This is a genomic window from Moorella glycerini (genome assembly GCF_009735625.1).
GTDB classification, from domain to species: domain Bacteria; phylum Bacillota; class DSM-521; order Neomoorellales; family Neomoorellaceae; genus Neomoorella; species Neomoorella glycerini.
Genome location: NZ_CP046244.1, coordinates 1,787,817 through 1,845,487 on the forward strand (window position 1 = coordinate 1,787,817; position 57,671 = coordinate 1,845,487).

51 protein-coding genes, 7 tRNA genes and 1 riboswitch (1 of these 59 only partly in view) are annotated in these 57,671 nt (G+C 54.1%); of the genes, 53 read left to right on the forward strand and 5 right to left on the reverse strand.

The window, feature by feature from the left end; all coding sequences use genetic code 11:
- Positions 1 to 652 carry the 3' end of a long-chain-fatty-acid--CoA ligase gene (locus MGLY_RS08755; RefSeq protein ID WP_156273106.1) on the forward strand. It extends 824 nt beyond the left edge of the window, so 652 of the gene's 1,476 nt are visible here — the last part of the coding sequence; the start codon falls outside the window, past its left edge; the stop codon is at positions 650 to 652.
- Positions 653 to 843: 191 nt separating this feature from the next.
- On the forward strand, positions 844 to 1,425 hold the full coding sequence (locus tag MGLY_RS08760) for an HD-GYP domain-containing protein (protein WP_170290991.1): 582 nt from the start codon (positions 844 to 846) through the stop codon (positions 1,423 to 1,425).
- Between the two features lie 55 nt (positions 1,426 to 1,480).
- Here MGLY_RS08760 and MGLY_RS08765 read toward each other — a convergent pair whose 3' ends face one another.
- On the reverse strand, positions 1,481 to 1,924 hold the full coding sequence (locus tag MGLY_RS08765) for a hypothetical protein (protein WP_156273110.1): 444 nt from the start codon (positions 1,922 to 1,924) through the stop codon (positions 1,481 to 1,483).
- A gap of 17 nt (positions 1,925 to 1,941) precedes the next feature.
- A complete protein-coding gene (locus MGLY_RS08770; RefSeq protein ID WP_156273112.1) occupies positions 1,942 to 2,652 on the reverse strand; it encodes a nitrite reductase in 711 nt (236 codons plus the stop codon).
- Positions 2,653 to 2,828: 176 nt separating this feature from the next.
- Between MGLY_RS08770 and MGLY_RS08775 the strand changes: the two genes are divergently transcribed.
- Together MGLY_RS08775 and queG are read left to right on the forward strand one after the other, a co-directional pair.
- Positions 2,829 to 2,984 (forward strand): hypothetical protein, encoded by a 156-nt coding sequence (locus tag MGLY_RS08775; RefSeq protein ID WP_156273114.1) that lies wholly within the window; start codon positions 2,829 to 2,831, stop codon positions 2,982 to 2,984.
- 32 nt (positions 2,985 to 3,016) lie between these two features.
- Complete coding sequence (gene queG / locus MGLY_RS08780) at positions 3,017 to 4,141, forward strand: tRNA epoxyqueuosine(34) reductase QueG (RefSeq protein WP_156273115.1); 1,125 nt, start codon at positions 3,017 to 3,019, stop codon at positions 4,139 to 4,141.
- Between the two features lie 40 nt (positions 4,142 to 4,181).
- On the opposite strand, the gene MGLY_RS08785 is transcribed toward queG, so the two are convergent.
- Positions 4,182 to 4,916 (reverse strand): glucose-6-phosphate isomerase family protein, encoded by a 735-nt coding sequence (locus MGLY_RS08785; RefSeq protein ID WP_156273117.1) that lies wholly within the window; start codon positions 4,914 to 4,916, stop codon positions 4,182 to 4,184.
- 97 nt (positions 4,917 to 5,013) lie between these two features.
- Entirely contained in the window at positions 5,014 to 5,388 is a 375-nt protein-coding gene (locus tag MGLY_RS08790) for a hypothetical protein (protein WP_156273119.1), read from the reverse strand.
- 164 nt (positions 5,389 to 5,552) lie between these two features.
- On the opposite strand from MGLY_RS08790, the gene MGLY_RS08795 reads away from it, so the two are divergent.
- From MGLY_RS08795 to MGLY_RS08855, 13 genes are all read left to right on the forward strand, one after another.
- Entirely contained in the window at positions 5,553 to 7,445 is a 1,893-nt protein-coding gene (locus MGLY_RS08795) for a PrkA family serine protein kinase (protein WP_156273121.1), read from the forward strand.
- Positions 7,446 to 7,453: 8 nt separating this feature from the next.
- The gene (gene yhbH, locus MGLY_RS08800) at positions 7,454 to 8,623 is read left to right on the forward strand and encodes a sporulation protein YhbH (protein WP_170290993.1); all 1,170 of its coding nucleotides are present in this window, start codon (positions 7,454 to 7,456) and stop codon (positions 8,621 to 8,623) included.
- Positions 8,607 to 10,004: a SpoVR family protein gene (locus tag MGLY_RS08805; RefSeq protein WP_156273125.1), complete on the forward strand. Its 1,398-nt coding sequence runs from the start codon at positions 8,607 to 8,609 to the stop codon at positions 10,002 to 10,004. The genes yhbH and MGLY_RS08805 overlap by 17 nt, the downstream gene beginning before the upstream one ends.
- A gap of 151 nt (positions 10,005 to 10,155) precedes the next feature.
- On the forward strand, positions 10,156 to 11,454 hold the full coding sequence (locus tag MGLY_RS08810) for a phenylacetate--CoA ligase (RefSeq protein ID WP_156276323.1): 1,299 nt from the start codon (positions 10,156 to 10,158) through the stop codon (positions 11,452 to 11,454).
- A gap of 14 nt (positions 11,455 to 11,468) precedes the next feature.
- Positions 11,469 to 11,900, forward strand: coding sequence for an ACT domain-containing protein (locus MGLY_RS08815; RefSeq protein ID WP_156273127.1), 432 nt, complete (start codon positions 11,469 to 11,471; stop codon positions 11,898 to 11,900).
- Positions 11,901 to 12,035: 135 nt separating this feature from the next.
- The gene (locus tag MGLY_RS08820) at positions 12,036 to 13,313 is read left to right on the forward strand and encodes an IS110 family RNA-guided transposase (RefSeq protein WP_156273129.1); all 1,278 of its coding nucleotides are present in this window, start codon (positions 12,036 to 12,038) and stop codon (positions 13,311 to 13,313) included.
- A gap of 348 nt (positions 13,314 to 13,661) precedes the next feature.
- The gene (hisC, locus tag MGLY_RS08825; RefSeq protein ID WP_156273131.1) at positions 13,662 to 14,765 is read left to right on the forward strand and encodes a histidinol-phosphate transaminase; all 1,104 of its coding nucleotides are present in this window, start codon (positions 13,662 to 13,664) and stop codon (positions 14,763 to 14,765) included.
- A 67-nt stretch (positions 14,766 to 14,832) separates the two neighbouring features.
- Positions 14,833 to 15,441, forward strand: a complete 609-nt coding sequence (locus MGLY_RS08830) for a GerMN domain-containing protein (RefSeq protein WP_156273133.1) — start codon at positions 14,833 to 14,835, stop codon at positions 15,439 to 15,441.
- A gap of 148 nt (positions 15,442 to 15,589) precedes the next feature.
- Positions 15,590 to 17,509, forward strand: a complete 1,920-nt coding sequence (locus MGLY_RS08835; protein ID WP_156276325.1) for an N-acetylmuramoyl-L-alanine amidase — start codon at positions 15,590 to 15,592, stop codon at positions 17,507 to 17,509.
- A 105-nt stretch (positions 17,510 to 17,614) separates the two neighbouring features.
- The gene (locus tag MGLY_RS08840) at positions 17,615 to 18,142 is read left to right on the forward strand and encodes a DUF2179 domain-containing protein (protein WP_156273135.1); all 528 of its coding nucleotides are present in this window, start codon (positions 17,615 to 17,617) and stop codon (positions 18,140 to 18,142) included.
- Between the two features lie 85 nt (positions 18,143 to 18,227).
- Entirely contained in the window at positions 18,228 to 19,034 is an 807-nt protein-coding gene (gene murI / locus MGLY_RS08845) for a glutamate racemase (protein WP_156273137.1), read from the forward strand.
- 12 nt (positions 19,035 to 19,046) lie between these two features.
- The gene (gene rph, locus MGLY_RS08850; RefSeq protein WP_156273139.1) at positions 19,047 to 19,802 is read left to right on the forward strand and encodes a ribonuclease PH; all 756 of its coding nucleotides are present in this window, start codon (positions 19,047 to 19,049) and stop codon (positions 19,800 to 19,802) included.
- Positions 19,795 to 20,418, forward strand: coding sequence for an XTP/dITP diphosphatase (locus MGLY_RS08855; protein ID WP_156273141.1), 624 nt, complete (start codon positions 19,795 to 19,797; stop codon positions 20,416 to 20,418). Before rph ends, MGLY_RS08855 begins: the two co-directional genes overlap by 8 nt.
- Before the next feature lie 319 nt (positions 20,419 to 20,737).
- On the opposite strand, the gene MGLY_RS08860 is transcribed toward MGLY_RS08855, so the two are convergent.
- On the reverse strand, positions 20,738 to 22,552 hold the full coding sequence (locus MGLY_RS08860) for an IS1634 family transposase (RefSeq protein ID WP_156272643.1): 1,815 nt from the start codon (positions 22,550 to 22,552) through the stop codon (positions 20,738 to 20,740).
- 275 nt (positions 22,553 to 22,827) lie between these two features.
- Here MGLY_RS08860 and MGLY_RS08865 point away from each other — a divergent pair, with 275 nt between their 5' ends.
- The 36 genes from MGLY_RS08865 (at position 22,828) to minE (ending at position 57,567) form a co-directional block, all read left to right on the forward strand.
- Entirely contained in the window at positions 22,828 to 23,583 is a 756-nt protein-coding gene (locus tag MGLY_RS08865; RefSeq protein WP_211661845.1) for a Druantia anti-phage system protein DruA, read from the forward strand.
- A gap of 2 nt (positions 23,584 to 23,585) precedes the next feature.
- Positions 23,586 to 25,004 carry a transposase family protein gene (locus MGLY_RS08870; RefSeq protein WP_156273145.1) on the forward strand — a complete coding sequence of 473 codons (1,419 nt, stop codon included), beginning with the start codon at positions 23,586 to 23,588 and terminating at the stop codon, positions 25,002 to 25,004.
- A 291-nt stretch (positions 25,005 to 25,295) separates the two neighbouring features.
- A tRNA-Gly gene (locus MGLY_RS08875) sits at positions 25,296 to 25,369 on the forward strand.
- An 8-nt stretch (positions 25,370 to 25,377) separates the two neighbouring features.
- Positions 25,378 to 25,454 (forward strand) — tRNA-Arg (locus tag MGLY_RS08880).
- A 19-nt stretch (positions 25,455 to 25,473) separates the two neighbouring features.
- Positions 25,474 to 25,550: transfer RNA gene (locus MGLY_RS08885), tRNA-His, on the forward strand.
- A 16-nt stretch (positions 25,551 to 25,566) separates the two neighbouring features.
- A tRNA-Gln gene (locus tag MGLY_RS08890) sits at positions 25,567 to 25,642 on the forward strand.
- Positions 25,643 to 25,650: 8 nt separating this feature from the next.
- A tRNA-Lys gene (locus MGLY_RS08895) sits at positions 25,651 to 25,726 on the forward strand.
- 1 nt (position 25,727) lies between these two features.
- Positions 25,728 to 25,812, forward strand: a tRNA-Leu gene (locus tag MGLY_RS08900).
- 340 nt (positions 25,813 to 26,152) lie between these two features.
- Complete coding sequence (locus MGLY_RS08905; protein ID WP_156273147.1) at positions 26,153 to 26,911, forward strand: helix-turn-helix domain-containing protein; 759 nt, start codon at positions 26,153 to 26,155, stop codon at positions 26,909 to 26,911.
- Positions 26,912 to 27,099: 188 nt separating this feature from the next.
- Positions 27,100 to 27,498, forward strand: a complete 399-nt coding sequence (locus MGLY_RS08910; RefSeq protein ID WP_156273149.1) for a DsrE/DsrF/DrsH-like family protein — start codon at positions 27,100 to 27,102, stop codon at positions 27,496 to 27,498.
- 23 nt (positions 27,499 to 27,521) lie between these two features.
- A complete protein-coding gene (locus MGLY_RS08915; RefSeq protein ID WP_156273151.1) occupies positions 27,522 to 27,761 on the forward strand; it encodes a sulfurtransferase TusA family protein in 240 nt (79 codons plus the stop codon).
- Between the two features lie 117 nt (positions 27,762 to 27,878).
- The gene (locus MGLY_RS08920; RefSeq protein ID WP_156273153.1) at positions 27,879 to 29,018 is read left to right on the forward strand and encodes an NAD(P)/FAD-dependent oxidoreductase; all 1,140 of its coding nucleotides are present in this window, start codon (positions 27,879 to 27,881) and stop codon (positions 29,016 to 29,018) included.
- Positions 29,019 to 29,035: 17 nt separating this feature from the next.
- A complete protein-coding gene (locus MGLY_RS08925; RefSeq protein WP_156273155.1) occupies positions 29,036 to 29,629 on the forward strand; it encodes a helical membrane plugin domain-containing protein in 594 nt (197 codons plus the stop codon).
- Between the two features lie 267 nt (positions 29,630 to 29,896).
- Complete coding sequence (locus MGLY_RS08930; RefSeq protein ID WP_156273157.1) at positions 29,897 to 31,204, forward strand: nickel-dependent lactate racemase family protein; 1,308 nt, start codon at positions 29,897 to 29,899, stop codon at positions 31,202 to 31,204.
- Between the two features lie 318 nt (positions 31,205 to 31,522).
- Positions 31,523 to 33,205: an IS1634 family transposase gene (locus MGLY_RS08935; RefSeq protein WP_422880108.1), complete on the forward strand. Its 1,683-nt coding sequence runs from the start codon at positions 31,523 to 31,525 to the stop codon at positions 33,203 to 33,205.
- 118 nt (positions 33,206 to 33,323) lie between these two features.
- A riboswitch (cyclic di-GMP riboswitch) is annotated at positions 33,324 to 33,409 on the forward strand.
- 162 nt (positions 33,410 to 33,571) lie between these two features.
- Positions 33,572 to 33,793 (forward strand): hypothetical protein, encoded by a 222-nt coding sequence (locus tag MGLY_RS08940; RefSeq protein WP_156273159.1) that lies wholly within the window; start codon positions 33,572 to 33,574, stop codon positions 33,791 to 33,793.
- Between the two features lie 134 nt (positions 33,794 to 33,927).
- The gene (locus MGLY_RS08945) at positions 33,928 to 35,358 is read left to right on the forward strand and encodes an ISLre2 family transposase (RefSeq protein WP_156272057.1); all 1,431 of its coding nucleotides are present in this window, start codon (positions 33,928 to 33,930) and stop codon (positions 35,356 to 35,358) included.
- Between the two features lie 273 nt (positions 35,359 to 35,631).
- Positions 35,632 to 35,706 (forward strand) — tRNA-Gly (locus tag MGLY_RS08950).
- Positions 35,707 to 35,900: 194 nt separating this feature from the next.
- Positions 35,901 to 37,253, forward strand: a complete 1,353-nt coding sequence (tig, locus tag MGLY_RS08955) for a trigger factor (RefSeq protein ID WP_156273161.1) — start codon at positions 35,901 to 35,903, stop codon at positions 37,251 to 37,253.
- Positions 37,254 to 37,318: 65 nt separating this feature from the next.
- Entirely contained in the window at positions 37,319 to 37,918 is a 600-nt protein-coding gene (gene clpP, locus MGLY_RS08960) for an ATP-dependent Clp endopeptidase proteolytic subunit ClpP (protein ID WP_156273163.1), read from the forward strand.
- Positions 37,919 to 37,941: 23 nt separating this feature from the next.
- The gene (clpX, locus tag MGLY_RS08965; protein WP_054936280.1) at positions 37,942 to 39,201 is read left to right on the forward strand and encodes an ATP-dependent Clp protease ATP-binding subunit ClpX; all 1,260 of its coding nucleotides are present in this window, start codon (positions 37,942 to 37,944) and stop codon (positions 39,199 to 39,201) included.
- A 100-nt stretch (positions 39,202 to 39,301) separates the two neighbouring features.
- Positions 39,302 to 41,020 (forward strand): ATP-dependent protease LonB, encoded by a 1,719-nt coding sequence (gene lonB / locus MGLY_RS08970; protein ID WP_156273165.1) that lies wholly within the window; start codon positions 39,302 to 39,304, stop codon positions 41,018 to 41,020.
- Positions 41,021 to 41,118: 98 nt separating this feature from the next.
- Positions 41,119 to 43,431 carry an endopeptidase La gene (gene lon / locus MGLY_RS08975; protein ID WP_156273167.1) on the forward strand — a complete coding sequence of 771 codons (2,313 nt, stop codon included), beginning with the start codon at positions 41,119 to 41,121 and terminating at the stop codon, positions 43,429 to 43,431.
- A gap of 102 nt (positions 43,432 to 43,533) precedes the next feature.
- The gene (locus tag MGLY_RS08980; protein ID WP_156272057.1) at positions 43,534 to 44,964 is read left to right on the forward strand and encodes an ISLre2 family transposase; all 1,431 of its coding nucleotides are present in this window, start codon (positions 43,534 to 43,536) and stop codon (positions 44,962 to 44,964) included.
- Between the two features lie 323 nt (positions 44,965 to 45,287).
- Positions 45,288 to 47,930, forward strand: coding sequence for a valine--tRNA ligase (locus MGLY_RS08985; protein WP_156273169.1), 2,643 nt, complete (start codon positions 45,288 to 45,290; stop codon positions 47,928 to 47,930).
- A gap of 11 nt (positions 47,931 to 47,941) precedes the next feature.
- On the forward strand, positions 47,942 to 49,264 hold the full coding sequence (locus MGLY_RS08990) for a bifunctional folylpolyglutamate synthase/dihydrofolate synthase (RefSeq protein ID WP_156273171.1): 1,323 nt from the start codon (positions 47,942 to 47,944) through the stop codon (positions 49,262 to 49,264).
- A 62-nt stretch (positions 49,265 to 49,326) separates the two neighbouring features.
- The gene (locus MGLY_RS08995) at positions 49,327 to 49,974 is read left to right on the forward strand and encodes a redox-sensing transcriptional repressor Rex (protein WP_156273173.1); all 648 of its coding nucleotides are present in this window, start codon (positions 49,327 to 49,329) and stop codon (positions 49,972 to 49,974) included.
- Between the two features lie 22 nt (positions 49,975 to 49,996).
- Complete coding sequence (locus tag MGLY_RS09000) at positions 49,997 to 50,584, forward strand: Maf family protein (protein ID WP_156273175.1); 588 nt, start codon at positions 49,997 to 49,999, stop codon at positions 50,582 to 50,584.
- Complete coding sequence (gene radC / locus MGLY_RS09005) at positions 50,581 to 51,282, forward strand: RadC family protein (RefSeq protein WP_156273177.1); 702 nt, start codon at positions 50,581 to 50,583, stop codon at positions 51,280 to 51,282. The genes MGLY_RS09000 and radC overlap by 4 nt, the downstream gene beginning before the upstream one ends.
- Positions 51,283 to 51,393: 111 nt before the next feature.
- The gene (locus tag MGLY_RS09010) at positions 51,394 to 52,434 is read left to right on the forward strand and encodes a rod shape-determining protein (RefSeq protein WP_156276327.1); all 1,041 of its coding nucleotides are present in this window, start codon (positions 51,394 to 51,396) and stop codon (positions 52,432 to 52,434) included.
- A 15-nt stretch (positions 52,435 to 52,449) separates the two neighbouring features.
- A complete protein-coding gene (mreC, locus tag MGLY_RS09015) occupies positions 52,450 to 53,364 on the forward strand; it encodes a rod shape-determining protein MreC (RefSeq protein ID WP_170290997.1) in 915 nt (304 codons plus the stop codon).
- Positions 53,291 to 53,794, forward strand: coding sequence for a rod shape-determining protein MreD (gene mreD, locus MGLY_RS09020; RefSeq protein WP_156273178.1), 504 nt, complete (start codon positions 53,291 to 53,293; stop codon positions 53,792 to 53,794). Before mreC ends, mreD begins: the two co-directional genes overlap by 74 nt.
- Positions 53,761 to 55,839, forward strand: coding sequence for a penicillin-binding protein 2 (gene mrdA, locus MGLY_RS09025; protein WP_156273179.1), 2,079 nt, complete (start codon positions 53,761 to 53,763; stop codon positions 55,837 to 55,839). Before mreD ends, mrdA begins: the two co-directional genes overlap by 34 nt.
- Before the next feature lie 146 nt (positions 55,840 to 55,985).
- On the forward strand, positions 55,986 to 56,465 hold the full coding sequence (minC, locus tag MGLY_RS09030) for a septum site-determining protein MinC (protein ID WP_156273181.1): 480 nt from the start codon (positions 55,986 to 55,988) through the stop codon (positions 56,463 to 56,465).
- Positions 56,458 to 57,252, forward strand: a complete 795-nt coding sequence (gene minD, locus MGLY_RS09035; RefSeq protein ID WP_156273183.1) for a septum site-determining protein MinD — start codon at positions 56,458 to 56,460, stop codon at positions 57,250 to 57,252. The genes minC and minD overlap by 8 nt, the downstream gene beginning before the upstream one ends.
- Positions 57,253 to 57,270: 18 nt before the next feature.
- Positions 57,271 to 57,567 carry a cell division topological specificity factor MinE gene (gene minE, locus MGLY_RS09040; RefSeq protein WP_156273185.1) on the forward strand — a complete coding sequence of 99 codons (297 nt, stop codon included), beginning with the start codon at positions 57,271 to 57,273 and terminating at the stop codon, positions 57,565 to 57,567.
- The last annotated feature ends 104 nt before the right edge of the window (positions 57,568 to 57,671 follow it).

Below are 57,671 nucleotides of genomic sequence, written 5' to 3' on the forward strand. Positions count from 1 at the left end.
CCTGGCGGCGGAAGTCCAGCGCGGCTTTGAAGCCAAATTTGCCTTTCCCCTGGTGGAGGGTTACGGCCTTTCCGAAGCAGCGCCGGTGGTCTGCCTGAATCCTCTGTACGGCGTCCGCAAGCCGGGGTCCATCGGCCTGCCCCTGCCGGGGGTGGAGGTTAAAGTGGTGGACGATGATGACCTGGAAGTCCCGGTAGGCCAAGTGGGAGAACTGGTAGTCCGGGGTCCCAACGTCATGGCCGGGTATCATAACCAGCCGGAAGAAACGGCGGCGGCCCTGCGGGGCGGCTGGCTCCATACCGGTGACCTGGCGCGGCGGGACGAGGATGGTTATTTCTACATTATCGACCGCAAGAAAGACATGATCATCCTGGGCGGCTTTAATGTCTATCCCCGGGAAGTGGAGGAAGTCCTCCTGGCCCACCCGGCCGTCATGGAAGCGGCGGTGGTCGGCGTCGGTGACCCGGTCAAGGGCGAGACGGTAAAGGCGTATATAGTTTTGAAGGAAGGGGCCTCTGCCGACAGGCGGCAGTTGCAGGACTTTTTGAAAGAGCACCTGGCCGCCTACAAGATCCCCCGTTTATTTGAATTTGTAGCAGAGCTGCCCAAAAGCCCGACAGGCAAGGTACTGAAAAAGCTATTGAAGGGGTAGGAAAATCACCTGCCGGTCGGCTGGAAAAGCGCCGGCAGGTTTAATTTTACCGGCAATTGCCGGCAATTTTTTAACGTGGATGTTAAAGGCAGGCCAGAGATGTTAAATTAAGGCGATTATTCATTAATGATACTTGAGGCCTGTCAATTTTTCGGTTAAAATGGTAGCAGGCGGGAAGAGGAGTGGTCCCGGTGTCGGTGGCACCAGAAGTGGCAGTTTTGCTGGATCGCCTGCGTAACCACAGTATGACGACTTACCAGCATTCCTGTAATGTCGGCAATCTGGCCTGCGCCCTGGCCGAGGGGCTGGGGCTCCAGCAGGAAGAAGTGAACATTATTACCATAGGGGGGCTCTTGCACGATATAGGCAAGGCGCGGGTGCGGGCGGCCATTCTTCACAAGGCGGCCCGTTTGACGGCGGCCGAGTGGGAGGTCATGCGCCGGCACCCGGAATTTGGCGTTCAAATCCTGGCTGGTAATGAGAAGTTTGAGGTTCTTGAGCCGCTGGTGGCCTACCATCATGAACGCTGGGACGGGCAGGGTTATTATGGCCTGGGGGGCAGCGATATTCCCCTGGGAGCCCGCATTATTGCCCTGGCCGATGCCTTTGATGCCATGACTTCCTGCCGGGCCTACCAGTATTCCAAGAATTTGCTGGACGGCATCCAGGAGCTGGCGGCGGGGGCGGGCAAGCAGTTTGACCCCCGCCTGGTGCAGCTTTTTTTTGATATTATGCCGGCCATTCTCAAACGCAACAGCCGCCGGGCTTCTTGAATGCAGATACCTGGTAAAAAGCCACCGGGCTTGAGATAAACCGGTGGCTTTAAATTTATGATTTTTTGCGTTCCTGGTAGGCCTGCAGCAACCTGGCACCGAGATCGTGGTTGTGGCGGCCGACCTGCATCAGGTAGGCGGAAACACTGCCTTCGTATTCGAAGTTTTCTCCCAGGAGAGCCAGCTCCAGGGCGCGGCGGGTGACGTTGATCACGCATTCTTCCTCGTGGTTGTCGCGGCAGTTCTGGCACTGCAATAGAACCTCAACCAGGGCAGCGATTAAATCCTGCTGGTAATAGACCCGGAAATCGTCCTGGGGGACAAGTTCATGTCCCCGGGGAATGCGGACGGTGTTTTTCTGCCGGGCATAGGCCAGGACCGTCTGGGCGAAACCAATCAGGCAGTGGGCTTTACTACAGGTACCACATTCAGCCTCGGTCTTGCAGCAGCGATCAATAACCCCCTGGATCTTGTCCAGGTCAACATTGCGGGCAGTCATCTTCTAGACCTCCAATCTTAAAACCCGGCGAAGGCAAGAAAGTCATTTTCCTGCGGCGGCCGGTACCGGGCCAGGAAATCCTCCGGTGGCAGGAATGGTTCCAGCCCCACCCGGGCGATGGTGTTGCAGAGGCGCTCCCGGGGTTCGGCCAGGGAGTCATAACGTTCCAGGATCCAGGCTAGGAGGTTCTCGACCCCCTTGCCGGTTATGCCGGTGGCAATCCGGGTGGCATGGATGGGTTTGCGGCTGCCGCCCCGCCCCCCTAAATAGACGTCGTAGGTATCGTTGCCGGTGGCAATAATGCCGTAGTCGGCACACTGGGGATCGGTGCAGCCCCGGTGGCAGCCGGCCAGGGCGATTTTAAAATCGCAGGGGGTGGGCCGGTTCATAAAGCGGTCCTGGAGTACGCCCCCCAGCTCAAAGACATCACTTAAAGAGCGCTGGCAGAGGTCTTTGTTGCCGGCGCAGGCTTTGATGTTGCGGACGATTTCGCCAAAGACACCAACCTGTAAGCCCAGGGCGGTAACGCTGGCCCGCAGGTCTTCCAGCCTGTCTTCCGGGATGATAAAAATCAGGGTCTGGCGGGTCGTCAATTTGCAGTACTGGCAGTCAAGGGCACGAGCCAGGTCGCCAAGGCCGGCCAGCTGGGCAGGGGTAAGTATACCGCATCTGGCCACGATACCCACGCCCAGGTAGCCGGAGCGCTGCTTAAAAATAGCATCACCCATACTTCCACCTCCATTGTTGTCAGTAGTAGTTCTCCATAAGAGCAGGAAATCCTGCTTATAAGGTAAACTTTACCGGGCCATACTAAAGTGGAAGCCTGCAAGGAAAGTCGTCCTCTCCAGGAAGAAGGCAGAAAAGGGGTTTGCCAGAAGATTCTTGCCAAAGGAGGAGAACAAAGATGGGCGCCGATAATGCCCCGCTGAGTTACCGCTGCAGCCGTTGCGGCAATACCTTTATGGTCAATCCGGGCAGCGCCAGTATCTGTCCTGTCTGCGGTTTTAACTGTGGCCCTGACAAGTGCCGGCGGCTGGAAACCTCTGATGAAGGTTATTAAAATAATATAATAAAGAAAGGGGGAACCGGGGCATGCTGGCAACAGAACTAAAAGATTGGGCTGTACGCCGGGGCCTGGTCCTGGGGATAGCCCCGGTCCGGCCCTTTGAACGGGGTGAAGCGGCTTTAAAATGGCGGGCGGAAAGGGGTCTTAGGACCCCTTTTGCCAGTGGTCGCCCGGAAGAACGCTGCCAGCCCTGCCTTCTTTACCCGGCGGCCCGTTCCCTGGTAGTGGTAGCCCGGCCCCACCCGGAGCCGGCCGGGCCACCGGGCCCGGGAGAGGGGCTGATTGCCCGTTACGCCCTGGGACCGGATTACCATGCTGTACTGCAGGGCCATCTCCGGGACCTGGCCGGCCTTTTACAGCAGGGCGGGGCCGGCCTGGCAGCCATCCAGGTTGACAGCGGCCCCCTGCTGGAAAGGGAGGCTGCCTGCCTGGCCGGCCTGGGTTATTATGGCGCCAGCTGCAACCTGATTATCCCGGGCCTGGGGTCGGGCGCCTCCCTGGGCCTCGTTATCACCGACCTGGAACTGGAACCCGGTGTACCCCTGGAACCAGCTGTCTGCGAGGATTGCGGCCGGTGCCTGGCGGCCTGCCCGGCGGGAGCTTTAGTGGCCCCCGGCCGCCTGGACCCGGAACGCTGCCTGTCCTACCTGACCCAGAAACGGGGGGTGATCCCGGCAGAACTGCGCCCCCTCTTTGGGCGATATATCTGGGGTTGTGATGCCTGCCAGGAAGTCTGCCCGGCCAACCGGCGGGAGAGGGCGGCATTACGAGAGGTGGCCCGCCGGCAGGAGGGAAGGGTAGGAGTAGTGGCCGGGGGAGGTCAGGAACTAACCTGGCCGGACCTGGCTACCATCATTACTATGGATAAGGAGCAATTTAATCGAACCTTTGGTCCCACGGCCCTGGCCTGGCGGGGGAAAACGGTGCTCCAGCGCAATGCCGCCATTGCCCTGGGCAATCTGGGTGACCCCGGAGCCATGGCATCTTTAGCGCAGGCCCTCCGGGCCCCGGCTGCGATGTTGCGGGGGCATGCGGCCTGGGCCCTGGGGCGCCTGGGTGCGGCCGGTCGCCCGGCCCTGGAAAAGGCCCGCCGGGAAGAAACAGACCCCTGGGTGCGCCGGGAGATTGAGCAGGCCTTAGCTTTCCTGTAGAAGGCGGCGGGCGGCGGAGTGCAGAAAAAACCCCGGTTTGCTACTTTAAAATTTTAAAGGCCTCCGGTTCGGCCACAAAGGCCTCGTACAATGATTTATTTTTAACAATACTTACGGGCTGGGTGAGATTAGGGGCGGCCACCATTTTTAGGGCTACCGCATTTTGGTAATGGTTATTTTTTACAAAGTCCCCCTTGCCGTCTTCCCCTTCTAGATAGTAATAGGCGGCACCACGTTTCTCCCGGAAGGGACCATAAAGGGAAGAAAAGTGGCTCTCAATGAGATTGGCCATGACCAGGGGCTGGCTACCGGGGTTGATGGTTACATGACCATAGGCCGGAGGGATAAAGACCTTGTCGCCTTTTTTGGCTTCGACGGCCATAATTTCTTCTACTTCACCGCTGCGGTTATTTTTCTGCAGCAGGTAAATGGCTTCCCCGTCAAGTACCTCGTAGTACTCGGGATAGGTTTCGGAAGAGTGGGGTTTCAGTGGGTGAAAGTGCCCCACGGTTTTAATATACTCTTTACCAATGGTACCCGGTAAGATAACGGTGATATCGTAACGGATGTCGTGCTGCTGGTATAAATCCCGGTCCTTTTCCAGGCAGACGCCCCGGTACATGTAATAAAGGGGCCGGTCGCTGGGCGGGACATCGGCATAGAGTACCGGCAGGGCATCAGCGAGGCGCCGGATGTCTGGCTCCGGGGCTACTACCCCGGCGGCAAAAGTTAAAAGACCACTGGCTTCCAGGGTAAAATGCTTGCCGAAAATCATGGAGGATAACCTCCCCGGATTATTTTCTTTTCCATTATAACCTAATGGCCCTGAAAAACAACCCTTTTTTGGCCAGGGACGCCATTGCGGTTAATAGTCAGGCCTGCCTTTGCCCGTACATCTCCCGGAAGATGCGGGTGATAACTGTTTTTTCTTCTTCATCAAACAGGCGGGTCACGGAAAATTCTACCACGGTGGTCAGGGTACCATCGGGCAGTTCGTAAATCTCTGACTTGACAATATGGCCGTAGCCCAGGACCTCCTCGCTTTTAGTAACAATCAGGGCTTCCATACCCACCGGATGGGCCAGTTTATGGCCCTGGCGGAAAAAACCCAGGATAATATTACCACTGGTGCGCTTCCACAGGAGCAGGTTTTCGCCGTCGCCCTTTTGCTCGTTGGGTTTTTGCGGCAATTCATCCACCGGCAGGCGGATCAGCCAGGTAAACTCGTACTTGTACCCCAAACCCATCACCTCGCCGATATTTTTTACCGTTCCTCATATAATCATTCGGCTTTGCTCCTTAGTTTTCCTGCTCCTGTCAGTACCCTTCTTTTTCCGGTCCTTCATACATATTATATAATACTCCTACCTTATACTCGCTGCTATTTTTCCCTGGAAGGGAGGAAGGGCCGGTGAAAATCCTGGAACGTCTGGAGGAATACCGCCAGGAAGCCAAAAAGTTATACTGGGAAGGCACCTTTGCCGATTACCTGGCCATGGTGATTAAGAATCCCAGGCTGGCGCGGCTGGCCCATGCCCGGATATATGACATGATTGCTGCTGCCGGGGTGGAAGAAGTTGACGGCGTTAAGCGCTATCGCTTTTTTAGCGAAGAGATCTTCGGTCTGGAACGCACCCTGGAAAAACTGGTGGAAGAGTATTTTCATTCGGCCGCCTGCCGGCTGGATGTGCGCAAGCGCATCCTGCTCCTCATGGGGCCGGTCAGCGGCGGCAAGTCGACCATTGTGACTATGCTTAAACGGGGCCTGGAAAGGTACAGCCAGACCGACGCCGGGGCCATCTATGCCATTAAAGGTTGCCCCATGCACGAAGAACCCCTGCACCTCATTCCCCGGGAGTTACGGCCGGAGTTCCAGAAGGAATACGGCATCTATATCGAAGGTAGCCTCTGCCCCGTCTGCCAGCTGCTGGTCGAAGAGAAATATGACGGCCGGGTAGAGGAGGTACCGGTGGAACGCATCGTCCTTTCGGAAGAGAAACGGGTCGGCATCGGTACCTTCAGCCCTTCTGACCCCAAGTCCCAGGATATTGCCGAACTCACCGGTAGCATCGATTTTTCCACCATTGCCGAATACGGTTCCGAATCGGACCCCCGGGCCTATCGCTTTGACGGCGAGCTCAATATAGCCAACCGGGGAATTATGGAATTCCAGGAAATGCTAAAATGTGATGAGAAATTCCTGTATAACCTGCTCAGCCTTTCCCAGGAAGGTAACTTTAAGGCTGGCCGCTTTGCTTTGATCTCGGCGGACGAGGTCATAATTGCCCACACCAATGAAGCGGAATACCGGGCCTTTATCAGCAACCCCAAAAATGAAGCCCTGCAGTCTAGAATTATGGTTATTCCTATTCCTTATAACCTGAAGGTGCGGGATGAGGTAAAGATTTATCAAAAACTGATCCGCCAGAGCGATATTACCGTCCACATTGCCCCCTTTGCCCTCCAGGCGGCAGCCATCTTTTCCATCCTGTCCCGCCTGAAGGAATCGAAAAAACAGGGTATGGACCTCTTAAAGAAGATGAAGCTTTATGATGGTGAGGATGTGGAGGGCTTCAAGCAAAAGGACGTCCTGGAACTCATGAATGAAGTCGAGGGGGAGGGCATGAGCGGCGTCGACCCCCGCTATGTCATTAACCGCATTTCCAGCGCCCTGATAACTGCCGATACCCGCTGCATCAATGCCCTGGATATCCTGCGGGCTTTGAAGGACGGCCTGGACCAGCACCCCTCCATTACCAGGGAAGAAAAGGAGCGCCTCATTAATTTCATTGCCCTAGCGCGCCAGGAATACGACGAATACGCCAAGAAGGAAGTCCAGCGGGCCTTTGTTTACTCCTATGAAGAATCGGCCCGGGCCCTGTTTAACAACTACCTGGATAATGTGGAGGCCTTTGTCAACAAGACCAAGGTCCGCGACCCCATTACCGATGAAGAACTGGACCCCGATGAAAAACTCATGCGTTCCATTGAAGAACAAATTGGCGTTACTGAAAACGCCAAGAAGGCCTTCCGGGAAGAGATCCTCATCCGCCTTTCTTCCTATGCCCGTAAAGGCAAGACCTTCGATTATAATTCCCACGAGCGCCTGCGGGAGGCCATTGAGAAAAAGCTTTTTGCCGACATGAAGGATATCATCAAGATTACCACTTCCACCCGGACGCCGGACCCGGAACAGTTGAAGCGTATCAATGCCGTTATCGACCGCCTCATTTCCCAGCATGGCTATTGCCCGGTCTGCGCCAACGAGCTATTGAAATACACCGGCAGTCTCTTAAATCGCTAAGTGGAGTGATGGCCGTGGATATCCAGTATAGTCTGTCGCGGGAAGACTGGTCCCTGCACCGGAAAGGCTACCTGGACCAGCAGCGGCACCAGGAAAAGGTACGGGAAGCCATCAAAAAAAATCTACCCCAGATAATCACCGAAGAAAGCATCATCATGGGCAAGGGCAAAAAGGTGGTCCGGGTACCCATCAGGAGCCTGGCGGAGTACCACTTCCGCTTCAATTACAACCAGGGCCGGAACATTGGCCAGGGCAGCGGCGGTACCCAGAAGGGAACGGTCATCGGCCGCGAGGCCCCTGAGGGTGCCGGTAAAGGCCCGGGAGCGGGCGACCAGCCGGGAGTTGATTACTATGAAGCCGAGGTGACCCTGGAGGAAGTCCAGGAGATGCTTTTCCAGGATCTAGAACTCCCCAATCTCCAGGAGAAGAAAAAACCCGTCCTGGCTTCCCCCACCTATGAATTTCGCGACGTCCGCCGCAAAGGCCTCATGGGTAACCTGGATAAGAAACGCACCCTCCTGGAGAACCTCAAACGCAATGCCATGAAGGGCAAGCTCTGCATTGGCGGCATCACCCCGGAGGACCTGCGTTTTAAAACCTGGGAGGAAAAAATGCGCTATGAAACCAGTGCCGTGGTCCTGGCCATGATGGATACCTCCGGCAGCATGGGAACCTATGAGAAGTATATCGCCCGGACCTTCTTTTTCTGGATGGTGCGTTTCCTGCGCAGCAAGTACCAGCAGGTGGAAATTGTCTTCATTGCCCACCATACCCAGGCCAGGGAAGTAACCGAAGCAGAATTCTTTGCCAAGGGCGAAAGCGGCGGCACCCGCTGTTCTTCGGCCTACCAGCTGGCCCTGGAGATTATTGACAAGCGTTATCCCCCGGCCGATTATAATATCTACCCCTTTCATTTTACGGACGGCGATAATCTTCCCAGCGATAACGAGGCCTGCCTGGAAGCCGTCCGGCTGCTCTTGCCCAAAATCAATCTCCTGGGCTACGGGGAGATTGTTAACCCCTATTACCGGACCAGCACCCTGATGAACGTCCTGAAACGCATCAAGGATGAACGCCTGGTGACAGTGGCCATCAAGGATAAAAGCGAGGTCTACCAGGCATTACGGCAGTTTTTTGCTGGTGCAAGAGGGAGGGAATCAGGTGGAACAAGAATTTAAAGCCCTTGCTAAAGCCATCGAAGCTATCCACAACCAGGCCAGGAAATTTGGCCTGGACTTTTTTCCCATGCGTTTTGAACTCTGCCCGGCCGATGTGATTTATGCCTTTGGTGCCTACGGTATGCCGACCAGGTTCACCCATTGGACTTTTGGCAAACACTTCTATAAGATGAAGCTCCAGTATGACTTCAACCTCAGCCGCATCTATGAACTGGTTATCAACTCCGACCCCTGCTATGCCTTTTTACTGGAGGGTAACGAACTGATCCAGAATAAGCTGGTTATTGCCCACGTCTTTGCCCACAGTGACTTTTTTAAGAATAATATCCACTTTGCCCCGACCTCTCGCCAGATGGTGGAAACCATGGCCGTCCATGCTGCTAAAATCAGGGAGTATGAGTTTAAATACGGCCACCGGGAAGTGGAGATTTTCCTCGACGCCGCCCTGTCCATCCAGGAACATATCGAGCCCCCCACCATCTTTCCGGTAGCGGAAGAGGAGGGGGAGAAGGAAAAGGGGCCTTCCCGCCCTCGGGAGACACCCTATGATGATCTGTGGGCCCTGGATGGCAAACCGAAGGAACAGCCCAGGGAACGTACCCGGAAAATACCACCGCGGCCAACCAAGGATATGCTGGCCTTCATCATGAACAACAGCCCCGAACTGGAGGACTGGCAGCGGGATATCCTGGCTATAGTCCGGGAAGAAATGCGGTATTTCTGGCCCCAGATGGAGACTAAGATTATTAACGAAGGCTGGGCCACCTACTGGCACGCCCGCATTATGCGGGAACTGGATTTAACAGAAGAAGAAACCATCGAATTTGCCCATCTCCATGCCAGCGTTACCCAGCCGGGTAAAATGCACATCAATCCTTATTATGTGGGAAGCAAGATCTTTGAGGACATTGAGAAGCGCTGGGATAGTCCCAGCCAGGAAGACCGGGAACGCTACGGCCGCCAGGGCGGTGAGGGCCGGGCTAAAATCTTTGAGGTCCGTACCTGTGAAAACGATATCTCCTTCCTGCGCAACTACCTGACCAGGGAACTGGTGGAAGAGCTGGACCTCTTTCTTTACCAGAAGGTAGGAGCAGAATGGGTAGTCGTGGAGAACGACTGGGAAAAAGTGCGGGATGGCCTGGTCGGCCGCCTCACCAACTGCGGTTTTCCCTATATCGTCGTTGAGGATGGCGACTACCAGCGCCGGGGCGAGCTCTACCTCAAGCATTGCTATGAAGATCTGGAGCTGGATGTCCCTTACCTGGAAAAGACCCTGCCCTACATTTACCTTTTGTGGGGCCGGCCGGTCCACCTGGAAACCGTCATTGACGGCAAGACGGCTGTTTTTAGCTATGACGGCAAGAAAAATAGCCGCCGCTAATTTCCAGGCAGGATTTCCTTTTTTAATGTGGAAATAACTTTATTATGTGCGGCTGGGGAAACCTTGAGGAGGAATGGTTATCACAGCTGGCCGAAATGAAAATGCTGGGGGTCAGGGGTTGCCTCTGACTTCTGATATGGGGGAGTACGGTTTGTACTGGAATGAAAGATACGAGTGCCTGCCGGAGGATGAATTAAGGGAACTCCAGGTGGAGCGCCTCCAGGCGACGGTCAAAAGGGCCTTTTTTAACGTTCCCTTTTACCGTAAGGCCTTCCAGGCCATTGGAATAGAACCGGGCGATATCAAGAGCCTGGATGATCTCCAGAAATTACCTTTTACCACCAAACAGGATTTACGGGACAATTATCCCTTCGGCATGTTTGCCGTGCCCATGAGCGAAGTGGTGCGCATCCACTCCTCATCCGGTACGACAGGGAAACCGACGGTGGTCGGTTATACCCGCCATGATATTGACGTCTGGGCCGAGCTCATGGCCCGGGCCCTGGTTTGCGGCGGGACAACCCGGCACGATATTATCCAGAACGCCTATGGTTACGGCCTCTTTACCGGCGGCCTGGGGATTCATTATGGGGCGGAACGCCTGGGCGCATCTGTTATCCCTATCTCCGGTGGTAATACCAGGCGCCAGATAATGATCATGAAGGATTACGGCAGTACGGTTCTTACCTGTACTCCCTCTTATGCCCTGCATATTGCCGAGGTAATGGCCGAGATGGGTATCAGCCCGGAGGAGTTAAAACTCCGCTGCGGTATTTTTGGTGCCGAACCCTGGTCGGAAAACATGCGCCAGGAGATCGAGAAACGGTTAGGGATCAGCGCTGTTGATATTTACGGACTGAGCGAAGTTATCGGTCCCGGCGTAGGCATTGAGTGCCAGGAGAAGAACGGCCTGCACATTTTTGGCGACCACTTCCTGGTAGAAGTCATCGACCCGGTAACGGAAAAACCGGTGCCGCCGGGACAGCTGGGCGAGCTGGTCATTACGTCCCTAACTAAAGAGGCCCTGCCGGTCATCCGCTACCGGACCAGGGACATTACCAGCCTGATCCCCGGGACGTGTTCCTGCGGTCGCACCTACGTCCGGGTGGCCCGCTTCACCGGGCGGACGGATGACATGCTCATTATCCGCGGGGTCAATGTCTTTCCCTCCCAGGTGGAGAGCGTCCTGCTGGAAATGGGCGGTACCGAGCCCCATTACCTCCTCATTGTCGACCGCCAGGGAGCCCTGGACACCCTGGAGGTCAAGGTGGAGGTTTCGGACTCCCTTTTCTCCGATAAAGTCCGGGGCCTGGAGGAACTGGAAAAACGGCTGGTCAATGAGCTGGAAAGCACCCTGGGCATCAGCGTAAAAGTCACCCTGGTGGAGCCCAAAACCATTGAGCGCAGCGAGGGGAAAGCAGTCAGGGTGATTGACAAGCGGAAGATATGAGGGGAGGCGCGTCTATGAAAATCAAACAGCTCTCGGTATTCCTGGAGAACAAGTCGGGCCGGCTGGCGGCAGTAACGCGCCTGCTGGCCGGGCAGGGGATCAACATCCGCGCCCTGTCCATTGCCGACACTTCTGACTTTGGCATCTTACGCCTCATCGTCAACGATCCAGAACAGGCCTACGCCGTCCTGAAAGAAGCGGGTTTCACCGTCAGCCTCACCGAGGTCCTGGGGGTGGAGATGCCGGACAGGCCCGGGGGCTTGAGTAACATCCTGTCCATCCTGGAAGAAGCAGGCATCAACATCGAATACCTCTATGCCTTTATCGGTAAGGGCGATAACGGCGCCCTGGTGATCTTCCGCGTCGAAGAGCTAGATAAAGCTATTACGATTCTCCAGGATAAGGGAATTACTATTGTGGAGGGTGAAAAGATCTACCGCCTCTGAAGATCCTACCTATCCCTCCCCAGTATTATGAAGCATTCCTGTAATGAATTAAGGTAGGTGTTGCCAATAAAAAAGCCTCCTGGTAAAAAAATAATAGACCAAAACAAACAAACCCACCAGGAGGCGAGAAACCGAATGAATGAAGTGCAAAAGAAATTACTGGTCCATGGAGAAGTGATAATTGTCGGGATCGACGTAGCCAAGCACAATCACTGGGCACGGATCTATAACCAAATCGAACTGGATGTGGTCAAACCCTTCAAGTTTCATAATAGCAAAGAAGGCTATTATCGTCTAGTGGCAAAAATGGAAGAAGCCAAAGAAAAAGCCAGGGCAACAAAAGTAGTAATCGGCATGGAGCCCACCGGCCACTACTGGAAACCCTTAGCATGGTTTCTCCAGGAGCAGGGTTATACAGTAGTGATAGTCAATCCCTATCACGTCAAAAGGCGGAAAGAGGAAGTAGATAACTCCCCCACCAAGAACGACCGAAAAGACGCCGGGATAATAGCCAAAGTAGTCAAGGACGGGAATTTCCTCCACTGCCTTTTGCCCAAAGGAAAATATGCCGAACTAAGGAACCTGACCGTAACCCGGCGGCAGCAACGCCGGAAACTAAACAGCGCCTTAAACCAACTCCAGGCCATCCTGGACGAATACTTCCCCGAGCTGGGGCAAGTATTCAAAAACCTGTTAGGCAAAGCAGCCCAATGGGTCTTAAGGAACTGTCCCTTCCCCAGGTTAATATTAGCCTATAAACTCGAAGAATTAGCCACTGCATTAAAAGAAGCCAGTAACCACCGGGTAGGGATGAAAAGAGCCCAGGCCCTCTACCAGACGGCCCAGGGGTCCATAGGAGTAACCGAAGGATTAACCGGAGCCCAACACAAGCTAAACGCCTGCCTGGACGAAATAGCCTTTTACCAGAAGCAAATCGAGCAAACAGAAGCAGCCATGGCCGATATTTTGGCAGGAATAGATATCGCAGGCAATTTATTAAGCATCCCCGGTATAGGCCTGGTAACAGTAGCCGGCTTTTTAGGCGAAATAGGCGATCCCCAAAATTACGAGCACTGGAAGCAAATCCAAAAACTCGCCGGACTGAACTTAAGCGAACAAAGTTCCGGGCAGAAGAACGGGCAAAGCAAAATATCCAAACGCGGGCGAGCCGAATTAAGGAACCTGTTATACCAAGCCAGTCTAACTCTAGTAGCCAAGAACCGTGAATTTAAAGCGTTGTACCACTACTTCCTGACCAGGCGGGAAAACCCCTTAAAGAAAAAGCAGGCCTTAATAGCCATAGCCGTAAAATTGCTACGGGTGATGTACGGCCTGGCCAGGAAGAAAGAAAACTACGACTCTGACAAAGTGTTAGGCGACTATCGCCGCGCCCAATTACAGCAAGCAGCTTAAGTAAAAACCCAAACACAAGGTAAAAAGTCTTGGGTGGGGGAAGCCATATCATCTCCATAAGGGCATAGACCCTGCTTGTAAGTACTGGCACAACCCACCCGCCCTCAAAAGGCCGAACGAAGGAATGAAACAGGGCATAGACCCCGGGAGACATGATAGGGTAGCCGAGGGCAAGAAGTGGTGAGGGTAACTGCCCAAGACTTAAAGATTAAACCATCGTCTTGTTGTTGTGGACGATGATGGAGGCTTAGTCTGCCCTTTTGGACTTCATCATAAAAAATGAAAATCTAAGAGAGCAGGAGATTTAACGAGCTAGAAGCAAATTATTGAGATAGGAGATGAAACTAAGTGGCCACTGCACCTCAATGCCGGGAAGCCATCCTGGCCATTAAGCCCTACGTACCCGGTAAACCCATTGAAGAAGTCCAGCGGGAACTGGGAGTTAAGGACGTAATTAAACTGGCATCTAATGAGAATCCCCTGGGTCCCTCGCCGGATGCCGTCCAGGCTTTACGGGAGGCCAGCGAGAGGGTTTACCTGTACCCGGACGGAAACTGTTATTACCTGAAAAATGCCCTGGCGGAGAAACTGGGTGTTTCCCCGGAAAACATCATTGTGGGCAACGGAACTGATGAGATCTTAAAAATGCTGGCCGAGGCCTACGTTAACCCCGGGGATGAAATAGTCGTCGCCGACCCTACTTTCTCCGAGTATGAGTTTGCCGCCCAGGTCATGGCCGGTCGAGCTATCAAGGTGCCCTGCCGTAGTTTCCGCCATGACCTGAAGGCCATGGCCGCAAGCTTAACCCCACGGACAAGACTGGTCTTCGTATGTAACCCCAACAACCCCACGGGAACCATTGTCGGCCAGGTGACCCTGGACAGCTTTTTAAAGGAAGTACCCCCTTCCGTCCTGGTGGTTCTGGATGAAGCCTATGCCGATTATGTAACGGCCGAGCACTATCCTGATAGCCTGGCCTATATCCGCCGCGGGCGGGCCAACGTCATTGTCCTGCGCACCTTCTCGAAAATTTACGGCCTGGCGGGCCTGCGGGTGGGCTACGGTGTGGCCGTGCCGGAGATTATCAGGAACCTGAACCGGGTGCGGGAGCCCTTTAACGTTAATCTCCTGGCCCAGGCGGCGGCCATTGCCGCCCTCAAGGATGAGGCCCATCTCAAGAAGAGCCGGGAGGTAAATACTGAGGGCAAACAGTACCTCTACGAACAGTTTACAGCCCTGGGCTTGCAATATGTACCTACAGAAGCCAATTTCATCTTTGTCGACATCCAGCGGGACAGCCGCGCCGTTTTCCAGGAGCTTTTAAAAAGAGGTGTGATTGTCCGTACCGGCGATATCTTTGGCTATGATACTTACCTGCGGGTGACGATAGGTACACGGCGGCAAAATGAACGCTTTATCCAGGACCTGCGGGAAGTTTTGGGTCAGGCGTAAAAATCAGGAATATATCCCTCCTTTCCTTGATATTTATGTTATAGCAGGATTGAAAGGAGGGATTTTTTTGCGGGCAGGCAGGTGCTTAGCAGTTGCAGTGAGCTTGTTGCTTGTAGTTGCTCTGGCGAGCGGGTGCGGTTTAACAGACAGGTTGACAGGCAAGTCACGGTCCCAGGTCCAGGTCCAGTTGCCGCCGCCGGAAACCAGCACACCGGCAACCGGGGCCGAGGTAAAGAAAGAAAACACCAAAACTACCCAGGTTGTCCTCTATTTCAGCGACCCTACCGGGAATTACCTGGTGGCCGAGAAACGCACCATCCCGCTGGTAGAGGGTATTGCCCGGGCAACCATTGAGGAACTGATTAAAGGCCCGGGACCGGGTTCGCAGCTCCTGCCGACTATTCCCAAGGGGACGGTCCTGAAAGATATCAACATTCGCCCCGACGGATTGGCCAGGGTAGATTTCAGCAAGGAACTGGTGGCCAACCACAGCGGCGGCTCCCTGGGAGAAAGTTTAACCGTCTTTTCTATCGTCAATACCCTGACCCAGTTTCCAACGGTCAAGCAGGTCCAGTTCCTGGTGGACGGCCAGTATGTTAAAACCATTGCCGGCCATGTCGATGTCTCGGCAGCCATGAGCCGTAATGAAAGCCTGATCAAAAAGGAAGCCCAGTAAGCATTTGTTTAAAAGTGTCAAATAAATGGTGCCTCTCCGGGCACCATTTTTGTTTTTTCAACAAAAAAAGGCCACTGCGGGAGGAAAGGAACTGCGGCGCAGCGAATACTATGTTAGCCGCAAAAAATGAAAGGAGAAAGGAAGGGTGATGGACAGGCGCATATCGACCGGCCGGACAGGCTTTTTATTGTTACTGCTGGTGTTAATGTACATATTAACGCTGGGTATAAAGGCCCTGCCGGCCGTAGCCAGCCCCGGTGTTACCCTCATCCTCAACGGCACCCGCGTAGACCCGGCAGTACCGCCTTATATTGACAGCAATGGGCGCACCATGGTACCACTGCGCTTCGTTATGGAGTTTATGGGTGCCAGGGTTGACTGGGTAGAAGACGAACAGGGTATTGTCATACGCCGGGGGGCAACAACTTTAAAAATGTGGATTGGTAGCCGCCGGGCCTATGTAAATGGACAGGCCTTTCTGCTGGATACCACGCCGGTTTTAAAGGGTAACACGACCATGGTGCCGGTCCGTTTCATCTCCCAGGCCTTTGGCGGGCAGGTAGAATGGGATGCTACCTCCCAGACAGTCAGGATCACCCTGGGAACAGTTTCGAGTGCCAAGCAGGTGCGCCTGACGGGTAGCTATGTTAATATCCGCTCCGGCCCGGGGCTGGATTATAATATCATCGATGTCCTCCCCCTGGGGACGGTACTCAAGTTAATAGAAGAGATTACCGGGTGGTACCGGGTACAGTTAAATGGCGGCCGGCAGGGCTGGGTTGCAGCTGCCTATGCCGAGCCGGTCTATGATAATAACGATAATAACCCGCAGCAGGGCAACAACCCGCCCCCGGCCGGAAACAACCCCTCAGGCGGCACTCAACCTCGGGGGGAAAACCCGTCCTCTGGTGACGGCCAGCCGCCAGCCGGTCAACCCCTGGGCCTGGCGGTTATCGGCAGCCGGCCGGTAGCAATTTTGGCCGGCCCGAGCCCGGTGGAAAAACAGGTGGATACGGCCGCCGCCGGCAGCAAACTGCCTATCTGGCAGAAAAAGGGTGACTGGTGGCAGGTGGAAATGGCTAACGGCCAACGCGGCTGGCTGGCCAGCGCCCTGGCCGCCTTTGCGCCCTACGAACCGCCGGGAGGTGAGCCTGGTGGCCAACAGCCCGGCCTTCGCATTACCGGCATGACAGTAGCACCTGCAGGCGATGCCCTTCAGGTTACCATTAAAGCCAGCGGGATTTTTACTTATAAAACCTCCCGTTGGGAAAATCGCCTTATTGTCGACGTGCCCGGCGCCGTCCTGGCCGTACCGAAAGGGCAGGAAACGGTGGAGGTTAACCGTTCTCCCCTGGCCAGGGTCCGTTTGGGCCAGTTTACGGGGGACACTGTTCGCATCGTCTTTGATCTTACCGGGGCCGCCAGGCTGAGAGTCAAATCGGCTGACAAGAGCGGTACGATCTTTCTTATAGAGAAGCCATCACTTAATGGCAGTAAGATAGTCATTGATCCCGGTCACGGTACAGATACGAATGGCGCTGATCCTGGTGCCATTGGCCCTACCGGGGTTAAGGAAAAGGACGTCAACTTGGCTATGGCTCAGAAACTTGCCGCCCTGCTTCGCAGTGCGGGGGCCAGCGTTTACCTCACCCGCAATGGCGAGACCTGCCCCTATACCCTGGCGGGCCGGGCCTATTACGCCAATGATCTGGGTGCCGATCTTTTTATCAGCATCCACTCCAATGCTTCCTATAGCCCTGACGCTTCCGGCACGTCCACCTATTTCTATGCCCCGCCGGACACGGCTCTCGGGCAGCAAAGGGAAGAGCGCCGGCGCCTGGCTGCTACCATCCAGGCTGCCCTGGTAACAGCCACCGGGCGGAAAGACCTGGGTGTGCTGGAAGCCAATTTCTCGGTCTTACGCAATACCGACATGCCCTCGGTACTGGTAGAGGCAGCCTTTATTTCCAACCCCACCGAGGAACAGCTTTTGAATAGCCCGGCTTTCCAGGCCAGGGTAGCGGAGGGTATTTTTAAGGGGATCAGTGCCTACTTTGACGGTAATTAATTTTACCGCTAATTAGCCCCATGAGGGAGCCTGCAGTGACTTGCAGGCTCCCTGCTTCTTTGTTACAATGGGGGAGCAACGGCAACCTGCTGAGGGGGGATACCGGTGCTGGCCCTGGTAGGGGGGTATTTTTTAATTTTTTTGGCCCGGGTTACCGATGTCAGCCTGGCTACTTTAAGAATGCTCCTTTTAGTCAGGGGCAAACGCTTTTATGCTGCCGGTATCGGGCTCTTTGAAGTTACCATCTATGTACTGGCTTTAAAATATGTAGTTGACCGCTTAAACGATCCGGCAAGCCTTATTTTTTACGCCATGGGCTTTGCCACCGGAAATATTGTTGGTAGTCTCATTGAAGAAAAGGTGGCCCTGGGGCAGGTGACGGTCCAGGTAATTACCCTCCATAATCCCCTTGAACTGGCCGAAACTTTGCGGGCAGCCGGTTTCGGGGTTACCATAACTGAGGGCCAGGGCCGGGATGGGTGCCATCCCATTTTAAACCTTAATTTTCCCCGTAGACAGTTAAATACAATCCAGCAAATGGTAAATCATTGGGATCCAGGTGCCTTTGTAGTTGTCCATGAAGCAAGAACTTCTCATGGCGGTTTTTGCCGCTACCGCCGTAAAGGGAAATAAGCATTAACAGTGAACCTGCAAGCATATAATATGAGGTACTGGTCTTTATATTTAAGATAAGGACCTCGATAAGGAGTTGAGGGCGGTGCAGCCCGTCCAGCCAGTGGGAGTTTTTGATTCCGGAGTCGGGGGGTTGACGGTAGCCCGGGAAATTGCCCGGCAGCTACCGGCAGAAACCATTATTTACTTTGGTGATACGGCCCACGTACCTTATGGTTCACGAACTGTAGAGGAGCTGGTAGGTTTTGCCGATGCCATTGCCGGCTTTTTAATTGCCACAGGAGCCAAGGCTATTGTTGATGCCTGCAATACTACTTCGGCTGTAGCCCTGCCTTACCTGCAAAAAAAGTATCAGGTCCCGATTATCGGGGTAATTGAACCCGGAATAATAGAAGCTCTGCGGGCCACACAAAATGGCCGCATCGGTGTCATGGCCACTGAAGCTACCGTGGCCAGCAATGCCCACCGGGAAGCCCTCCTCGCCCGCTGCGGTGAAGTCCAGGTTTTTGCCAGGGCCTGTCCCAAACTGGTACCCCTGGTGGAAGCCGGACTGGTTTCCGGTCCCGAGGCAGAGGCGGCAGTGGCGGAGTACGTGGAACCCCTGGTAGAGGCGGGAATTGATACCCTGATCCTGGGGTGTACCCACTATCCCTTCCTGGCACCTGTTATCCAGGAAGTAGCCGGCCCGGGTGTAACTCTAATCGACCCGGCGGCAGCTACAGTACGGGAGTTAAAGGAGGTGCTGGCCGCCGGTGGCGGTTTAAGGGGGGCCCACTTCTCCCGGGCCCACAGTTTTTTTGTCAGCGGGGATGCCCGGGCGTTCAGTGAGGTGGGGTTCAAACTGGTGGGCTGGCCAGAACTCAAAGGCGCCAGGAAGCTGATACTGGAATAGGGGGTGGCGACCATGGCCTTGACCAGGGTAAAGGGGCGTAACCCCAGGGAGTTGCGCCCGGTGACAATAGAACGGCATTATCTTAAGTACGCTGAAGGCTCGGTATTGATAAGCATGGGTGACACGCGGGTCATCTGCAGTGCTACCGTGGAGGAAAAAGTACCACCCTTTTTACGCAACAGCGGCAGGGGCTGGATTACAGCCGAATATGCCCTGCTGCCGCGGTCGACCCAGGAGCGGACCGTCCGGGAAGCGACCCGGGGCCGCATCAGCGGCCGCACCCAGGAAATCCAGCGCCTGATTGGCCGGGCGTTACGCAGCGTCGTCGATACGGCGATTTTAGGCGAAAGGACCATCTGGCTTGATTGCGACGTCCTCCAGGCTGACGGCGGTACCCGGACGGCAGCCATTACCGGTAGTTTCGTAGCCCTGGCCGACGCCCTGGCCGGGCTGGTGGCGGCCGGGACCATACCCCGGCTGCCCCTCCAGGATTTCCTGGCGGCCGTCAGTGTAGGGCTCGTTGAAGGCGAACTGCTGCTGGACCTGGATTTTGAGGAAGATTCCCATGCCAGTGTTGATATGAATGTAGTTATGACCGGTTCCGGGCAACTGGTAGAGATCCAGGGTACGGCGGAAAAGCAACCCTTCAGCCGGGAAGAAATGGCCGCCATGCTCGACCTGGCCGGGGAAGGGATAGCCAGTTTAATTGCCATCCAGCGGCAGGTCCTGGGGCCCCTGGCGGGCCAGGTGGGGACAGGCCATGAGTAGGATAGTCGTAGCTACCGGTAACGAAGGGAAGGCCAGGGAATTCCGGGAGCTTCTGCGGGGACTGGATGTGGTTGTGGCAACCTTAAGGGATTTTCCAGGGTTGGAGCTTCCTGAGGAAACGGGCAATACCTTCGCCGAAAATGCCATTCTGAAGGCGCGTATGGTGGCAGAAGGCACCGGGCTACCGTCCCTGGGGGATGATTCCGGCCTGGAAGTGGATTTCCTTAAAGGAGCGCCGGGGGTTTATTCCGCCCGCTTTGCCGGCGAACCGGCTGATGACTGGCGGAATAACACTAAACTGCTCCAACTTTTAGCCGGTGTACCGTGGGAACAACGTACAGCCCGTTTCCGCTGTGCCCTGGCCCTGGTAACTCCCGGAGGAGATACTTACCTGGCTGAAGGCACCCTGGAAGGCTTCATCGCCCTGGAGCCCCGGGGTGACTACGGATTCGGTTATGACCCCCTGTTTTATCTGCCGGCATACGGTAAAACCCTGGCCGAACTGGGGGAGGAAATTAAAAACAATCTCAGCCACCGGGCCCGGGCCGTCCAGAACCTCTGGCCGGTTTTAAGCCGGCTGTGGCCGGGCGATAAAGCAGGCGATACAAGATATTAATGATTTCGCCCGGCAGTGGCAAACAGTGCTGACGCATCAACAAAAAATGCCTTGCGGTACCTGAATAAATAACAGGGTCAGAAAAAAAATTATCGCAAATAGGACTGGACAGGCACGAGCCAATCTGAGATAATAGCCTTGGAAAAATAGCGAGGTGAAATCTCAGATGGACGTGCCTTTTTGGATTGGCGACCGAGAGTTTACCAGGGCAGATATCAACTTAATACGTATTACAGCCCAACTTTGACACCGCCCCTTAAAAATCAAGGGGTCCATAGGGACAATTGTCACTACAACCCCTTTCTGGGGCTCTTAGTGGCTACCTGAAGGTTAAAATTTTAGGTGGAAGTGGAAGGCCCAAAATTTTTAACAATTCACTCTGGCTTTGTCCGGGCTGGGTGATACTATAAATCCGCTTATCAAGAAACTGCTGGTCAACAGCCTTTATCTCTTCTAATAATTCCAGGATACGGCGGCCGCTTTTATGGGCAACCTTCCAGCGGCGTAACTCTCTTTCTTGACTTTCAGGATCAGGGATTTGTTTCGCCTTAAAAATCTCATCTTCAATATATCGGCGATGTATCACCTCCAGCCATTTTTCAAAGAGATAAGCCAGCACACATATAAAGATGTGTCCCTTAACCCGACTTTCGTTGTAGTGGTAGATAGGCCTCAAGCGAATGAAGTCCTTGATATGGCGAAAGGCGGTTTCTACCTGGAGCAGGTTTTTATAGGCGGCAATTACCTCCTCAGCTGGCAGGTCAGCATTAGTCTGGATTAAAAATTTGCCGTCCCGCAAAGCCTCTTTAGCCAGAGCCGGCTCATTAATTTCAAAGTTGAAAGACTTGCCGTCATAAGTAATATCAAAAATTGGAGCAAGGCCCTTCTTGTTAAGGATAGCAGCTGCTTTAAGCATGACTCCTTTTGTGGTAGGCTTGCGCCCCCGCCGCGGGGTTTCCCGGGCCAGCCTGTCTTTCAGCTCTTGCAATTTTATCCTGGCTTCTTCTATCGCTTTGACCCGAAATTCATAATCCTCTTGGGCTTTGAGAGGATTGTGGCAAAGGATATAGCGAACCGGAGGCTCGAAGTTTTCCTTTTCTTCCTCTTCTCCCTCTACCAAGTTTTCTTTAGGGGGAGCCTGTACCTGCTCTGGTGGTACTTCCACATAAAAGAGGGGGTTATCGCCGTCTATTAGCTGGTATTCTTCGAGGTTTTGGTACCTGGCCAGTAGTTCATCGCTCACTTCCCGGCCGCGTTTATGAAAGCCCAGGATATAACGGAAGTTAGCCTCCTTGAGTTCTTCTAAATTATGACTGGTCAGCATACCCCGGTCGCCCACGAAAATACAGCTCTTGATGGCAAACTTTTGCTTAAGTTGTTCGATGGCGCCAGCCACGGTTACTTTATCAGGTATATTACCTTCAAATACCTGGTGGGCAATAGGCATGCCTTCCGGAGTCACCAGGAGGCCAATATTAATTTGCCGGCAGTCCGGCCGGTGGTCGCGGGAATAACCGAACCTGGCCAGGGGGCAATGGGTACCTTCAAAGTAGCTGCTGGTCAAGTCGTAAAACACCAGGTTAAGCTGATAACTCAAGAGATCCGTAAGCCGGTTGTACAAGTGGCGTTCCAGATAATCCTTCATTTCTTCCAGGACGTCAAGAGTACGGTAAAAATGATGCAACTCAGGCTGTTTCTCTTCCAGTTCCGGCAGGTAAATTTGCCTTAACCATTGGGATACTCCAAGCTTGCTTTTAGGAGCGATGAGGCGGTTTAAAATCATAATCTTGGTGCATAAGGCCACATCCATCTCTACTTGACGATTTTGGAGATAGTTTTTAAAGAAGGCGTCCAGGTCCAGTCGCTCCCAGAAAAAATTCACCACATAGGGGATACCATAATGCTTGGTGCCGAAGGTCTGGAGGTCCTTAACAGTGCCCAGCTCATCTTCCTTAAGGAATTCCCGCAGTTTATTAATAAGCCGCTGTATCTCTTCCTGGGAATACTGGTCGATGTTGCCTAAATGCCCAACCTGGCGCTGTTTTACCTTGCCTTTTTCCCGGTAGGATTCTACCAGGACCAGATAATGGTAGGTATGGCCGCCGCGCCTGGTAGTGATAATACGGGGGAACAAAGGGGCATCACCTCGGTTATCGTCATTACTATTATACCAAGAGATGCCCGGCGTGAAAATACTCTAAGGCAGATTTGTTTTCACTACGTTTTGCCGACTTCGGTAGAGAAAGATCGTTGATATTACTAGTCTTGGTGGTCTTTAAGCCCTTGAAATAGAAGTTTTAGTGTCAAAGTTGGGTTACAGTAAAGGAATTTTCCCATTTAAGCCGTGAAGAGATCACGGCGACCATATGTGAGAATTTGCCCTGGAAGTCCCCAAACGGACGATTAAAGATGGAAGCCTGTAGGAAGCTGCTGCTGGAATTAGAACAAAAAGGGGTCATTATCTTACCACCGCTGCAAAAGAATAAGGTGCGCCAGGTCGGCGGGGAGCGAATGGGGAGTGTGATACAAACACGGTTTGAGGCCAAACTGCAAGAAGTAGCGCCAGTTACCATAGATCCGGTCACCCCTTTTGAGAGGGAGGACTGGAACGCCACCATGGCGGCATACCATCCTTTAGGGTATTCTAGAGCCATTGGGGCGCAACAGCGGTATTGGATTAGGGTAAAAGGAGCCAGAGGTCGGGAGATAGTAGGAGCGATGTTGTTTGGAGCTGCAGCCAAGGCACTGGACGCGCGGGATAAATGGATTGGCTGGACAGCTGAAGAACGCCGGCGCTATCGCCCCCGTATAGTCAACAACAACCGCTTTCTGATCCTGCCGGAGGTACACATCCCCCATCTAGCCAGCCACGCCCTTTCCCTGGCAGCGCGGCGCATTCGAGCGGACTGGCGAGAACGCTATGGTTATGAACCGGTTCTATTAGAAACCTTTGTCGAACCCGGGTACCAGGGCACCTGCTACCGGGCGGCCAACTGGATTAAAATCGGTACGACTGCAGGGCGGGGCCGTCAGGACACCTTTAAGCAATATGCCGTCACGGTTAAAACAATCTGGGTCTACCCCCTGGTACGGGACTGGCGCCGGCGGCTGGTGGAACCCTTCCCGGAGCCTGTTGAAGAAACCCTGGACGAGGGAGGGGAATAAGCATGGCCTTACGGCATCCCGGGTCCATCCACCCGTCTACCCTGCCCACTTGTAAAAGCGTCTATGCCACCAGCCAAGAAGAGAAAGCCGACCGGCAAGGGACTTTAGCAGCACAGCTACCGGTATGGCGGGCGTATCTACCGGTATTGCTCGAGAAATTCGCGCGCATACCCGACCCCCGCCGTCCCCGGAGTATTAAGCATAAACTGACTGTCCTGTTGACCTTTGGGCTATTTCTCTTCGTCTTCGCCTATAACTCCAGGAGGGAAGCCAACCGGGAACTGACCCGGCCCGCCTTTTGGGAGCTATTGCGGGAGGTCTTCCCGGAGATTGACACTATCCCCCATATGGATACTGTCAATCGCCTGCTGGCAAAGATCGAACCGGACCAGTTAGAAGAAGTGCTCATACAAATCATCAAACGAATCTTACGCAACCGCCGGCTGCAGGCCTTACTGGTAGAAAAACATTATATCATAGCTATCGATGGGACCCAGAAGTTGGTGCGCAGTTTACCTTTTGCTAAAGAAGCTCTCCACCGGCAACATGGGGAAGAGGTATCATATATTGCCTATACGGTAGAAGCAGTTCTTGTCGGTCCCCAGGGGATAACTATCCCCCTGCTCACCGAGTTCTGCGAGAACCCTATCGGGGAAAAAGAGGCCTTCACCAAGCAGGATTGCGAACTAAAAGCCGGCAAACGGCTGCTGACACGCCTGCGCAAAGCCTTTCCCAAGCTACGTATCATGATAGTAGCTGATGGCCTGTACGCCAATGGCCCCATGATGGCCCTGTGCCGCCAATTACATCTGGACTTTATGTTTATCCTGCCCCAGGACCGCCTGAAAAGTATCTGGGAAGAGGCGGAAGGCCTTAGAAAACTGGAAAAGGACCAGAAACTCAATTATCATTGGGGGAACCGGGAGCAAAACTTCTGGTGGGTGAGCGATATCGACTATGAGTTCCAGGAGGCTTCCGGAACCTGCCGGCGGCTTAAAATCCATGTCGCGGGATGCAAAGAAAGCTGGGAAGAGAAAGGCGAAAAGAAGGAAGCCCACTGGGCCTGGGTATCCTCGCGGCCCTTCACCAAAAAGAATATCCTCGCCCGCTGCAATCATGCAGCCCGCCACCGCTGGAACATTGAAGAAAATATCCTGGTAGAAAAACATCAAGGCTACCAGTATGAACATGCTTTCTCTCTGAACTGGACGGCAATGAAAAACTGGCATTTGCTTATGCACCTGGGGCATCTGTTGAATATCCTGACCTTACATGCGGAAGCCCTGGTGGAGAAAGTTCGACAATTGGGTTTCAGAGGAACCATCAAGTTCCTCCGGGAGACCTGGAGCAACCGCTGGATTAATCGCGACCAATTATTGGCTCTTTGCACCAAGCCTCCCAGAATACGTTTGGCCTTTTGAAGCTTTAATTTCTGCTTAAGCGACAACTTAATTCTTTACCTTCAAGTAGCTTATAGCCGCTTACATAAAGATGGCTTGCTTTGCTGTACTCAATTTTACCCCTCTTTTTTCCTGTTCGGAGCTTTTTTATCGTTTATAGAGGGTACCTACCTCCCCTTTTTGAGTTCTCACTGCTCGTTCGCCTGATTTTGGTCCCTGAACTTCGTCTTTATATATTTTCATGCGTCAGCACTGAGTGGCAAAAACTGTTTTTGACTTGAAGCGGTTTTTGCGGTATAATATCTTTTGCGCGCGGGTGTAGCTCAATGGTAGAGCCCCAGCCTTCCAAGCTGGTTACGTGGGTTCGATTCCCATCACCCGCTCCAGGAATCAAGCGCCTGTAGCTCAGCTGGATAGAGCAGCGGCCTTCTAAGCCGCGGGCCGCAGGTTCGAACCCTGCCAGGCGCGCCAGCAAAGATAGGAAGATATGGTGGGTGTAGCTCAGTTGGCCAGAGCACCAGGTTGTGGCCCTGGGGGTCGTGGGTTCGAGTCCCATCTCCCACCCCATTTTTTTATCCCCTGCTGGGGCGTAGCCAAGCGGTAAGGCAACGGACTTTGGATCCGTCATTTCGTTGGTTCGAATCCAGCCGCCCCAGCCAGTATCTATGAGCCATTAGCTCAGCAGGTAGAGCACCTGACTTTTAATCAGGGTGTCCGGGGTTCGACTCCCCGATGGCTCACCAGGCGGGCGTGGCGGAATGGCAGACGCGCCAGACTTAGGATCTGGTGGGTTTCACCCGTGGAGGTTCAAGTCCTCTCGCCCGCACCACATCTAAATTTAACCATATTTTCCGGGTTGGAAGCCCGGATTTTTCTTTAAGTTCGCTATACTTCCAAGGAGCCTCCCATGGCGACGAGCCCGCCAACAGCTAAGGCTTGAAAATGCCTGGCTGGCATTTGTCGGAAGCGAGCGAGCTTCTACCGAGTGGCTAAGCGGCCCAAGCGAAGCCGAGGGATGATAAGCGGGGCCGAGGACAGCGAGGCCTTCGGCCGGCCTCTGAGGCAAGGACGCCGAATAGGCGGGAACCCCGCCTTAAGCCCAATGGCTGAGCTGTAGGCCGCTCCACAATGCCAGCCTGAAATAGAGTTTTTTTGGAGGACTGATTACCATGGAAATAGGTTCTACCATCAGGCGTTTCCGCGAAGAAAAGGGTTATACCCTGGACGACCTGGCGGGCAGGGCGGGGATTTCCCCTTCATATTTAAGTGAAATCGAAAGAGGCCATAAGCGCCCTTCCCTTAAAACCCTGGATAAAATCTGTTCTGCCCTCAACATTCCCAGGGAAACCCTTATACCTGCCGAAAACAGTATTCACCTGGGGGATAAAATCCGCATGGTGCGGCAGGAAAAAGGTCTTTCCCTCAAGGAATTGAGTGATAAAACAGGTATCTCCTTTACCTACCTGAGCGAAATCGAAAGGGGTGTCCTGCACCCTGCCGCCGATACTTTGAGTAAGATTGCGTCCGCCCTGGAAGTCCCCCTATCCCTGCTGGTAAGCCATACAGAAAACTGGATCGGGAAAAAACTCAAAGAGGTCCGTGAGTCCCTGGGCCTTACCCAGAGCGCCCTGGCCGCTGAGGCCGGCCTCTCGCCGGCAATGATCGGGCAGATTGAAGCAGGAAAAGTGCAGCCCTCCCTTAATACTATAGAAAAAATAGCCAGAGCCCTGGGTATTTCTCCCTGTTACTTATTAATAGCGCGGGACCAGCTGGAAGAAATGCTGGCTTCCATGGGCCCGGATTTAAGGGAACTGCTGCTGAACAGGGACGTGCAGGCAGTACTCAGGCAGATCTGTTATTTAAATGAAAAACAGCTGCGCTTTCTCTTAAAGTTTATCGAGGTCTTTAAGCAGGCCCAATTAGAATAAATTTTTTTGCCCCTATCTTCGCCGTTAATATTTTTTGCGAATAAATTTTAAAGCATGGGAGGAAATATTCCTTTCCTGGCGAATATTATTTACTGGAGGTGGTTGTGATGGGATGGTAAAGGGTTAATTTGCAAAAATAACAACTAGTTCAAGACCGGGTATACACAAATATAGAAAGGAGAGTCATCATGGAACAACCCAAATTATCCGTAATCCTTCTCTCGGGAGAGCTAGAAAAGCTGCAGGCAGGCTGCCTGGTAAGCTCAGTCGCTTCCATGTCGGGAATGGAAGTTAACGTTTTCGTGACCATGGAGGCATTAAAAGCTTTTCGTAAAGATGTAATCAATGCCAGGGAGTTTAAAACCGCCAGTGAGGTAGGCCGGGAAATGCTTAATAAAAACGTCGACCTGTTCTACCAGCTACTGGAAAACGCGAAAGACATGGGCAACCTGAAGCTATACGGTTGCGCCATGGCCATGGATTTGATGGAGTGGAAGAAGGAAGACCTCATAGATATTTTTGATGACGTAATCGGTGTTACGGCATTCCTGGGTAAAGCAGCCGGCAGCCAGGTCATTGTAATGTAAGTTAGATTCTTTGGAGGGATAACATGTCCGAAGTGAATATCACCAAAACTATTGATGCCCGGGGCTCTTATTGTCCCGGACCATTGATGGAACTGGTAAAAGCGATTAAGCGCGGTCAAGTAGGGGACGTCTATGAATTGTTGTCCAGCGATAACGGTTCGGCCAAAGATGTGCCGGAATGGGTCAACAAAATGGGGCACGAGCTTGTATACTGCCGGGAAGAAGGGGACTTCTGGCGCATTGCTGTCAAGAAAACAAAATAATTGCCGGCCAGTAAGTTATAACCGGAGGGGGCGCAGGTAAACTGCATTTTACCCCCTGCGCCCGCCCTGCCGGGTTTTTACTAAAGCTTACTGCATTTTTCAAGGGAGTGTCATACGGTGACCAGGCGTATTATCATTGTCGGCGGTGGCGTGGCCGGTACCATGGTGGCCAACCGGCTGGCAAAATCGCTGGAAAACGAAGTTTACAGCGGTGAGCTGGAAGTAGTATTGATCGGTAATACCGGCAAGCATATTTACCAGCCGGGCTTCCTGTTCATGGCCTTCAATGAAGGTTTCCTGGAGCAGTTTGCCAGGGAAGAGAAATACCTGCTGCATCCCAAAGTAAATTTCGTTATGGACGCAGCTCGCCATATTGACGTTGACAGGAAAAGGGTTATTACCGGCAAGCAGTCCTTTGACTACGACTTCCTGGTAATAGCCACGGGGTCATACCCCGATATGGAATCGGTTCCGGGCCTGGCGGCAGGCGGCCACACTTTCTATACACCGGAAGGCGCGGAGAGATTACGTCATGAAATACTGAACTTCCAGGGCGGCACCCTGCTGGTAACCATCGACGTGCCCCATAAGTGCCCGGTGGCCCCCCTGGAGTTCATTTTCATGGCTGACGATTACTACCGGGAAACCGGTATCCGCAACAAAGTAAAGCTAAAGTACACTTACCCCATCGGCCGCGTTCATTCTTTGGAACCAGTTGCTAAATGGGCCGTAAAGGAATTCGAAAAACGCGGTATTGAATATGAAGTCTTTTTCAACCTGGAGAAGGTTGATCCGGAAAAAAAGATTGCTTACAACATGGACGGTTCCGAGCACCCCTACGATTTGCTGATTGCTATCCCGGCCCACCGGGGAGCTAGAGTCATTCAAGATTCCGGGCTGGGCGATGAAGACGGCTTTATCCCCACCGACCGTTACAGTTTAAAGATGGAAGGTCAGGATTGTGTCTATGTGATCGGCGATGCCACCGACTTGCCTGTCAGCAAAGCGGGTTCAACCGCCCACTACGAAGCCGACGTGGTGGTAAAAAATTTAATCAGTGAATTAAAGGGGCTGCCGGCTACCCATCGTTATAACGGCAAGGCCTTTTGCTTCATAGAAACCGGGTTAAACGAGGCCACGTATATCACCTTTAACTACAAGCAACCGCCGCAGCCGGTACCGCCCTCAGAGATGTTGCACTGGTTCAAGCTCTCTTATAACGAAATGTACTGGTTATCTGCCCGGGGAATTTTATAAGGGGGGAGTGAGGAAGGATGGCCCAACCTGCCAGGAAAATCGTGGGAACTACCAGTACGGAGCCGGAACTACCCGGGCGCGCGCGGGAAATTTTGGACCTTGTCAGTGCCGGTATGGATTCCCTGGAGCCGCCCGTTATCCAGAATATGGTTGCCAATTTAGTCCGGCTCGGTGAAATGGCCGATGAATTTAACCGCCCGGAAATGCTGGAACTCTTCCGGGAAGTCGCCAGGGCCGGTAGCAACCTCCGCGGCTTAATCGCTGAAATTAGAGAGCTACAGGAGACGGGAACGATGACTACCTTGCTGGAGCTTGGGAGAATGGTCCAGGCTATGAAGGATTCGTTAACAGCCGGGGTAGTCACCGGGGTTCTACAACAGATAGTTGATGCCGTGGCCATGATGGACCAGATACAGATGCTCCAGGGAGACAGGCTCGTGATGGGTATGATCGTAGCTATGCAAGAGGCCGTTAAAGAAAATAAGGATAAATCCCCGCAAGGAGTATTGAGCTTGCTGCGGCAATTGAACGATCCGGAGGCCAGGAAAGGCCTGGGTATCTTTACTTCTTTCTTGCAAAAACTACCGGCGCAATTGGGTTTTACCAATTAGCATTAGCAACAGGCTGCCAGCCAGGCAGCTTTTTTATTTTGCCTGCCAAGGCTGCCCGGGTTAATAGCAATTTTTTGCTAGAAAAAGTAAATCAACAGCAGGAATTTTAGTGATGAGAGCGCATAGTTAAATATAGACTGACATTGGCTCCTTATTATGCTGATAACTACTTTATCACGTATCAACTGGTGCAAACTTTTTGCAAAAAAGTTTAGCTCAAGACAGCAATTTAAGTAAATTAGTCTAAGGAGTAAAGGGGATAAGTCTATGGAAATTCAAATGCCCTACGGACCCGGTTTTTTATCCATTGAAGTCCCAGCTCAAAATATCATTGGTTTCCTGGAACCGCCGCCATCATTGCCATCATTACCTGACGTTGACGTGGTAATCAAAAATGCTTTAGCCTGCCCCGTGGGTGCCAGGCCCCTCGGGCAACTGGTCCACCCGGGGATGAAAGTGAGTATTGCCATTTCCGACGCCTCCCGGCCCAATATCGAAAAATGGATTTTACCAGTAGTATTTGCAGAGTTGAGTAAAGCTGGCATTAAAGACGAGGATATTACGGTTATTGTCGGCACGGGTTCCCACCGCCCGGCCACTCCCGGAGAGATTGCCAGTATGGTAGGGAGTAAGGTTGACAGCATTAAGGTGATTAATCATTTTTCCGATACCAGTCCATTGGTCGACCTGGGCCGGACCCCGGGCGGTTACCCGGCCTTAGTAAATCGCTATTTTTATGAAGCTGATCTCAAGATCGCCCTGGGCACGATTTTACCCCATCCCATTGCCGGCTACAGCGGCGGCGGCAAGGCCATAGCCGTGGGGCTTTCCTCAAGTGAAACTATCAGCAGCATCCATACCCCGGCTACCCTGGACGACCCGCACACCGGCCTGGGCAAGGTAGAAGGTAACCCCTTTATCCAGTTCGGCTATGACGTCGCCCGGCTGGCGGGCCTGGACCTGTTAATCAACGCCGTAGTTAATGAAAAAGAAGAGATTATTGATGTTATCTGCGGCGAGGTGGAAGCGGCCCACCAGACCCTGATTGAGCGTACGGCGCGCAAGATTTATGAAGCCCGCTTTGCCACACCGGCAGACATCGTAATCGTTGCTGCCGGCCATCCCAAAGATAATAACCTGTACCATGTTGCCGCCGAGGCCCTGGGGGTAGTAGCCGGCAACGGGGTTCAGTACCCCTGCGTTAAAAAGGGCGGGACGATAATCGTCGTCTCTCCCATGGCCGAAGGGATTTATAATGAAACAATGTTTAAGTACTTGAGCAAGGCGGCACCGGCAGAGGTGGTGCGGGAACTAAAGACGGCGAAAATAGACCGCCCGGGAATGCACCGCGCCTACGCTACGGCCCAGATCCTCTGCGACCATGAAATTATCTTTGCTGAAACGCAGTTAGACCCGGAGATAACCCGCCAGGTCCACATCAAGCCCATGGCCACCGTGGCCGCGGCTCTGGAATATGCCCTGGCCAAACATGGAGCGGGGGCAAGCATCCTGGTAGTTAAAAATTCCCACCGGCTGGTTCCCATATTAGCAGCTTCAAGTTTAATTAAAATTTAAAGAGGGCTTAATACAATTATAACGCCGGGGTGCTATTATAAACTCGAGCAAAGCCCTCTGACCTCCTTTTAATATATACCCTATCACACCCGGATTGCACCGGGTTATTTTTTTGGCCCCAAAAAATTGGCATATTTTGCAGGAAAAAAGGCCCGAGTTCGACAGTTGCTAGGCAAAAATGACTGCTTTTCAGATGAAGAACCCTTATAAATCAACGTTTCCCGATCTTGGGAGAGCTCAAAAATCAAAAATCACATAGGCACACGATTTCGGGATTAAAACTTGATGGTAATGTAGTACATGCGCTATAATATAGACATGTACATAAGAACTATTTCCCGCAAAAACAAGGACGGCTCTGTTGTCCGTTATATCCAGCTTGCCCACAACGTCTGGGACCCCAAGGCCGGCTACCCGAAAGCCAAAGTACTCTTCAACTTCGGCCGCGAAGAGGATGTAGACCGGGAAGCCCTGGTCCGCCTGGTAAAGAGTATTACGCGTTTTTTGGGACCGGAAGAGGCTTTACGCACCCAGGCAGAGTTAAACGGCAGCGCTCCCCTAACTTTTGTCTCCAGCCGGCCTATAGGTGGCGCCTGGGTGTTAAACGAGCTCTGGAACCAGCTGGGTATCAACCGCGTTTTAGCCGGGCTGCTGGCCAAACGTAAGTTCCAGGCGCCGGTAGAACGAGCCATCTTCGCTATGGTAGCCAACCGGGCTTTGAACCCGGCCAGTAAACTTAAGACCGAGGATTGGGTCAGCCACGATGTTTTCATTCCCGGCCTCCCGGACGTGCCGGTGCAAAACCTTTACCGAGCCATGGACTTCTTACTGGAGGCTGCTGAAGAACTGCAAAAGGATATCTTCTTCTCCGTGGCCCACCTCTTCAACCTGGAAGTCGATCTCCTGTACTTCGATACCACCTCCACCTACTTTGAAGTGGAAGAGGAGGATAATCCGGAGGACCATAAGCAGCACCTTCGGCGTAAAGGCAACTCCAAGGACCACCGGCCGGATTTACCCCAGGTGGTAATCGGCCTGGCTGTCACCAGGGAGGGCCTGCCGGTACGCTGCTGGGTCTGGCCGGGTAACACCGCCGACATGGCGGTAATCGAGCAAGTCAAAAAGGACCTGGTGGGCTGGCAACTGGGCCGGGTCATTACTGTTGTCGACCGCGGTTTTGCTTCGGAAGACAACCTTCGTTACCTCCAGCGCGCCGGCGGCCACTACATTGCCGGCGAAAAGATGCGCAGCGGCAAGGATACGGTGGCAGAGGCCCTTGCCCGGCCGGGCCGTTACAAAACTGTCAAGGATAACCTTGAAGTTAAAGAAGTTATCGTCGGCGACGGCGAAAAAAGGGTACGATATATCCTGGTACGTAACCCTAAAGAAGCAGAAAAAGACAGACTGGAGCGGGAGAAAATCCTGGCCCGCCTCAAGGAAGAATTAGCGGCCATTGGGGACCTCAAAGGCGAACCCCATACTAAAGCCTGCTGCCAGCTCATTGCCCATCCCACTTATGGCCGCTATCTCAAGACCGACAAGAAGGGACAACCCTATATCGATGCGGCCAGGGTGAAAGCTGAAGAGAAGCTGGACGGCAAATACCTTTTAAGAACCTCGGACGATACCATAAGTGCTGAAGACGTGGCCCTCGGCTACAAGCAACTGCTTGAGGTAGAGGATGCCTTCCGCACCATGAAGCAGTCCTTAGAGCTGCGGCCGGTCTATCATCGCCTGAGCGACCGCATCCATGCTCACGTCCTCCTGTGCTGGCTGGGACTGCTCCTAATCCGGGTAGCTGAAACGAAAGTGCAGGATAGCTGGCGGAACATCCGCCAGACCCTGGAACGCATGCACCTGGGCGAATTTGTTGGTCCTGAGGGCAGGGTACTCCAAAGGACGGAAACAACCCCGCCACAGCAGCATATCTTCAAGACCCTTGGGATAAAGGAACCGCCGCAAATAATCGCGGTCGAAACAAAGGCCAGAAAGGGTCCCTAGTAACACGCGCCCAAAAAGCCGATCCCTGAAACCCTTGCGCAACAAGCTGTTGCGCTTATTATTCACCTAGCAACTGTCGAACTCGGGAAAGGCATAGATGTCGAATAGCGTAAAAGGTTACCGCTAAAGGCAAACCCCGCCGAAAGGGGGGGGCGCAAAGCCATGGGTCTAAGGCCTGAAGGCTAAGATCGCCAGGCTGCCGGTATTTTTTGCTGCCATATGTTCCAGCGTCAAGACGGGGGCGGCCTTTGGCGTGAAAGGCTGTCCTTTATTTTTTTGGGAGTTTTCTATTGACGGCGCTACGCGCACGTGAATGCCAGGAAGGGGTATAGGGTTTAATGAATAAAACCAGAGGTTTATTGTCTGATGACCTGCCGGGATAAACTCGTTAACCAGGAAGTACTGGAAGCCCTCCTGGACGATTACCTGCGCCACAAGACTTTGCCAGCAACCTATAAAAACTATCTCTTGAGGCTAATCGAAGGCCAGGTTAACATCCTGGTTCACAATCTTTTACAAAAGATTGAAGACGAGCGCAGAGGCCTGATTACCGCGGTTGATGGGGAGATTTTTCAACCTGACCGGTGAGTTAAATTGTCACAGTCCGGTGACATCCGGCCGGCGTTAGTGTAAAATTACAGTAGGCAGGAGGAAAAAGGAGCAAAAAAGAGAAAAGAGACCTCACAAGAAGAAAAACACCGTAAAAGGAGTGAGGTCTCTTTATGGTAAACGGTAATACCAGTACCGCTACCATCTTTAGTTTATTAGATGGTATCGAGAATTTCAACACTCTAGAAGAAGTTATCCTGCAAATAGCCAGGCGATTATTGGTAGCCGTACTGGAAGCCCTGGATGATGCCCTTATGCCAGCAAAACCCAAGAGATATAGGATAGCTGGCTTCCGCTACCGCACAATCACCTGCCTGTACGGGGATATAACCTTTAAGCGCCGACTATATGTCAAAGCGACGCGCAAAAAGAAAAGAGGCGAGGGAAGGTTTCTGTTAGACGAAGCCCTGAACTTACGCCAAGGAAAGCGCCTGACAGGAAGACTGCTCAAATTAGCCGTATCGCTGGCAACCCGGTTACCCTTCAGGCAGGCAGCGGAAATAATGGCCGAAGCAGGGATGGGCCAATTAAGCCATATGACCATCCATAGCGAAGTAAAACGAAATGGACTGGAACAAAAAGGACTGCAAGAAGCCCTGCGCAACAAGCTATTCGTGAGCGGGGAAGAGCCCCAAGGCAAAAAGAAAAAAGTACCGGCACTATTTATCGAAGCCGATGGCATAATGATTCCCCTGCAAAGGAGCAAGCAAGAGCGGATAGAAGTAAAAGTAGGAATAGTATACGAAGGGTGGATAGAAAAAGGGAATGCCCGGCATCTCAAGAACCCGCGGGTAGTAATGGGCATCTATGAAGATGGAGAACAATTTTGGGAAGCCCTCACCACGGAAATAGCCAGGTACTACGAGATAGACGAAAAAACAATATATGTGGTCAATGGCGACGGAGCCAGCTGGATCCAGAAGACAGCCAAAGAACAGTTACCAGGAGCCATTGTACAATTGGACCGCTACCACCTCCACCGGGATATAAGGCAGGCTTATGGGAACGAAACAGCGCGAGGATTAATGGAGATTTTAGCCAAAGGTCAAGAGCAGGTCTTTTTGGACACCATGGAAGCACTCATAGAAGAAGCACCGAACCGCAAAAACAAGCAACAACGCCAAAAAGTATATGACTACTGTCAAAGATATCGCGATAACCTGTTAGATTACCGCTTGCGGTTACCACGACAACTGGAAGGGCTAAAGTTATACGGGATGGGCGTAGCCGAAACAACAGTAGACAAAAAAATAGCCATTCGCATGAAAAAGAGGGGAATGAGCTGGAGCGAAGCAGGAGCAACGGCCATGGTAGCATTACTTATGCTCAAAGCCAATGGAGAATTAGCCGCATGGCTAGAAAAGAAGATGCCACAAGTAGAAAAGAATCCCGTTAAAGTAATAAAAGAAAAGAAGATAGTTAAAGAAGACGTAGAAGCATGGTTAAGGAAGAGAGTACCAGCCCTTGTTGGCCCTGAGGCGGGAACAGATTGGGTTAAATATACCTTGAGGCAACTAACAAGAATTAGTGGAGCTATATTCTAACCCCTTTTCCGGCTTAATTAGAGCAGGCAGTAATTCGCGAAGCCTGTCAAGGTCGCCGTAGGCGGCCGCAGGCTTTAACCTTGACAGGCGCAGAGAATTACTGCACAATACTCCGGAGCCGGAAAAGGTGTTGGATATATATGGGATTTTTATGTGAGGTCTCTTTTTGCCTACTACATCTTGACACGTACGCCGGCCGGCAGAAAACTTGACAGAAGCGGGGCTATCTGCTAAGATATCGCTACGGAAAGCGTGGTAGTGCCTGAATAACGGGCGGAAGTAGCTCAGCGGTAGAGCATCGCCTTGCCAAGGCGAGGGTTGCGGGTTCAAATCCCGTCTTCCGCTCCATATTTTTGGCCCGGGCAACCTCGGATGGGGTATTTACCTGTCCGAGGTGTTATTCTCCTGGCTTATTTTTTAATAAGGGCGGCAGGAAAAGGCAGGCAAAGCGGCGAAATAAAAGCCTGATAGTATTTTAAGCTAAATGGATGGTCATAATGAATGGCGTCCAGTAGTCGGGAGCAGGGAGGAGCAAGTAAGTAATGAAGGCAACCGTCGAGAAGTTAGATAAGCACCAGGTACTTCTGGAAGTTGAAGTGGAAGCCCCCCGGGTGCAGAAAGCCCTGGATCAAGCTTACCGCCGCCTGGTCAAGCAGGTAAATATCCCGGGTTTCAGGAAAGGCAGGGCGCCGCGTTTCATCCTGGAACGGTATATCGGCAAGGAGCCCATCTATAATGAGGCGGCGGAAATAGTTATTCCACCGGCCTATGAAGAAGCGGTGGCCGAACACAAGCTGGAACCCATCGATCGACCGGAAGTGGAAATAGTCAAGGTGGAGGAAGGCGAGCCTCTAATCTTCAAGGCCAGAGTAGAAGTCAAGCCGGAAGTCCACCTGGGCACCTACAAGGACCTCGAAGTGGAACGGCCGGAAGTAAGAGTTACCGAAGAGGATATCGACGCCTACCTGAAAAACTTGCAGGAACGCAATGCAACCATTAAAGTCATCGAAGACGAACCGGCAGCAGCGGGGGATATTGTCAGCATTGATTTTAAAGGCACGGTAGATGGTGAGCCTTTTCCGGGTTTAGAAGGCAATAATTACCCGCTGGAACTGGGCTCGGGCACCTTTGTACCCGGCTTTGAAGAGCAGCTGGTGGGTGCCAGGGTGAATGAGGAGCGCACCGTTAAAGTTACCTTCCCTGCCGACTACTATCAGAAAGGCCTGGCGGGCAAAGAGGCTATTTTCCAGGTAACCCTCCGGGGCATTAAACGGAAAGAGCTGGCCCCCCTGGACGATGAATTCGCTAAAGATGTCAGCGAGTGTGAAACCCTGGCCGAGTTGCGCCAGGATATCCACCGACGGCTGGAAGAAAAGCGGCGGCAGGAGATCGAAGCTGCCGTAAGGCGGGCCGTAGTGGCCAAGGCCGTGGCGGCAGCCACGGTGGATTTACCGGAAGTCATGGTTAAACGGCGGATCGAAACCCGCATCAGGGAACTGGAACGCAACCTGCAACTAAGGAAGATAACCCTGGAAGAATTCTTGAATGCTACGGGAAAGAATATGGATGAGCTGGAGCAGGACTTCCGGCCGGAGGCGGAAAAGGACGTTAAGACCGAGCTGGTGCTGGAAGCTATCGCCAGGGTGGAAAATATCGAGGCTACCGAAGAAGAACTCCGGGATGAAATTGAAAAGATGGCCAGGCTTACCCGCCAGGATCCGGCCGAATTGCGACAGAATCTTGACTACCTGTCTGTGTTAAAATACGATATAATGATTAAAAAGACCATAGACTTTCTGGTAGAACACAGTGTGGCCGTACCACCCCGGGAAGGCGGGGACGGGGAGACAGGAGAAAGCAGGGAGACAGGAGAAACTGCTGCAACTGAAGGCTAGGGAAAGTAGACTATCAAGGTGAAGAGGTTGTGGAAGGAATTTTTACCACGGAGGTGGGGTAAGGAATGTCAATCCTGGTACCAATAGTAGTAGAGCAGACCAACAGGGGTGAGCGGGCCTACGACATTTATTCCCGCTTATTGAAAGACCGGATTATCTTCCTGGGAAGCGCCATTGACGATCATGTAGCCAACCTGGTGATTGCCCAGATGCTATTCCTGGAGGCAGAAGATCCCGATAAAGATATCCACCTGTATATCAACAGCCCGGGTGGTTCCATCCCGGCCGGGATGGCTATCTTTGATACCATGCAGTATATCCGGCCCGATGTTTCCACCATTTGCGTCGGCCTGGCAGCCAGCATGGGCGCTTTTCTCCTGGCTGCCGGCGCTAAAGGCAAGCGCTTTGCCCTGCCCCACAGTGAAATCATGATTCACCAGCCCATGGGTGGTACCCAGGGGCAGGCCGTGGATATCGAGATCCATGCCAGGCGGATCCTGGCCATCCGGGATACATTAAACCGTATTTTAAGCGATATTACCGGCAAACCGGTGGAACAGATTGCTAAGGACACCGACCGCGATCATTTCATGACCGCCCAGGAAGCGAAAGAGTACGGTTTAATCGATGAGGTGATCACCAAGCGCGAGTTGCCCGGTAAATAGGGACAGCGAGGTGAACTAACATCATGTATAAATACACCGACGATAAGGGCCAGCTGAAGTGCTCCTTCTGTGGTAAACTTCAGGACCAGGTCAAAAAGCTGGTCGCGGGCCCTGGTGTCTATATTTGCGACGAGTGCATTGAGCTATGCAATGAGATAATCGAGGAAGAGTTAAGCGAGGACCTGAACCTGGAAATGGGCGAGTTGCCCAAACCCAAAGAGATCCGGGAAATCCTCGACCAGTACGTCATCGGCCAGGATAAGGCCAAAAAAGCCCTGTCCGTAGCCGTTTACAACCACTACAAGCGCATCAACCTGGGCATGAAGATGGATGACGTCGAACTCCAGAAGAGCAACATCATCATGCTCGGGCCCACCGGTAGCGGTAAAACGCTCCTGGCCCAGACCCTGGCCAGGATCCTGAATGTACCTTTTGCCATTGCCGACGCCACTTCCCTCACGGAAGCCGGCTATGTGGGCGAGGATGTGGAGAACATCCTGTTAAAGCTCATCCAGGCGGCCGACTACGATGTGGAGAAGGCGGAAAAGGGCATCGTCTATATCGATGAAATAGATAAAATCGCCCGCAAGTCGGAAAACCCGTCCATTACCCGGGACGTGTCGGGCGAAGGTGTCCAGCAGGCCCTTCTCAAGATCCTGGAAGGGACCATTGCCAGCGTACCTCCCCAGGGAGGGCGCAAGCACCCCCACCAGGAGTTCATCCAGCTGGATACCACCAATATTCTCTTCATCTGTGGCGGTGCCTTCGACGGCCTGGATAAAATTATCAAAAACCGCATCTCCCAGAAGACCATGGGCTTTGGTGCGGAAATCCGCGGTAAAAAGGATATCCAGGTGGGCGATATCTTAAAGCAGGTCCAGCCGGTCGACCTGTTGAAGTACGGTTTGATCCCCGAGTTTGTCGGCCGCCTGCCGGTTATCGTCACCCTGGATGCCCTGGACGAAGATGCCCTGGTACGGGTGCTGACAGAACCACGCAACGCCCTGGTGAAGCAGTACCAGAAGCTATTTGAGATTGACGGGGTCACCCTGGAATTCAAGGAAGACGCCCTGCGGACCATTGCTAAGGAGGCCCTGAAACGGGAAACCGGTGCCCGGGGCTTAAGGGCGATCCTGGAAGAGATAATGCTGGACGTAATGTATGAAATACCTTCCCGCAGCAACATCAGCAAGTGTATCGTCACAAAAGACGTGGTCCTGCGTAAAGAAGAACCCCTGCTGTTGACGGTAGAAAGGAAGAAGAAAAAAGAAGAAACAGCCTGAAGGCAAGGCGGTGGCGGGCAAGCCACCGCCTTTTTGGATAAAATCTTCCTTTCCGGATAAACTTTAGGTGATAGAGATATCCGGAAAGGAGTAAAGACCAATGTATGAATGGGGTCAGGGCCTGGGAGGATTCTTAAGCTTTATCCAGATATTTTTTGCCGTGATCATCGGCCTTTATTTCTGGAACCTTTTGCGCAACCAGCAGGGCAACCGGGTGGCTGTCGAGAAGGAATCCCGTAAAGAACTGGAGAAACTCCAACGGATGCGGGAAATATCCCTGTCGGAACCCCTGGCGGAAAAGACCCGGCCCACTACTTTTGAGGAGATAATTGGCCAGGAGGAGGGCCTGAAAGCGCTCCGGGCCGCCCTCTGTGGTCCCAACCCCCAGCACGTTATTATCTACGGGCCGCCGGGGGTAGGCAAGACGGCAGCCGCCCGCCTGGTCCTGGAAGAAGCCAAGAAAAACCCCCTCTCCCCCTTTAAAGAGACGGCCCGGTTTGTCGAAGTGGATGGGGCTACCTCGCGTTTTGATGAACGGGGTATTGCCGATCCCCTGATTGGTTCCGTGCATGACCCCATCTACCAGGGCGCCGGTCCCCTGGGCATGGCCGGCATTCCCCAGCCCAAACCCGGGGCCGTCACCCGCGCCCACGGGGGTATCCTGTTTATTGATGAAATTGGCGAACTGCACCCCATCCAGATTAACAAGCTGCTCAAGGTCCTGGAAGACCGGAAAGTGATCCTGGAAAGTGCTTACTACAGTTCGGAAGACAGCAATATCCCCAGCCATATCCATGATATCTTTCGCAACGGCCTGCCGGCTGATTTTCGCCTGGTAGGAGCGACGACCCGCTTGCCCCAGGAAATACCGGCCGCCATCCGCTCGCGCTGCCTGGAAGTTTTTTTCCGCCCCCTGCTGGCGGAAGAGATCGGCACCATCGTCCGCAATGCGGCCAGGAAGATAAACTTAAGCATTGCCCCGGCCGCTGTGGAAGTAATCAAGCAGTATGCCACCAACGGCCGCGAAGCCGTTAACATGGTGCAGCTGGCAGCCGGCCTGGCCATTACGGAAAAGCGCCAGGAGATTACCCGCGAGGATGTGGAATGGGTGGTAACCAGCTGCCAGTATACGCCGCGCCAGGACGGCCGGGTTCCAGTTGAGCCCCAGGTGGGCGTGGTTAACGCCCTGGCCGTCTCCGGTCCCAATATGGGCCTTTTAGTTGAGCTGGAAGCCAGCGTTAATTTTGCCGGCCACCGCCGCGGCCAGGTTACCGTTACGGGCGTCATCGAGGAAGAAGAAAGCGGAAGTAGCGACGGCCGCCGGGTGCGGCGCCGGAGCATGGCCCGCAATGCGGTGGATAATGTCCTGACTGTCTTACGCAGGCTCTTGCAGGTAGATGTGCGGGACTACGATATTCACCTTAATTTTCCCGGGGGAGTACCGGTAGATGGGCCTTCCGCCGGTATCAGCATGTTAACGGCCGTTTATTCCGCCTTTACGGACATCCCGGTTAACAACCTGGTAGCCATGACGGGGGAAGTTTCCATCCGGGGTGCCGTCCGGCCGGTGGGCGGCGTGGTGGCCAAGGTAGAAGCGGCCCGCCTGGCCGGGGCGAAAAAAGTGCTCATTCCTAAAGATAACTGGCAGGAAATATACCGCTCTTTGCCGGATATCCAGGTAGTGCCTGTGCAGGCGGTCAACGAGGTCCTGGAAGAGGCCTTAATGCCGCGGGCCAAGGTTAGCGGCCATGAAAGTTTCAAAACCCGGCCCCAGCTTTTAAGCGCTTCACCTTTGCCCTCCCGCCCGTTAAGCTGCTAAAGCTATTGCCATAAGACGAATAATGCCGTAGAATATACTCGAATAATTACCTGGAGAGATAAAAGTATATACGAGGGAGCACCCTGGAGGTGTAAAGTTTGCGTCGGATCCTTCCCCTGTTGCCCCTGCGAGGGGTTATTGTTTTTCCTTACACGGTAATTCACCTGGATGTCGGGCGGGAGCGTTCGGTCAGTGCCATTGAGGAGGCCATGCTAAGGGACCGGGTTATTTTCCTGGCCATGCAAAAGGAGGCCCAGGATGACGATCCCGGGGAAGAAGATATTTATACTACCGGGACCATAGCTGAGATAAAGCAATTATTAAAATTACCCGGTGGCACCATTCGCATCCTGGTTGAGGGCATCCGGCGGGGAAAGATCAGGGAATATTTGAGCCATGATCCCTTCCTTAAAGTTGAAGTTGAGGAAGCCCCGGAGCCTACCGCAACTTCCAGCGAAATTGAAGCCCTCATGCGCTGCCTGATCGATGAATTTGAAACCTATGTCAAGATGTCCAAAAGAATCCCCCCGGAGACGGTGGTGGCCGTCGTTAGCCTGGAGGAACCGGGACGGCTGGCCGATGTGGTGGCTTCCCACCTTAACCTTAAACTGACGGATAAACAGGCCGTCCTGGAAGCAGTAGACATTAAAGAACGCCTGAATCTCCTGTGCGAAATCCTGGCCCGGGAAAAGGAAATCCTGGAACTGGAACGCAAGATCAACTTGCGCGTCCGCAAGCAGATGGAAAAGACCCAGAAGGAGTACTACCTGCGCGAGCAGATGAAAGCCATCCAGAAAGAGCTGGGGGAAAAAGATGAAAGGGCAGCCGAGGCCGAGGAACTGCGGCAGAAAATTGAAGCAGCCAGGCTGCCCAAAGACGTGCGGGAGCGGGCTTTAAAGGAAGTCGAACGCCTGGAAAAAATGCCGCCCATGGTGGCGGAGACAACGGTTGTTCGTAACTACCTGGATTGGCTTTTGGCCCTGCCGTGGAGCAAACAAACCCGGGACCGCCTGGATGTAAAGGTGGCCGAGCGCATCCTTGATGAGGATCACTATGGCTTAAAGGAAGTCAAGGACCGCATCCTGGAATACCTGGCCATCCGCCAGCTGGCTAAGAAAATGAAAGGCCCCATTATCTGCTTTGTCGGGCCGCCGGGGGTGGGCAAGACCTCCCTGGCTAAATCCATTGCCCGGGCCCTGCAACGCAAGTTTATACGCATTTCCCTGGGCGGTGTGCGGGACGAGGCCGAGATCCGGGGCCACCGGCGCACCTATGTGGGCGCCCTGCCGGGGCGGATAATCCAGGGCATGAAGCAGGCAGGTACCAGGAACCCGGTCTTTTTACTGGATGAAATTGATAAACTGAGCAGCGACTTTCGCGGTGACCCGGCTTCGGCCCTGCTGGAGGTTCTGGACCCGGAACAGAACCATATGTTCAGCGATCACTATATTGAAGCTCCCTTTGATCTCTCCAGGGTCATGTTTATTACCACGGCCAACGTCGAATACTCCATCCCGCGCCCGCTGCTCGACCGGATGGAGGTTATCCGCATCCCGGGTTATACCGAAGAGGAAAAGGTGAAAATCGCTGCTTTGCACTTATTGCCCAAACAAATCAAGGAACATGGCCTGAAAAAGGACCAGCTGGAAATATCGGAAAACGCCCTGCGCCGGATTGTAAGGGAATACACCCGCGAAGCCGGGGTGCGCAACCTGGAGCGGCAGCTTGCCACCATTTGCCGCAAGACGGCGCGGGATATTGTCAGCGGTAAAACTAAAGCAGTTAGAATAACCGCTGGCAATGTGGAAGAATACCTGGGTATACCCCGTTACCGGCACACGGAAGCCTTCCAGAATGAAATGGTAGGGGTGGCCAACGGTCTGGCCTGGACGGAAGTGGGCGGCGAGGTGCTCAATGTAGAAGTTTCCGTCATGAAGGGTAAGGGTAACCTTACCCTCACGGGGAAACTCGGTGATGTCATGAAAGAATCCGCCTACGCCGGCTTCAGCTATATCCGTTCCCGGGCCGACGCCTTAGGGCTGGAAGCAGACTTCCATGAAAAGCATGACCTGCACATTCACGTACCCGAGGGGGCCATCCCCAAAGACGGGCCTTCGGCGGGGATTACCATGGCCACGGCCATGGCCTCGGCTCTTATGGGGGTGCCGGTGAAGGGTGACCTGGCCATGACGGGCGAGATAACCCTGCGTGGCCGGGTGCTGCCGGTAGGCGGTATAAAAGAAAAGGTCCTGGCGGCCCACCGGGCCGGTGTCAAAAACATTATTCTCCCCCGGGAGAATGAAAAAAACCTGGAGGACATCCCGGCCAATATCCGGCGCAAGCTCAACTTCATCCTGGTGGAGCATATGGATGAAGTCTTGAGAGAATCCCTGCTTAGGAAAGAAGAATAACAGGTTAGTGTAAAATTACAGTAGGCAGGAGGAAAAAGGAGCAAAAAAGAGAAAAGAGACCTCACAAGAAGAAAAACACCGTAAAAGGAGTGAGGTCTCTTTATGGTAAACGGTAATACCAGTACCGCTACCATCTTTAGTTTATTAGATGGTATCGAGAATTTCAACACTCTAGAAGAAGTTATCCTGCAAATAGCCAGGCGATTATTGGTAGCCGTACTGGAAGCCCTGGATGATGCCCTTATGCCAGCAAAACCCAAGAGATATAGGATAGCTGGCTTCCGCTACCGCACAATCACCTGCCTGTACGGGGATATAACCTTTAAGCGCCGACTATATGTCAAAGCGACGCGCAAAAAGAAAAGAGGCGAGGGAAGGTTTCTGTTAGACGAAGCCCTGAACTTACGCCAAGGAAAGCGCCTGACAGGAAGACTGCTCAAATTAGCCGTATCGCTGGCAACCCGGTTACCCTTCAGGCAGGCAGCGGAAATAATGGCCGAAGCAGGGATGGGCCAATTAAGCCATATGACCATCCATAGCGAAGTAAAACGAAATGGACTGGAACAAAAAGGACTGCAAGAAGCCCTGCGCAACAAGCTATTCGTGAGCGGGGAAGAGCCCCAAGGCAAAAAGAAAAAAGTACCGGCACTATTTATCGAAGCCGATGGCATAATGATTCCCCTGCAAAGGAGCAAGCAAGAGCGGATAGAAGTAAAAGTAGGAATAGTATACGAAGGGTGGATAGAAAAAGGGAATGCCCGGCATCTCAAGAACCCGCGGGTAGTAATGGGCATCTATGAAGATGGAGAACAATTTTGGGAAGCCCTCACCACGGAAATAGCCAGGTACTACGAGATAGACGAAAAAACAATATATGTGGTCAATGGCGACGGAGCCAGCTGGATCCAGAAGACAGCCAAAGAACAGTTACCAGGAGCCATTGTACAATTGGACCGCTACCACCTCCACCGGGATATAAGGCAGGCTTATGGGAACGAAACAGCGCGAGGATTAATGGAGATTTTAGCCAAAGGTCAAGAGCAGGTCTTTTTGGACACCATGGAAGCACTCATAGAAGAAGCACCGAACCGCAAAAACAAGCAACAACGCCAAAAAGTATATGACTACTGTCAAAGATATCGCGATAACCTGTTAGATTACCGCTTGCGGTTACCACGACAACTGGAAGGGCTAAAGTTATACGGGATGGGCGTAGCCGAAACAACAGTAGACAAAAAAATAGCCATTCGCATGAAAAAGAGGGGAATGAGCTGGAGCGAAGCAGGAGCAACGGCCATGGTAGCATTACTTATGCTCAAAGCCAATGGAGAATTAGCCGCATGGCTAGAAAAGAAGATGCCACAAGTAGAAAAGAATCCCGTTAAAGTAATAAAAGAAAAGAAGATAGTTAAAGAAGACGTAGAAGCATGGTTAAGGAAGAGAGTACCAGCCCTTGTTGGCCCTGAGGCGGGAACAGATTGGGTTAAATATACCTTGAGGCAACTAACAAGAATTAGTGGAGCTATATTCTAACCCCTTTTCCGGCTTAATTAGAGCAGGCAGTAATTCGCGAAGCCTGTCAAGGTCGCCGTAGGCGGCCGCAGGCTTTAACCTTGACAGGCGCAGAGAATTACTGCACAATACTCCGGAGCCGGAAAAGGTGTTGGATATATATGGGATTTTTATGTGAGGTCTCTTTTTGCCTACTACATCTTGACACGTACGAATAACAGACAATACTTGACAGTAAGAGCCAGAAATCGGTAAGATAGTACGGTAGAGAGTGCCGTTATGGCTTATCTCCCCTCGTCCGTCCGGGCGGATGGGGGTTTTTTGTAGGTAAGGAGGCAAGCGTTTTGGCTGCGTTAGACAAGGTCTACGATCCCAAAGCCGTAGAAGAAAAATGGTACCAGTACTGGACTGAAGAAGGCTATTTCCGCGGTCCCCTGCCGGCAGCAGGCCAGCAACCCTTCAGCATAGTTATGCCCCCGCCCAACGTTACCGGCAGCCTGCACCTGGGCCACGCCCTGGACAATACCCTCCAGGACATCCTCACCCGCTGGCACCGCATGCGGGGGGATGCTACCCTCTGGGTGCCGGGTACCGACCATGCCGGCATAGCCACCCAGGCCCGGGTGGAAGAAGAGCTGGCCAAAGAGGGCTTGAGTAAATATGACCTGGGCCGGGAGAAGTTCCTGGAGCGCGTCTGGGCCTGGAAGCACGAGTATGGCAACCGCATTACCAGGCAACTGCGCCTCCTGGGCACCTCCTGCGACTGGAGCCGGGAGCGCTTTACCATGGATGAGGGCTGTTCCCGGGCCGTGCGCGAGGTCTTTGTCCGCCTCTACGAGAAGGGCCTTATTTACCGCGGCAGATATATTATCAACTGGTGCCCCCGCTGCCACACCACCATTTCCGATATCGAGGTGGAGCATGAAGAGGAAGCCGGCCGTCTCTGGTATATCCGCTATCCCTTTAAAGACGGCAGCGGCGGTATTACCGTGGCCACCACCCGGCCGGAAACTATGCTGGGCGATACGGCCGTAGCCGTGAACCCCGGGGACGAGCGTTACCAGGGGTTGATCGGGAAAACCCTGGTTCTCCCCCTGGTTAACCGGGAAATCCCCCTCATCGCCGATAACTACGTCGATCCTTCCTTTGGCACCGGCGCCGTCAAAATTACCCCGGCCCATGATCCCAATGACTTTGAAGTGGCGGCCCGGCATAACCTCCCCGCCATTACCGTTATCGGCAAGGAGGCGATGATGACGGCAGAGGCCGGTCCCTACGCGGGCATGGAACGTTACGCCTGCCGCCAGAGAATAGTTGAGGACCTGAAAAACAGGGGCTTCCTGGTTAAGGTGGAAGAGTACACCCATGCCGTGGGGCACTGTTATCGCTGCGGCACCGTGGTGGAGCCCCTGGTTTCACCCCAGTGGTTCGTGCGCATGGCTCCCCTGGCCGCGCCGGCCATCCAGGCGGCAAAAGAGGGTAAGGTTCGCTTTATCCCGGAGCGCTTCACGAAAATATACCTGAACTGGCTGGAGAATATCCGTGACTGGTGCATTTCCCGCCAGCTCTGGTGGGGCCACCGCATTCCCGTCTGGTACTGCCAGCAGTGCGGTGAAGAAATTTGCGCCGTAGCAGATCCTGAGGAGTGTCCTGCCTGCGGCAGTACGGCCCTGGAACAGGATCCCGATGTCCTGGATACATGGTTCAGTTCCGCCCTCTGGCCCTTTTCCACCCTGGGCTGGCCGGAAGATACCCCGGAACTGAAAACTTTCTATCCTACTTCCGTCCTGGTAACAGGCCGGGATATCATCTTTTTCTGGGTGGCCAGGATGCTTTTCATGGGCCTGGAGTTCATGGGCCAGGTGCCCTTCCGCGAGGTTCTTATCCACGGCCTCGTCCTGGATGCGCAAGGGCGGAAGATGAGTAAATCCCTGGGTAACGGCGTTGATCCCATGGAGGTAATCGAAAAATACGGGGCCGACTGCCTGCGCTTTATGCTGGTTACCGGCAATACGCCGGGGAACGACGTGCGTTTTCACCCCGAACGCCTGGAGGGCACCCGCAATTTCACCAATAAAATCTGGAATGCGGCCCGCTTTGCCCTCCTGAACCTGGAGGACTATAAACCTGTCCCCCTTGAGCCAAAAGATCTGGCCCTGCCCGACCGCTGGATTTTAAGCCGTTTAAACCGGCTTATTCGCGAGGTCACGGAGGGCCTCGAGGCCTATGAAATCGGCGAGGTGGCCCGGCTCCTATATGACTTTTTCTGGGGGGAATTTTGCGACTGGTATATTGAACTAATCAAACCCCGCCTGTACGGCAAGGAGCAAAAAGCCCGGCAGGTGGCCCAGGAAGTTCTGGTGGAAGTCCTGGGTCAAAGCCTCCAGCTCCTCCATCCCTATATGCCCTTTATTACCGAAGAAATATGGCAGCACTTACCGGGGAAAAGGGAGAGTATCATGATCAGCTCCTGGCCCCGGGCGTTGCCGGAGCGGGATGACCGGGAAGCGGAGAGGGCCATGGAATTACTTATGGCCGTCATCAGGGCCATCCGCAACCTGCGCAGCGAAATGAATGTACCCCCGGGACGGCCGGCCGGGGTCATCCTGGTAGCGGCATCAGGCGAAGACCGGCAGACTTTACAGGAGGCCTCCGGTTACCTGGAGGTGCTGGCGGCAGCCAGCCCGGTGCAGGTGAAGGCAGCTTTACCCCAGCCACCCGCCCGGGCGGCAACGGCGGTTACCGGCGGCGTACAGGTCTTCCTGCCCCTGGCCGGCCTCATTGACCTGGAAAAGGAACAGGCCCGCCTGGAGAGGGAACTGCAAAATACCCGGGCTGAGCTAGAAAAGGTGGAAAAGAAACTGGCCAGGATCGACTTCCGCACCAAGGCCCCGGCGGCCATTGTGGCCAAGGAAGAAGCCAGGGCAGCGGAATTAAAGAGCAAGGTAGCGGCTTTGAGCCAGCGCCTGAGCTTCCTCGAGGGTTAGGGGGCGAAGAGGTGGACTATAGAGAAGCGCTGGAATTTCTAAGACAGCTGACAAAGTTTGGCTATAATCTGGGCCTGGAGCGGATTAAAGAACTCACCCGCCGGTGCGGTTCGCCCCAGGAACGGTTGCGGTTTATCCATATTGGCGGGACCAACGGCAAGGGTTCGGTAGCCGCCATGGTTGCCAGTATCCTGGAGCAGGCCGGTTACCGGGTAGGTCTTTTTACTTCTCCCCACCTGCATTCCTATACCGAACGGATGCGGATAAACGGCGCGAGTATCCCCGCAGAACGCCTGGCAGCCCTCCTGACATGGTTTAAGCCGGTGCTAGAGGCCATGGTGGCCGCAGGTTATGAGCACCCTACGGAATTTGAAGTAAGTACGGCACTGGCCCTGAAATATTTTGCCGAGGAGGGTGTTGACCTGGCGGTCCTGGAGGTCGGCCTCGGGGGGGCCATTGATTCCACCAATGTTATTGCTTCGGCCCTGGTAAGTGTCATTACCAATGTGGGTATAGATCACATGCAATACCTGGGGAACAATATAGCTGCAATAGCCAGGGTCAAGGCCGGGATTATCAAGGAAGGCGGCATTGTGGTGACTGCGGCCCATCGCCCCGAGGCCCTGGAAGTAATCAGCCGCACCTGCCGGGAGAAGGGAGCCACCCTTTACCGCGTGGGCCGGGATGTCACCTGGCAGGAACGGCGGGTGTCCCTGGCCGGGGGTGAGTTTGACCTGCAGGGCCTGCTGGGAACTTATGAAGGCCTTAAAACCTCCCTGCTGGGCAGGCACCAGCTGGAAAATGCCGCCACAGCCGTCACGGTGGTCGAAGCGGCCGTGCGCCATCATGGCCTTGGGGTCACGGCGGGCCATATCCGCCATGGCCTGGCGCAGGCCTCCTGGCCGGGGCGGCTGGAAATTATGCACCGGGAGCCCATGGTAGTCATCGATGGCGCCCATAATGTCGACGGGGCTGGAAGTCTCCGCCGGGCCCTGGAAGAAATATTCTCCTACCGGCAGCTAATTCTGGTCCTGGGGATGCTGGCCGACAAAGAGCGCGAAAAGGTAGTGGCCGAGCTGGCCCCGAAGGCCGCAGCGGTAATTGTCACCCGGCCCAATAATCCCCGCGCCGGGGAGTGGCAGGCCCTGGCGGGCCTTGTGCGCCGGTATGTAGAACAGGTAGAAGTTATTGCAAGTATCCCTGAAGCCCTGAACCGCGCTTTGCATATTGCCGGGCCGTCTGACCTCATCTGTGTAACAGGATCATTGTACATGGTGGCAGACGCCAGAGAATGGCTCGAGAAGCTCAAAAAAGAGGATTTTACCTGCCGGTAGCGAATATCTTTAAAATATAACTTGTGCAAGGCCATATTTAGCCATCAAGGGGGCAGATTCAGGTGAAAACCCTCAAAATTCCAGAGGCCACCATTACCCGGCTTTCAGTTTATTCCCGCTACCTGGCCCAGGTCGACCGGCGGGGAGTGACAACCATCTCTTCAGGGGAAATAGCCGACGGCGTTGGTGTCAGCCCGGCCCAGGTACGCAAGGACCTGGCCTATTTTGGCGAATTCGGTACCCGTGGGGTGGGGTATAATGTAAAAGATCTTTACTGGCATATCATCAAGATCCTGGGCCTCAACACCACCTGGTCGGTGGTCATCATCGGTGCCGGCAACCTGGGTACGGCCCTCTCCATGTACGGTGGCTTTCGCGAGCGCGGTTTTAAAGTGGTAGGAATTTTTGACAATGCTCCCCATAAAATAGGCTACCGCTTGAACGGCGTTGAAATCTACCCCATGGAGCGCCTGCAGGAAATTATCGAACGGGAAAAGGCCCAGATCGCCATCATTGCCGTGCCGGCGGAGTATGCCCAGGACGTAGCTGACCAGCTGGTTGAGACAGGCATCCAGGGGATATTAAACTTTGCCCCCCGGGTGCTCAATGTACCGGAGCACATTGAACTCCGCAATGTTGACCTTTCCGTCAACCTGGAACTCCTCACCTTTAACCTGGCCTTCCGCCGGAGTATGAAGGTTGTGAGGTAACAAATAAAGGAAGAATTTCCTGGTGGAGAGATTAATTCTGGCTTCGGCCTCGCCGCGACGGCGTGAACTTTTGCAACGCATAGGTTTAAACTTCGACGTCCGCCCCAGCCAGGTGGATGAAAGTAACTTCAGGGACCTGCCGCCGGCGGCCAGGGTAGAGGCCCTGGCCCTGGCCAAGGCCCGGGCCGTGTCTGCTACATGTAAAGTGGGCCTGGTCATCGGTGCCGATACCATTGTCGTCTGCCAGGGGCAGGTTCTGGGTAAACCGGCCTCACCGGCAGAGGCGGCGGCGATGCTGGCCTTTTTAAGCGGCCGTACCCATACCGTTTATACCGGGGTGGCGGTAGTCAGGGCCCCGGGCGGCGATGCAAAGTTTACCCACGCCAGCACGGAAGTAACTTTTCGCCGGCTGACACCGGCTGTAATTTCCGCCTACGTAGCCACAGGGGAACCCCTGGATAAAGCCGGGGCTTACGGCATCCAGGAACGCGGCGCCCTGCTGGTAGAGGGGATAAAGGGTGATTACTTTAACGTCGTCGGCCTGCCCCTGGTCAAAGTAGTGGAGCTCCTGGAGGAGTTCGGCGTGAATGTGTGGGGAGGAACTGTATGAACGGGGGACAAGGAGCAGAGAAGGGGACGACCATTAAAGAGATGCCGGCCGATTTACGGCCCCGGGAAAGACTTTTGAGCGCCGGGCCCCAGGCCCTGTCCAACGCCGAGTTGCTGGCCATCCTCATCCGGACGGGCACCAGGACCGAGACGGCCATCGACGTGGCCCGGCGCCTGCTCTCCCGGCCCGAGGGACTCCAGTACCTGGCCGGTGCTTCCCTGGAAGAGCTGCAAAAAGAAAAAGGCATTGGCCTGGCCAAGGCAGCTGAGCTGAAAGCGGCCCTGGAACTTGGCCGGCGCCTGGCCGCCTTTACCCTTACCCGGGCGGTGATTAAGAACCCCTGGGATGTAGCCGGCCTGCTCATAGACGAAATGCGCTACCTGGACCGGGAAAATTTCCGTACCGTTTCCCTGAATACCAAAAACCAGGTGATTGGGATCGATAATGTCTCCGTAGGGAGCCTTAATTCTTCCCCGGCTCACCCCCGGGAGGTCTTTAAAGATCCCATCCGGCGCAGTGCGGCAGCTATTATCCTGGCCCATAATCACCCCAGCGGTGATCCTACCCCCAGCCAGGAAGACATCCAGGTTACCCGGCGCCTGGTGGAAGCCGGCCAGATCCTGGGGATCGAGGTGCTGGATCACCTGATTATCGGCGACGGTCGCTTTATTAGTTTTAAGGAACGAAATTTATTATAATGTATAGCTATATAAGATCATGCGCTAACGCGACACCATTTATATCCTGTTGCCCTTAAATTTGATCATGTACTATAATGGGTGCGAGTTAAGCAGGAAGGAGCTAAAGGTATGATCTTCGCCCGGGATCTGGGGATTGACCTGGGAACGGCCAATACCCTGGTGCATGTCCGCAACAAGGGCATTGTCCTGCGGGAACCATCGGTGGTCGCTATCCAGCGGGGAACAGGCCATGTCCTGGCCGTTGGTGAAGAAGCCAAGCGGATGATTGGCCGGACCCCTGGTAATATTGTCGCCATCCGTCCTTTAAAGGACGGGGTCATTGCTGATTTTGATGTTACCCAGAGCATGCTGCGGTACTTTATTGAGAAGTCCATTTCCAAGGGATTTTTAGTCCGGCCGCGGGTGGTAGTCGGTGTTCCTTCCGGCGTTACGGCCGTGGAAGCACGGGCCGTGAGGGAAGCTGCCTTCCAGGCCGGCGCCAAGGAAGCTTACCTGATTGAGGAACCCATGGCGGCTGCCATCGGTGCCGGGTTGCCGGTTTACGAGCCGACGGGCAATATGATTGTTGATATTGGCGGCGGTACCACCGAGGTAGCCGTTATCTCCCTGGGAGGTATTGTCACCAGCCGCTCCATTCGTATTGGCGGCGATGAAATGGATGAGGCCATTGCCCAGTATATCAAACGTACCTATAACCTGATGATTGGCGAGCGGACGGCGGAGGAGATCAAGATCGAGCTGGGGGCGGCCTTTTTTGGTGATACGGAAGAGGACCGCGCCCGCAAAGAACGTACCTATGCCGTTCGCGGCCGGGACCTGGTCACCGGCTTACCCAAGACCATTGAGATTGCGGCAACTGAAGTCCAGGAAGCCCTGGCGGAACCGGTGACTGCCATCCTGGAGGCCATTAAGGTCTGCCTGGAAAGGACTCCTCCCGAGCTGGCGGCCGACCTCATGGACCGGGGCATCGTCCTGGCCGGCGGCGGCTCCCTGCTCTGGGGCCTGGACCGCCTGGTGAGCCAGGAAACGGGCATGCCTGTGAATATGGCCGAAGACCCCTTAACGGCCGTGGCTGTAGGTACGGGTAAGGTCCTGGAAAATATTGAAGTCCTGAAACGGGTGCTCTTACCGGCGCAGCGATCAGGTTAAAGGGAGGGAGGAGCTTTGGGCCCTCATCGGCGGAAGCTCATGACCCCTCTCATCTTGCTGCTGGCTGCCTTAAGTATCTATGCCCTCATGCGCTGGACGGCCCGGGAACGGGGGCACTTAAGCATTTTAGAAGGTGGCCTCCGGGAGGCCCTGGCCCCGGCCGAAAGGGGTATTACCCTGGTAGTAGACAAAACCGGGGCGTGGCTGGCGGCAATCAGGGATTACAGCCGCCTCCAGGCCGAGAACCAGGCCTTGAAGCAAGAAATTGCTGCTTTAAAGGCGGCCAATATCCAGCTGGAAGAATACCGCCAGGAAAACAACCGCCTGCGCAATCTCCTTAAATTTACGGAAGTAAACCGCAACGCCTTTGAGTTTACCGTGGCCCCGGTCATCGGCCGCAATCCTTCCAACTGGTACCATACCCTTACCCTGGGTCTGGGTTCCAGGGCGGGATTGCAAAAAGATCAGGTGGTAGTTACCTCCCAGGGAGTGGTCGGCCGCATCATTGCCGTCACACCCCGGACGGCGGAAGTCCTGCTGATCCTGGACCGCGAAGGCGCCCTGGGCGGCATGGTCCAGGTTAACCGGACACCGGGCATCGTCGAGGGGAGCCCGGATTACGGCGGCTACCTGCAAATGATTCATATCGCCCGCGATGCCCCGGTAATGGAAAACCAGGTAGTCGTCACTTCCGGCCTGGGCGGTATTTTTCCCAAGGGTTTGCTCCTGGGAACGGTGGTCAAAGTTTTACCCGAGGCCGACGGGCTTATGAAACGGGCCATTATCCAACCGGCGGTAGACTTTGACCGGCTGGAAGAAGTCCTGGTCATTACCCGCATCAAGGGGGGTATTGAAGATGCAGTTCCTGGGGCTGGTGCTCCTGGGGCTGGCAGGACTTATCCTGGAGGCAACCCTGCTGCCGGCCCTTAAGATGGCAGGAGTTAAAGCCGACCTGTTAACTGTTATCCTGGTAATTTTCGCCTTTCTCAAAGGGGCGCCCCGGGGAGCTGCCCTGGGTTTTATCTACGGGCTGCTGGAGGATTTATACCTGGCTAAATTTCTGGGCCTCAATGCCCTGACCAGGATGGTTAGCGGGTACCTGGTGGGTTTAAGTAAGGATTGGTTGAATCAGGATAACCTCCTGGGACCAGGTATCCTCGCTTTTCTGGCTACCATTGGTCAGGGATTCTTATTTTTGTTAGTGGGGCATCTTGCCGGATTTAAATATCCCTGGCTGGCCGGGCTGCTGGCCGTTGTGCTGCCCACGGCTCTTTATAACGGCTGCCTGGCCCTGCTGGGGTATAGCTTTTATCAGGGGGGTGCAGCATGGGCGGCCAGGAAAAGGAAAATTGGAAGTTGAAACTATCCAGGCGCCTCAATGGCTACCTGGCAATCGTTATTTTTATCTTTATCCTCTTAACCTCCCGCCTGTTTTTTCTCCAGATTGTCAATGCCCAGGAATTCAGCAAGCAATCGGCCGAGAACCGCATCCGCATTAACCCCATTGAAGCCCGGCGGGGTGATATCCTGGATAGAAGCGGTCAGGTCCTGGCCACCAGCCAGCCGGTGTATGTTATTACCCTCCGCAGTATGCCCAACCAGGACCTGGATGCCGTCATTAATAACCTCTCCACCATACTGGAGGACCCGGAGCTGACGCCGGCGGCTATTAAAGATTTAATCAAGAACAACCCTTTCCGTTACCAGCCAACGGAGATCAAAAGGCTCCCGGCCAGTGATCCCCGGGCAATAGCCACGGTCACCAGGCTGGAGGAGCACCGCCAGGACCTGCCGGGGGTAAATATTAGTGAAGAGCCCCAGCGTTATTACCCCTACGGTCCCCTGGCCGGCCACCTCCTGGGTTACGTCGGCCAGATTACCCAGCAGGAACTGGAAGCCAGGAAAGAAGAAAATTACGGCCTCAACGATAAAATCGGCAAGAGCGGTATCGAAGCCTTTATGGAATACAGTAACGAGGGCGGCCGGGAAGTGGGACTGCGCGGCAAGAAGGGCGCCGAGCAGGTGGAGGTTGACGCCTATAACCGTAAAGTCCGGGACCTGATAACCTTGCCGCCCACCCCGGGCGATACCGTCCAGCTTACCATTGACGTGAAACTCCAGCAGACCCTGGAAAAGGCCATGGACCAGGTGATTGCGGCTACCAAGGAAAGGAACCCCAAAGCCGGCGGCGGGGCGGCAGTGGTCCTGGATGTCAAGAGCGGGGCGATACTTGCCCTGGCCAGCAAGCCGGATATGGATCCCAATGACTTTGTCAATGGCAATTACGCTAAGAAGCAGGGCTATTATAATGACCCGCGCCTGAAACCCCTGTTCAACCGGGCCATCCAGGGGGCTTACCCGCCAGGGTCCATCTTTAAACCCATAACCGCCCTGGCGGCCCTGGAATCCCAAGCCGTCAAACCGTCGGATACCATTTATGATGCCGGCCGTTACTGGAAACCGGGCGGCGTTAACTGCTGGGCCGTCCACGGTAATGTAAATTTATACCGGGCCATGGCCGTCTCCTGCAATACCTACTTCCAGTGGGCGGGGGATATGACCGGCATCGAGAAAATCGACGAGGTGGCGCGCCAGTTTGGCCTGGGAGAACCTACCGGGGCCATCGGTCTCCAGGGCGAAGCGAGGGGTATTCTACCATCGCCGGCGTGGAAAAAGGAAGTCTTTGCCCCTGTTTGGAACCGGTGGTTGCAGAACCAGGAGGCTGCCATTGAAAAGAAATATGCTGGACTCCTGGCCGGGGCCGGTCCCGAGGAAAAGAATAACCTCCTTAAACAAAAGGAAAGGGAGCTCAACCAGGTTAAAGCCCAGTACCAGATTAATTATAACTTTGACACTACCTGGCAGCCCTTTGATACCTTCCTGACCTCCATGGGCCAGGGAGCCAATAACTATACCATTATCCAGCTGGCCAATTATGTGGCCACCCTGGCCAACGGCGGTACCCGCTGGCGGCCTTACCTGGTGGCAAAGGTCATTGGTGCCGACGGTTCGTTAAAAAAACAGTACCAGCCCGAGGTAGCCGGCAAAGTGACCGTTTCGCCTGAGGTCATGGCCGAGGTGCGGCGAGCCATGCTGGAAGTGACCAGGTCCAGCGAAGGTACAGCAGGCTTTCTTTTCCGGGATTTCCCACCCAACATCCAGGTGGCAGCCAAAACCGGTACCGCCCAGACGGGCCTGGCCGGTGATGACAAAAATAGCGATTTCTATGGTACCTTTGTCGCCTTTGCCCCTTATGATGACCCCCAGATTGCCCTGGCGGTGGTAATCGAATACGCCCGGCACGGCGGCGATTCCGCCGGGGTGGTGGCCCGGGCAGTCCTGGCCCAGTATTTTGGTCTTACCGAGATCTTAAATAAGCCCTTTAACGGCGTTTCGGTGGAATAATGTCCACGAGTGTCTTTTTTTGCTGAGAAGATGGGGAAAAAAGACCCCATCTTTTTTCCTGCTGCGGCAGGATTTACCTCACCAGTGTAGAAAATTAATAAAGCCGAAGCGGATTCTGCCGCCCGGTACCAAGGAGGAGAAGAGGCGTGTTATCTTCAACGGGTGGTGACACCGGGGCAGGCACCCGAGAGGGGATAATGATATTGGCTGCCAGGGGGAAACCGGGGGCGGACAACCACACCTTTCTGGTCTGCCGGACGGTGCGTTCCGGCCAGAGGTACAAGTATCCAGGTAATGTGGTAATCATGGGCGACGTCCATCCCGGCGGGGAAATAGTGGCCAGCGGCCATGTCATTGTCATGGGCACCTTAAGGGGAGTAGTCCATGCCGGGGCTGAGGGCGATGAAAAGGCCGTGGTCATGGCCTTCCGGCTCCAGCCCACCCAGCTGCGGATTGCCGGCTACATTACCAGGGCTCCTGATGAGGAAGGCCAGAATGGTACGGGAGAACCAGAGATCGCCCGCGTCCAGGATGAAGCAGTCGTCATTGAAAAATACCAGCCCGGCGGTGAAAAGCGATGGCTAAGCAGGAGCATGATCCAGGAAGAGGAGGAACAAAATGGGTGAAGTGATTGTCATCACTTCCGGTAAAGGCGGGGTTGGCAAAACGACTACTACGGCCAACCTCGGTACCGGCCTGGCCAGTCTGGGGAAGAAGGTCGTTCTGGTTGATACGGATATCGGTTTAAGAAACCTGGATGTGGTCATGGGGCTGGAAAACCGGATTGTGTATGATCTTCTCGACGTCGTCGAGGGCCGTTGCCGTTTAAAGCAGGCTTTAATAAAAGATAAAAGGCTGGACAATCTGTACCTTTTACCGGCCAACCAGACCAGGGACAAGACGGCCGTCAGCCGCCAGCAGATGATCGACCTGATGGTCCAGTTACGCGAGGAATATGAATTTGTGTTGATTGACTGCCCGGCCGGCATCGAGATGGGCTTTAAAAATGCCATCGCCGGGGCGGAAAAGGCCCTGGTGGTTACCACACCGGAAGTTGCCGCCGTCCGGGATGCCGACCGCATTATCGGGCTCTTAGAAGCAGCCGAAATGGAAGCCCCGCGCTTGATTATCAATCGCCTGCGGCCGGATATGGTGCGCAAAGGCGATATGATGGATATCGAGGATATGCTGGAGATCCTGGCCATTGATCTCATCGGCGTCGTGCCGGAAGACGAGTATATTGTTATTTCCACCAACCGCGGCGAACCGGCTGTTCTGGACAGGCACTCCCGGGCCGGCCAGGCCTACCGCAATATCTCCCGCCGCCTTTTAGGAGAAGAAGTTCCCCTCTTGAACTGGGACGGCGGGAGTGGCTTCATGGCCAGGCTCCGTAAACTGATTGGCCTGGGCTAGGAAGGGGGCGCACGCGGGGTGTTAGAATTTTTACTGCGTTTTTTCGGGCGGGAAACTACGGCCAGCAAAAAAATTGCCAAGGAACGCCTGCGCCTGGTGCTGGTCCATGACCGGGCAGGTGTTTCCCCCCACCTGCTGGAAGCCCTGAAAAACGATTTAATCAACGTCATTTCTGAATACCTGGATATCGATACTACGGGGCTGGAGGTCAGCCTGAATCAGGAAAATGATTCCGTGGCCCTGGTGGCCAACATCCCCATCCTGAGGGTCAAGCGAACCTTTAAAACCAGCCCGGAGACGGCCGTTAAAGCGTGAAAGCATCCCCCGGATTTGCCGGGGGATTTCCTTTTACCGGCAAAGTTGCGCTATTTTGTTATAGCCCGGCCAGGTTGGCTGATATATAATATTGGCGGCGGTGA

Bases quoted from the DNA above. Each gene is read 5' to 3' on its own strand.
- MGLY_RS09010 (WP_156276327.1), top strand. From the start codon at position 51,394: ATGATCTTCGCCCGGGATCTGGGGATTGACCTGGGAACGGCCAATACC.
- MGLY_RS08835 (WP_156276325.1), top strand. From the start codon at position 15,590: ATGGACAGGCGCATATCGACCGGCCGGACAGGCTTTTTATTGTTACTG.
- MGLY_RS08855 (WP_156273141.1), top strand. From the start codon at position 19,795: ATGAGTAGGATAGTCGTAGCTACCGGTAACGAAGGGAAGGCCAGGGAA.
- radC (WP_156273177.1), top strand. From the start codon at position 50,581: ATGAACGGGGGACAAGGAGCAGAGAAGGGGACGACCATTAAAGAGATG.
- rph (WP_156273139.1), top strand. From the start codon at position 19,047: ATGGCCTTGACCAGGGTAAAGGGGCGTAACCCCAGGGAGTTGCGCCCG.
- MGLY_RS08765 (WP_156273110.1), bottom strand. From the start codon at position 1,924: ATGACTGCCCGCAATGTTGACCTGGACAAGATCCAGGGGGTTATTGAT.
- queG (WP_156273115.1), top strand. From the start codon at position 3,017: ATGCTGGCAACAGAACTAAAAGATTGGGCTGTACGCCGGGGCCTGGTC.
- lonB (WP_156273165.1), top strand. From the start codon at position 39,302: ATGTATGAATGGGGTCAGGGCCTGGGAGGATTCTTAAGCTTTATCCAG.
- MGLY_RS08945 (WP_156272057.1), top strand. From the start codon at position 33,928: ATGGTAAACGGTAATACCAGTACCGCTACCATCTTTAGTTTATTAGAT.
- MGLY_RS08870 (WP_156273145.1), top strand. From the start codon at position 23,586: ATGGCCTTACGGCATCCCGGGTCCATCCACCCGTCTACCCTGCCCACT.
- minD (WP_156273183.1), top strand. From the start codon at position 56,458: ATGGGTGAAGTGATTGTCATCACTTCCGGTAAAGGCGGGGTTGGCAAA.
- MGLY_RS08935 (WP_422880108.1), top strand. From the start codon at position 31,523: ATGTACATAAGAACTATTTCCCGCAAAAACAAGGACGGCTCTGTTGTC.
- clpX (WP_054936280.1), top strand. From the start codon at position 37,942: ATGTATAAATACACCGACGATAAGGGCCAGCTGAAGTGCTCCTTCTGT.
- mreD (WP_156273178.1), top strand. From the start codon at position 53,291: ATGCAGTTCCTGGGGCTGGTGCTCCTGGGGCTGGCAGGACTTATCCTG.
- MGLY_RS08815 (WP_156273127.1), top strand. From the start codon at position 11,469: ATGAAAATCAAACAGCTCTCGGTATTCCTGGAGAACAAGTCGGGCCGG.
- MGLY_RS08940 (WP_156273159.1), top strand. From the start codon at position 33,572: ATGACCTGCCGGGATAAACTCGTTAACCAGGAAGTACTGGAAGCCCTC.
- MGLY_RS08915 (WP_156273151.1), top strand. From the start codon at position 27,522: ATGTCCGAAGTGAATATCACCAAAACTATTGATGCCCGGGGCTCTTAT.
- MGLY_RS08930 (WP_156273157.1), top strand. From the start codon at position 29,897: ATGGAAATTCAAATGCCCTACGGACCCGGTTTTTTATCCATTGAAGTC.
- MGLY_RS08910 (WP_156273149.1), top strand. From the start codon at position 27,100: ATGGAACAACCCAAATTATCCGTAATCCTTCTCTCGGGAGAGCTAGAA.
- MGLY_RS08770 (WP_156273112.1), bottom strand. From the start codon at position 2,652: ATGGGTGATGCTATTTTTAAGCAGCGCTCCGGCTACCTGGGCGTGGGT.
- MGLY_RS08785 (WP_156273117.1), bottom strand. From the start codon at position 4,916: ATGATTTTCGGCAAGCATTTTACCCTGGAAGCCAGTGGTCTTTTAACT.
- MGLY_RS08790 (WP_156273119.1), bottom strand. From the start codon at position 5,388: ATGGGTTTGGGGTACAAGTACGAGTTTACCTGGCTGATCCGCCTGCCG.
- mrdA (WP_156273179.1), top strand. From the start codon at position 53,761: ATGGGCGGCCAGGAAAAGGAAAATTGGAAGTTGAAACTATCCAGGCGC.
- clpP (WP_156273163.1), top strand. From the start codon at position 37,319: ATGTCAATCCTGGTACCAATAGTAGTAGAGCAGACCAACAGGGGTGAG.
- tig (WP_156273161.1), top strand. From the start codon at position 35,901: ATGAAGGCAACCGTCGAGAAGTTAGATAAGCACCAGGTACTTCTGGAA.
- MGLY_RS08905 (WP_156273147.1), top strand. From the start codon at position 26,153: ATGGAAATAGGTTCTACCATCAGGCGTTTCCGCGAAGAAAAGGGTTAT.
- MGLY_RS08775 (WP_156273114.1), top strand. From the start codon at position 2,829: ATGGGCGCCGATAATGCCCCGCTGAGTTACCGCTGCAGCCGTTGCGGC.
- MGLY_RS08925 (WP_156273155.1), top strand. From the start codon at position 29,036: ATGGCCCAACCTGCCAGGAAAATCGTGGGAACTACCAGTACGGAGCCG.
- MGLY_RS08980 (WP_156272057.1), top strand. From the start codon at position 43,534: ATGGTAAACGGTAATACCAGTACCGCTACCATCTTTAGTTTATTAGAT.
- MGLY_RS08865 (WP_211661845.1), top strand. From the start codon at position 22,828: ATGGAAGCCTGTAGGAAGCTGCTGCTGGAATTAGAACAAAAAGGGGTC.
- yhbH (WP_170290993.1), top strand. From the start codon at position 7,454: ATGGCCGTGGATATCCAGTATAGTCTGTCGCGGGAAGACTGGTCCCTG.
- MGLY_RS08820 (WP_156273129.1), top strand. From the start codon at position 12,036: ATGAATGAAGTGCAAAAGAAATTACTGGTCCATGGAGAAGTGATAATT.